Source organism: Kitasatospora sp. NPDC008115 (assembly GCF_042957205.1).
GTDB lineage: Bacteria > Actinomycetota > Actinomycetes > Streptomycetales > Streptomycetaceae > Kitasatospora.
This window is the reverse complement of sequence record NZ_JBIBHU010000019.1, coordinates 111,505-167,676: the sequence shown is the minus strand read 5'-3', so window position 1 is coordinate 167,676 and position 56,172 is coordinate 111,505. Positions and strand designations below refer to the sequence as shown.

The following is a 56,172-nucleotide window of genomic DNA, read 5'->3' as shown; positions in this document are numbered from 1 at the left end:
GCGAGGCCGTTGGCGCGCTCGTCCAGCTCCCGGTAGTCGAGGGTGCGGCCCTCGAACTCCAGGGCCGGGCGGTCCGGGTGGGCGCGTGCGGTGTCGGCGAGCAGGGCGGTGAGGGTCTGCGGGCCGTCGGCGGGGTCGGGCAGCGCGGGCCCGGCCGCCCACCGCTCCAGGACGTCGTGCCGCTCGCCGGGGGTGGCCAGCGGCAGCCGGGAGAGCGGCCGCTGCGGGTCGGCGACCGCCGCCGCGACCAGCAGCTCGAAGCGCTCGGTCAACCGCCGTACGGTGGCGGCGTCGAAGAGGTCGGTGCGGTAGGTGACCAGCCCGTACAGGCCGCCGTCGGACTTCTCCCGCAGGTAGAAGGCGAGGTCGGTGCGGGTGGTGGCGGCCTCGTGCCCGAAGCTCTCGGCGGAGGGCGCGCCGGGGGAGTCGGGGGCGGTGGCGGCGCTGCGGTCGCCGTAGTTCTGGAAGGCGAAGCTGACCTGGAAGACGGCGGAGCGGCTGACGTCGCGCTCGATGTCCAGGTCGGCCACCATCTGCTCGAACGGCACCTCCTGGTGGGTGTAGGCGTCGAGCGTGGTGCCGCGCACCCGGCGGAGCAGTTCGGTGAAGGCGGGGTCGCCCTCCAGCCGGGCCCGGATCGGCAGCATGTTGACGAACAGGCCGACCACGCCCTCCAGTTCGCGGTGGAGGCGGCCGGCGACGGCGGATCCGATCGCGAAGTCCCGCTGTCCGGCGTGCCGGCCGAGCAGGGTCTGCAGCGCGGCCATCAGCACCATGTAGCCGGAGGCGTTCGCGGAGCGCGCCAGGGCGGCGACGCCGCGGCCGAGTTCGGGGCTCCAGTGGAACTCGGTGGCGGCCCCCTCGAAGGTGAGCACCGGCGGCCGGGGCCGGTCGGTGGGCAGCTCCAGCGCGGGGACGTCGCGCAGCTCCTCGCGCCAGTGCGCACGGGAGGCGGCCAGCGCCTCGCCGGCCAGGCGCTCCCGCTGCCAGTGCGCGTAGTCACCGAACTGCACGGGGAGATCCGGGAGTTGGTCCGGGGTGCCGTGGGCGTGCCGGGCGTAGAGCGCGTCGAGTTCGCGGTTCAGGAGGTCGAGCGACCAGCCGTCGCTGACGATGTGGTGCATGACCAGGGCGAGCACGTGCTCGTCCGGGGCGGTGCGCACCAGCAGGGCGCGCAGCAGCGGGCCGGCGGCCAGGTCGAACGGCTGCGCCACCCGCTCGCCGAGTTCCCGGGCCGCGCGGGCGGCCGGGTCGGGGTCGTCGGCGGCGTCGACGAACTCGGCAGCGCACGGGGCGGGTTCGGCGATCAGGAGCTGCGCGGTGCCCTCGGGGGTGGCGGGGAAGGACATCCGCAGCGCCTCGTGCCGGGCGAGCAGGTCGGTGAGGGCGGCGTCCAGCGCGGTTCGGTCGAGCGGGCCGCGCAGCCGGCGGGCCGGGGCGAGGGTCCAGGCGGTGGAGCCGGGGGCGAACTGGTCCATGAACCAGAGCCGTTCCTGGCCGCTGGAGAGCGGCACCCCGGCGTCGGCGGGCCGGACGGGGACGGTGTTCGCGGGGGCCGGGGCGGTGGCGTCCGCGGGGCCGGCCGCGGCGGCGCGCAGCCGTTGGGCGAGCAGGGCGCGCTTGGTCGCGGACAACCCGGCGGCGGGGTCCTGGAGGTCGGTCATCGGGTGTTCCATTTCGGCGCACGTCGGGGCGGTGGGGCTCGGGCCGTCGGGCGGGGTCGCCGCGAGGCCGGGGCCGCCGCAGGGGGAGGGAGGCGGAGGGAGGCGCGGTGCGGGGAGGGACTCGGTGCGGGGAAGGGCGCGGTGCGGGGGACAGGGGCGGCGCGGGGATGGCCGCGCCGCCCGTGGGTCAGCGCAGTTCGCGGACGGCCGCGGCGATGCCGAGCGGGGTCGGGGTGGCGAAGAAGACGTCGAAGTCCAGCTCCACGCCGAGCAGGTCGCGGATCCTGGCGGTGATCTGGATGATCGTCAGGGAGTGCCCGCCGAGCTCGAAGAGGTCCTCCTCGGGGCCGAGGTCGGGCAGTCGCAGGACCTCGGACCAGACGGCGAGGACGGCGCCGAGCACCTCGTCGTGCTCCTGCTCCTGCTCCTGTCCGCCGCCCTGTCCGCCGTCCGGCGCGGTGGCGGACGCCGTCTCGACCGGGACCGGCGGGACGGGCAGCGCGCGCCGGTCCAGCTTGCCGTTGGGCGTCAGCGGCAGCCGGTCGAGCACCAGGAAGCGCTGCGGGACGGCGGCGCCGGGCAGCGAGCGCTGGAGGAAGGCGCGCAGCTCGGCGGGCGCGGGCGCGGTGCTCCCGGCGGCCGGGACGAGGTACCCGGCGACGAACGGCTCCGCGTCGTCCTCCTCCCGGTGCACCGCGGCGGCGGCCTCGGCGACGTCCGGGTGGGTGAGCAGCGCGGACTCGATCTCGCCCAGCTCGATCCGGTGGCCGCGGATCTTGACCTGGTCGTCGAGCCGGCCGAGGAACTCCAGTTCGCCCTCCGGGCTCCAGGCGACCAGGTCGCCGGTGCGGTAGAGGCGGTCGCCGGGGGTGCCGAACGGGTCGTCGACGAAGCGCTCGGCGGTCAGCCCGGGCCGCCCCAGGTAGCCCTCGGCGAGCCCGTCGCCGCCCAGGTGGAGCTCGCCCGGTACCCCGATCGGCAGCGGCCGGCGCCGGGGGTCCAGCACGCGGGCGCGGGTGTTGGCGATCGGCCTGCCGATCCGGACGGCCTCCGGCGCCTCGGGGATCTCGGCGCAGGTGGACCAGATGGTGGTCTCGGTCGGCCCGTAGACGTTGAGCAGCCGCCGGGTGCCGGCCCGCAGTTGCCGGGCCAGCGGCAGGGGCAGTGCCTCGCCGCCGACCAGGCTGGTCAGCCCGGCGGGCAGCGGCCCGGCGCCGAGCAGGACGCGCCAGCCCGAGGGGGTGGCCTGGACGTGGGTGACGCCCTCGCGCTCGACCAGGGCGCGCAGCCCCGGCCCGTCCACCGCCAGGCCGTCGGGGGTCAGCACCAGCCGGCCGCCGGTGGTCAGCGGCAGCAGCAGTTCGAGGGCGGAGATGTCGAAGGAGAGCGAGGTGAGGCCGAGCCAGACGTGTCCCGGGCCGGAGTCCAGCCGCTCGGCGAAGGCCGCGAGCAGGTTGACCAGTGCCCGGTGGCCGATCTCCACGCCCTTGGGGCGGCCGGTGGAGCCGGAGGTGTAGAGCACGTAGGCGAGCCGGCCCGGGGCGGCACCGGCCGCCGCGTCCGCGGTGTCGGTCGCCGCGTCCTCGGTGCCGGCCGGTGTGGCCACAGCGTCGCCGGCCGCCGGGAGGCGGAGCACCGCCGGGGCGGCGGCGGCCACCTCGGGCGCCGGCTCGCGGTCGGCCAGCAGCAGGGCGGCGCCGGAGTCGGCGAGCACGAAGGCCAGCCGCTCGGCCGGGTAGCCGGGGTCCAGCGGCAGGTAGCCGGCGCCGACGGCGTGCACGGCGAGCAGCGCGGCCGGCAGGTCGGCGGTGCGGGCCAGGTGCAGGCCGACCAGGTCGTCCCGGCCGATGCCGGCCGCGGTGAGCGCGCCGGCCAGCCGCTCGGCGCGGTCCAGCAGTTCGCGGTAGGTCAGCCGCTGCTCGCCGGCCACCACGGCGGGCGCGTCCGGAGCGGCGGCGGCCCGCTCCCGGACCAGGTCGAGCACGGTCCGCCCGCTCGGGTACGCGCGCTCGGTGGCGTTCCACTCGATGGTGACGAGCCGCTGCTCGGCCGCGTCGAGCAGCGGCAGGTCGCCGAGTACCTTGCCGGGGTCGTCCGTGGCGGCGGCGAGCAGGGTGGCGAAGTGGCCGGCGATCCGTCGGGCGGCGGCCGGGGCGAGGACGGTTGGGTCGTACTGGAGGGAGAACTCGACCGCCTCCGGGTCGGCGACGGCCTGGAGGTGCAGGGTGTTGCGGGCCGCGTGGTGGAAGACCGTCCAGTCGACCCGGGTGGCGCTACCGGGGAAGACCGGGTCGGCGGTGGTGCGGCGGCGGTAGCCGAAGGAGACCGGGGCGAGCCCGGCCCGGGGGGTGAGGCCGGGTACGGCGGTGCCGAACGGGACCGTGCGGTGCTCCGACACCGACCGGACCTCGGCGCGCACGGCCCGGGCGTAGTGTGCGAACGGGTCGTCCGCGCCGGCGCCGGCCGGGGCGTACACCGGCAGCTCGTTGACGAACGGGCCGATCACGCCGCGCTGCCCGGGGCGGCGGATCGAGAACGGGACGGCGACCGGGACGGCCTCACCGCCGTAGCGGTGCAGCAGGCCGTGCAGGGCGGCGAGCAGGAACTCGAAGACGGTGACCCCGGCCTGCCGGGCGGCGGCGTCGAGGGCGGCGCGGCCGGCGCCGTCCAGCCGCCAGGTGACGGCCTCGCCGGGGCCGGCGGCGGTGGTGGCCCGCGCGCCGCCGGGCAGCACCGGGTCGGTGGCGGCGGCCCAGCGCGGGCCGTGGAACGCGGCGGCCGCCTCGGCGAGCGCAGGCGGGAGCGCGGGGTCGACGGGCCGCGGGGCTTCGGCGGTCACGGCCCCGGTGGTCGTGGGTGCGGTGGTCACGGCTCCGGCCGCATCCTCATCCTCGCCCGCGAGCGCGGCGGCGTACCCGGCGGCCAGGTCGGCGACGAGCACGTCCTTGGAGGTGCCGTCGAACACCGCGTGGTGGGCCACCACCAGCAGTTCGGCGCTCCCGTCCGGCCGCTGGTGCAGGGTGAACCGGGCGAGCGGCCCGGCGGCCAGGTCGAAGGGGAGGGCGAGTTCCTCCGCGAGCCGCTTGGCGAGCGACTCGGCGCTGTCGGCGGCCGTGTCGAGTACGGTGAGTCCGGGCGCCCGCCCGGCGGGGACCTGGTGGACCACGCCGTCCCGCTCCACCAGGGCCGCCCCGAGCGCGGGGTGCCGGGCGGCGGTCGCGGCGACGGCGCGGGCCAGGGCCTCGGTGTCGATCCGGTCGAAGGCGAGGCGCAGCGCGAGGTGGAAGACCTCAGGGACGTGGGTGAGTCTGCTGGTCAGCCAGATCCCGTGCTGGGAGGGGGAGGCGGGCCCGGTGGCGTCCGTCGCTCTCGCGGGTTCCCCGGCGGTTGAGGCAGGGTCGGGCCGGTTGGGGGACTCGGACATGCTGTGCTCGATTCGGGAGTCGGAGACGGAGCTGCGGGGCACCCGTCCGAGCGGTGGCCGTGGCGGCGCGGACGCGGCACGGCGCGCGGTCGGACGGCGCGGCTGCCGAAGGGTGGCCGGCCCGCCCCGCGGACCGGTCGGCAGGACGCCGAGGCACGGCCGGACCCGACTCCCAGGTATCCCCCCTGATGCGTCGGACGATCCGATCCTCGCCCCCGTTCGAAGATCATTGGCCTGGACCTGCCGTGAGATTTCCACAGACCACATGCCTCGTCAAGGGTTGTCCACGACCTGGCCGGAGCCTGCCGACGGTTCGTCAACTACCTTCCGTGACCGGGTGCCTGGAGTGCCTTGAGGGGCCTCTGTCAAGGGTGCGGCGGGCGGTCCGGGCAGTGGGTGCGGAACCGGGTCAAGTTGTCTGTACAGCTCGGGGTTCACTGTCCGTCATCGGCGCGCCATCGAACCCCCCGTTCCCGTCCACCTGGGGCCCGTACACATAACGGGTCTGGACCAAAGCGTCCGACCACCCCCGCTGTGTACAAGGAGCCACCCCCGATGAGTCCGAAGCCCGAACTGTCGCGCCGCACCCTGCTCGGCGGCGCGGCGGCGGCCGCCGTGCTGTCCGCCCTCCCGCTCAGCGTGCGCGAGGCGCTCGCCGCGCCGGCCCGCCCCGGCCGGCTGGCGGACATCCAGCACGTCGTGGTGTTCATGCAGGAGAACCGCGCCTTCGACCACTACTTCGGCACCCTGGCGGGCGTCCGCGGCTTCGGCGACCGCGCGGCGGTGCGCGGCGTCAACGGCCGCTCGGTCTTCCACCAGCCCGACCCGAGCCGCAAGGAGGGCTACCTGCTGCCCTTCGCGATGAACGCCGCCCACACCAGCGCCTACCAGCAGGGCGCCCCCGCGTTCGGCTTCGTCGACTCGATGAAGGCCTGGAACGACGGCCTCGCCGACGGCTCGGTCACCCGCCGCTCCAGCGGCTGGCTCGGCCAGGGCTACTACGAGAGCGCCGACATGCCCTTCTACCACGCGCTCGCCTCGGTGTTCACCGCCTGTGACGCCTACTACGCCTCGGTGCAGTGCAACACCAACACCAACCGCGACCACCTGATGACGGGCACCAGCGGCGGCACCGTCCGGGACACCCCGGTCACCGACAACACCGAGATCCCCGGCGGCTACGAGTGGACGACCTACGCCGAGCGCCTGGAGAAGGCCGGCGTCAGCTGGAAGACCTACCAGGCGCTGGACAACTACGACGACAACGCGCTCGCCTGGTTCGCCCCCTTCGTCAAGGCCAAGCCCGGTGAGCCGCTCTACGACCGCGGCATGCACGCCGTCGGCGACCCGGCCAAGAAGAACGACCCCTTCGCGATGGGCGACGCCCTGGTCGAGGCCTTCGCCGCCGACGTCCGGGCCGACACCCTCCCGCAGGTCTCCTGGATCGTCGCCCCCGCCGCGCTCTCCGAGCACGCCAACTACGCGCCGCCGAACGGCGAGCACCTCACCGCCCGGCTGCTGGCGGCCCTCGCGGCCAAGCCCGAGGTGTGGCAGAAGACCGTCTTCATCCTCAACTACGACGAGCACGGCGGCTTCTTCGACCACAACCTGCCGCCCGTCCCGCCGCTGGCCACCGGGCGCGGCAAGTCCACCGTGCCGGTCGACGGCGAGGTGGTGGTCCGGGTGGGCAAGGGCGGCTCCACCTACCACCGCGTGGTGAGCCAGGACGGCAAGTACCGGGTCAAGGCCGCCGACGGCTCGCTGACCTGGTCCGACACCCTGCCCGCGGGCGAGACCGTCGTCTCGGGCCCCTACCCGATGGGCCTGGGCGTGCGGGTGCCGATGATCGTCGTCTCGCCGTGGACCCGCGGCGGCGTCGTCGACTCCACCGTCTACGACCACACCTCGGTGCTGCGCTTCCTGGAGCAGCGGTTCGGCGTCCAGGAACCCAACATCAGCCCCTGGCGCCGCTCGGTCTGCGGCGACCTCACCAACGTCTTCGACTTCTCCGGCCGCGACCCGCGCTGGCCCGAACTGCCGGACACCAGCGGCAACCGGCAGAAGGTCGTCGACACCGGCAAGCTGCCCGCGCCCACCGTGCCCAACCCGCAGGTCTTCCCGCAGCAGCAGCGCGGCACCCGGGCCGCCCGCCCGGCCCCGTACAACCTGATCGTCAAGCCGCGCCTCAAGGGCGACCAGCTGACCGTCGACTTCATCAACCAGGGCAAGCAGGGTGCCGTCCTCGCCGTCTACCCCGAGCCCGGCACCGCGCCGCGCCACTACACGGTCGGCGCCAAGTCCCGGATCTCCGACGTCTGGACGGTCGGCCCCGACGGTTACGACCTGCGGGTACACGGTCCCAACGGCGCGCTCTGGCACCTGCGCGGCACCGTCGACGCGCCCTACGAGATCTCGCTCTCCGAGGAGAGGAACGGCAAGGTGCTGGAGGTGGACGTGATCAACCGCTCGCGCACCGCCCAGACCTTCCTGGTCGGCGACCTCGCCTACGGCGACGGCCTGCGCGAGGTACGGGTCGCGGCCGGCGACGACAAGACCGTCAACGTCAAGGTCGGCCCGGAGGGTTGGTACGACGTCGCCGTGGGCGTGCGCGGCGAGCTGGGCTTCCGCCGCCGGATCGCCGGCCGCTTCCCCTGGGACGGCGAGCACCTGCTGACCGACCCGGCGATGGGCCTGGCCGACCCGCTGGCCGTGGACGTCGCGCTCAAGGCCGCCTCGACCACCATCGACGAGGCGATCCTGCTGCCCGGCCGCCCGGCCCGGGTCACCGCGCGTTTCACCGCCGCCACCGCGCTGAGCGCGCTGGAGGCGCAGCCGGTCGTCCCGGCCGGCTGGACGGTCGCCGCCGTCACCGTGCCGCCCGCCTCGCTCGCCGCCGGCGCCACCGCCGCCGCCGAGTGGGACGTCACCCCGCCCGCCCGGCTGCCCGAGGGGGCCACCCACCGCGTCCTGGTCACCGCCCGGGCGCAGGCCGGTGACCGCTTCGCCGTCGCCGACGGCGAACTCGTCGCCCGCACTGCCCCGGTGATGGCCGGCCACCTGCTCGGCGAGGACTTCGAGTCGCTGGCCGGCGCGCTCCAGCCGGTCGGCGGGGTGCTCGGCTGGACGGCGCAGGCGCCGCAGGGCTGGTCGGTGGTCAACGCGCCGGGCATGCCGCAGGGCACCACCCGGCTCCAGGGCTGGACCTTCCACACCAAGCGCGAGTGGTCCAGCCCGGCCGGCCAGGACCGCGGCAACTTCACCCGGGGCCTGGGCGTCGTGGCCGTCGCCGACCCGGACGACTGGGACGACACCGGCTCGCCGTCCAAGAAGGGCGTCTTCGACTCGACCCTGGTCTCGCCCGCCGTGCCCGTCCCGGCCGGCGCCACCGCCCTGCACCTGGGCTTCGACTCGCACTACCGGCAGGAGGCCCCGCAGAAGGCCGCGGTCACCGCGGTCTTCGACAACGGCACCGAGACCCGCCTGGTGTTCTACAGCTCCGACACCACCGGCAACGACAACGCCGGCAAGGACGTCCAGAACGCCTTCGTCGCCAAGCGGTTCGCCGTCCCGGCGGGCGCGCGCAGCGTGACGCTCAAGTTCCGGATGTACGACGCCGGGAACAACTGGTTCTGGGCCGTCGACCACATCCGCCTGGGCGTCGAGCCGATCACCGGCTGACGACCCGCCGCGGCGGGCGCCGCCCGCTGCGGCATATGCCGGACACAAGTGTGCCGGCGCACTGTCAAGTCGCGAACGCGACGTGTGCGCCGGCACACCGGGCTGGAAAGTCACTGTCCGTGTCCGTGTTCCCACCGGTAGGAATGGGTGGCCGGCGCGGACCGCCCGCGCCGTGGAGAGGAGCCGCCCCGTGTCCCGTCTTCGTGCCGCCACCCTGGCCGTCGGCTGCGCCGCCGCCGCGCTGACCCTGGCCGCGACCACCGCGCACGCCGCCCCCGGCGACACCCAGAACGTCTGCAGCAGCCAGCTCACCCCCACCGGCTGGGTCGACGTCCAGTGGTGGAACGACCTCAGCTGCTCGTCGACCTTCAGCCCCAACAAGAAGCAGATCAAGGACATCGCCGGCCTGCCGATCGGCACCACGCTCACCGTCTGTTCGTCGACCTACCAGCCGGCCGGCTGGGTGCAGCTCTCCTCCTTCTACAACAGCAGCTGCCGCTACTCGGCGGTCCCGAGCCTCAACAACAACGCCTGGCAGATCAAGCGCGTCTCCTGACGCCCCTGGCGCCCCGCGGGCAGCTGACGACGGCCCACCGGCCCCGCGCCGGTGGGCCGTCGGCACGTCCCGCACCCCGCCTCGGCACACTGGTCGCACAGCCCGTCCGCCACCCGTCCGGGAGACCACCGCCGTGCACCAGCCCCTCCTGCGCCTCACCGGCGCCGCCACCGCCGTCTACGGACTCGCCGTCGCCCGCCGGCCCGCGCTGCTCGCCCGCCCCTCCGGCCTCACCGCGCCGGACGGATCGGTGCCCGCCCCGGTCGCCGCCTGCCTGCGCCCGCTCGCCCTGCGCGACGCCGCCTGCGGCCTCGCCATGGCCCTCGCCCCGAGCGACGCCGCGCTGCGCACCGCCACCGCCGTCCGGATCGCCTCCGACCTCGGCGACGCCGCCCTGCTCGCCACCGCCCTGCCGGCCCGGCGGCACCGGGTGATGGCGGTCGCCGTCTCGGTCGGCTGGGGCGCGCTCTCGGTGGCCGGGCTCCTGGCACGGCGGCGAGATCTCTCCACCCGCAAAGTCTCTTGACCATCGAGAGATATGATCCGGGCTGTCCGCCACCCGCTCCAGCCCGGAGGGCGCCCCGCCATGCCCGCTGACCGTCCCGCCCCCGCCACCCCGCCGCAGCTCCCGCCCCCGCCCGCCCGGCGGCGCCGCGCCCGGCTGCTCGTCCCGCTCGCCCTGCTGGTCCTCTGGCTCGGCCTCGGCGGCGCCTTCGGCTCCTACGCGGGCCGGCTCGGCGAGGTCGCCACCAACGACCGGGCCGCCTTCCTGCCCCGCAGCGCCGAGTCCACCGAGGCCGCCCGGCTCGGTGAGGCCTTCCGGGCCGACGACGCCCTGCCGGTCATCGTCGTCTGGGAGAGCCGCACCGGCCCCCTGGACGACACCCGGCGCGCCGCCGCCGAACAGGCCCTGCACGACGCGGCCGCCCTGCCCGGCGCCACCAGACGCGTCTCGCCCGCCCTGCCCGCCGCCGACGGCCGCGCCGTCCAGGGCGTCGTCCAACTGCGGGCCGACCTCGGCCGCGAGACCGGCGACACCGTGCGCGCCGTCCGCGAACTCGCCGAACGCGTCCCCGACACCACCGTCGGCCTCGCCGGACCCGCCGCCATCCTCACCGACCTCGGCGGCGCCTTCGCCGGCATCGACGGCCTGCTGCTCGGCGTCGCGCTCGGCGTCGTCCTGCTGATCCTGCTCGCCGTCTACCGCGCCGTGCTGCTGCCCCTGCTGGTCATCCTCGGCGCCGTCTTCGCGCTCGGCATCGCCTGCGCCCTGGTCTACCTGCTCGCCGACCACGGCCTGGTCACCGTCGACGGCCAGGTCCAGGGCCTGCTGTCGATCCTGGTGATCGGCGCCGCCACCGACTACGGCCTGCTGCTCTCCGCCCGCTTCCGCGAGGAACTGCACCTGCACGGCGACCGGTTCGCCGCGATGCGCACCGCCTGGCGGCAGTCCGTCGAGCCGATCACCGCCTCCGGCGCCACCGTCGCGCTCGGCCTGCTGGTACTGCTGCTCTCCGACCTCACCAACAACCGGGCGCTCGGCCCCGTCGGCGCCATCGGCATCGGCTGCGCCGTGCTCTCCGCGCTCACCTTCCTGCCCGCCGCCCTGGTGCTGGCAGGCCGCGCCGCCTACTGGCCGGCCCGGCCCGCCGCCGACGGCCGGGCCCCGGTGCACGCCGTCTGGACCAGGGTCGCCGCGCTGGTCGCCCGCCGCCCGCGCGCCCTGTGGGCGGCGAGCCTGGCCGTGCTGGCGGCGCTCGCCGCGTTCGCCCCCGCCCTCGACGCCGGCGGGGTGCCGCAGAGCGAGCTGTTCGTCAAGGCCCAGCCCTCCGCCGCCGGCCAGCGGCTGCTCTCCGCGCACTTCCCCGGCGGCAGCGGCAACCCCGCCGTGGTGATCGCCGCCGCCGACCGGTCCGAGGCCGTCACCGAAGCGGCCGCCGCCGTCCCCGGCGTGGCCGGCGTGCGCGCCACCACCTCCGGGACCCCGGGCGGCGCGCCGCTGGTCGTCGACGGCCGGGTCCGGCTGGAGGCGACGCTCACCGACCCGGCCGACAGCGACGAGGCGATCGCCACCGTGCACCGGCTGCGCCAGGCCGTGCACGCCGTCCCCGGCGCCGAGGCGCTGGTCGGCGGCTACACCGCGCAGCAGGACGACACCCGTGCCACCGCCGCGCGCGACCGCACCCTCATCACCCCGGTGGTGCTGCTGTGCGTGCTCGCCGTCCTCGTCCTGCTGCTGCGCTCGCTGGTGGCGCCGGTGCTGCTGGCCGCCACCGTCGCGCTCTCCTACCTGGCGACGCTCGGCGTGAGCGCGGTGGTCTTCCCGCACGTGTTCGGCTTCTCCGCCGTGGACCCCTCGGTGCCGCTGTACGGCTACGTGTTCCTGGTCGCGCTCGGCGTCGACTACAACATCTTCCTGATGACCCGGGTCCGCGAGGAGGCGCTGCGCTCCGGCACCCGCGAGGGGGTGCTGCGCGGGCTCACCGCCACCGGCGGGGTGATCACCTCGGCGGGCGTGGTGCTGGCCGCGACCTTCGCCGCGCTCGGCGTGATCCCGCTGGCGTTCCTCGCCCAGATCGCCTTCATCGTGGCCTTCGGCGTGCTGCTGGACACCCTGCTGGTGCGCTCGCTGCTGGTGCCGGCCCTGGTCCGGGACCTCGGCGACCGGGTCTGGTGGCCGGCCCGCACCGGGCGCCCGGCGGCCGCGCGCCCGGCGCCGGATCCGGAGCAGGAGGGCGAGCGCGTCGGCCCGGGGATCTCCTGAGCGCGGGCGGCACCGTTAGGCTGAACCGATTAGCCCGACGTCGTACGCAACCGGAGAACAGGCCTTGGCACAGCAGGGGGAACAGCACGGGTCGCACGGCACGCCCGAGCTCGGCCGGCTGTTGCAGGACCTCGCCTCCGAGATGAACCTGCTCGGCCACGGCTTCGCCGCCGCCAGCGGCCTGCACACCACCGACGTCCAGGCGCTGCTCGCGATCATGCGCGCCGGCGACGCCACCGGCTCCCCGGGCATCACCCCCGGGCGGCTCGGCGAGGAGCTCGGCCTCTCCTCGGGCGCCGTCACCGCCGTCCTGGACCGGCTGGAGCGGGCCGGGCACATCCGCCGCACCCGGGACGCGGCGGACCGCCGGCTGGTCCTGGTGCAGTACCTCCCGGGCGCCGGCCGGATGGCCGCCGAGTGGTTCGCGCCGGTCGCCCGCCGCACCGAGGCCGTGCGCGGCGAGTTCACGCCCGCCGAACTCGCCGCCGTGGCCCGCTTCCTCGGCCGGATGACCGGCGAGCTGGAGGACCTGCGGCACTCACGGTGAGCCGCTCGCCGACCCCTCCCGGGGTTCGCGGGCGGCCTGCTCGGTGATCCGCCGGGCCATCCCGCCGAAGACCGCGGCGTGGAACGGCGCGACCGCCCACCAGTACGCGTGCCCGGCCAGCCCGCGCGGGTGGAACAGCGCCCGCTGCCGGTAGCGGCTGCCGCCCGCCCCGTCCGGCGCGACCGCCAGCTCCAGCCAGGCCGGTCCGGGCAGCCGCATCTCCGCGCGCAGCCGCAGCAACCGCCCCGGTTCGATCTCCTCCACCCGCCAGAAGTCCAGCGACTCGCCGACCCGCAGCCGCGCCGGGTCCCGCCGCCCGCGCCGCAGCCCCACCCCGCCGGCCAGCCGGTCGATCCAGCCGCGCACCGCCCAGCCGAGCGGGAAGGAGTACCAGCCGTTCTCGCCGCCGATTCCCTCCACCACCCGCCACAGCGCCGCCGGATCGGCGTCCACCCGCAGCTCCCGGACGTCCTGGTAGAGGCTGCCGCCGGCCCAGTCCGGGTCGGTGGGCAGCGGGTCGCTCGGAGCGCCGGGGAGCGAGGCGGAGGACCACCGGGTGGCGACGTCCGCGTCCCGGATCCGCCGCAGCGCGAGCCGCACCGCCGCGTCGAAGCCGATGGCGCCGCCCGCCGGCTCCGGGAGGTAGCGGTCGAGGTCGTGCTCGCCGCGGACCACCTCGTAGCGCAGCGACTCCACCAGCGGCCGGGCGATCGACCCCGGCACCGGCGTCACCAGGCCGACCCAGAGGCTGGAGAGCCGCGGGGTGAGGACGGGGACGGCCAGGATCAGCCGGCGCGGCAGCCCGGCCACCGCCGCGTAGCGCTCCATCATCCGCCGGTACGTCAGCACCTCGGGCCCGCCGATGTCGAACGCGCGGTTCACCCCCGGCGGCAGCGCGGCCGCCCCGACCAGCAGCCGCAGCACGTCCCGCACGGCGATCGGCTGGATCCGGGTGTCCACCCAGCGCGGGGTCACCATCACCGGCAGGCGCTCGGTCAGATGGCGGAGCATCTCGAAGGAGGCCGACCCCGAGCCGATGATCACCGCCGCTCTCAGCTCGGCGGTCGGCACACCGCTGTCGCGCAGCACCCGCCCGACCTCGACCCGGGAGCGCAGGTGCGGTGACAGCCGTTCGGCGGGCACCCCGGCGGGGGCGAGCCCGCCCAGGTAGACGATCCGCCGCACGCCCGCCCGGGCCGCCGCCCGCCCGAACGCCGCCGCGGCGGCCCGGTCGGTGGCCTCGAACCCGGCACCGGTGCCGAGCGCGTGCACCAGGTAGTAGGCGACGTCGACCCCGTCGAAGGCCCCCTCCAGGCTCTCCGCCCGGGTCACGTCCCCCGCCGCGACCTCCACCCGCGCGCGCCACGGATGGTCCCGCAACCGGTCCGGGTTCCGGACCAGGCACCGCACGGCGTACCCCGCCTTCAGCAGCTCCGGCACCAGCCGGCCGCCGATGTACCCGGTGGCCCCGGTCACCAGGCAGCGCTGCGGCCCGGTACGGACAGGACGGTCGGCGTCGGTCACGGCGGCTCCCGGGGACGGTGGGCGGACGCCACGATGATCGCCGCACCGGACCGTCCCCGCACCGCCGCCGCCACCGGCCCCTCGCCCGTCCGGCGCAACGGCGGCCGTCCGGGCGGCTGTCACAGGCCGGGCGGCTGTCCGGTCATAAGGGATGACCGAACGCTCTTCCCGAGGAGGACACCATGAGCCTGGTCCACACCGCCGCACACGACGAACTCGTCCCGTCGCGCTACGCGCTGAAGGTCGGCGACATCGACGTGCTGGTGATCAGCGACGGCGTGCTGCCGATTTCCCCGACCACGCTGGCCGTCAACGCCGCCACGGCCGAGCTGACGGCCTGGCTCAGCGACATGTTCCTGCCGAAGGAACTGATCGACTGGCCGCTGAACGTGGCCGTGGTGCGCAGCGGCGACCGCACCGTCCTCGTCGACTCCGGACTGGGGACGGAGTTCCCGGGCTTCCCGCGCGCCGGGCAGTTGGCGACGCGGCTGGAGGCCGCCGGGATCGACCCCGGGTCCGTGACCGACGTGGTGCTCACCCACCTGCACATGGACCACATCGGCGGGCTGCTCGTCGACGGCCTCCGGGGCCGGCTCCGCACCGACCTGCGGGTCCACCTGGCCGCCGCCGAGGCCGAGTTCTGGGCGGCGCCCGATTTCTCCCGCACCGCCATGCCGGGCCCGGTCCCGGACGTGCTGCGCACCACCGCCTCGCGCTTCCTGGAGGTGTACCGCGGTCAGCTGCGCCCGTTCGAGACGGAGTACGAGGTGGCGCCGGGCGTGCGGATCTGCCGCACCGGCGGCCACACCCCCGGCCACAGCATCGTCCGCCTGGAGTCCGGCGGCGACCGCCTGACCTTCGCCGGCGACGCCGTGTTCCAGTGCGGCTTCGACAAGCCCGACTGGCACAACGGCTTCGACCACGACCCCGAGGAGTCCACCCGCGTCCGGACCCGCCTGCTCACCGAACTCGCGGCGAGCGGCGACCAGTTGGTGGCCACCCACCTGCCCTTCCCGTCCGTCTGCCACGTCGCGGCCGCCGGCGACGCCTTCCGCTTCGTCCCGGCCGTCTGGGACCACTGACCCGCTCCCGCACCGGCCCCCTCCGGGGCGGTCCTCGCTGCGCTGCACCGCGTGCAGCGCAGCCGGGGCGCCGGCCTCCTCGGCGCCCCGGCCACCGTCCTCGTGCGCGACGCCGACGAGACCCGGTGCGTGGCCGACGGCGACGGCGGGCTGCTGCGCCGCGACCTGACCGCCACCCGGGACCGTGACGACGCCCTCGGCCGGGTGGCCGAGCACTGGTCCGTCGAGCGGACCGGTGGGTTCTCCGCCCGGGTCGCGGGCGGCGCGTACCGCTTCCTGGCGCCCGGCCGCATTCTGCAGGTCGAGGTGCTGGCCGACCAGGTCCGCCGCAGCCCCGAGGAGTTCCTCGCCGCCCTGCTGGACGGCGCGCCATCGGCACCGCCGCGAGCCCGTACGAGCTGTACGGCCGCACCGTGCACCGGGACGGACGGCACCGCGGCCGGGGTCGTCTGCCTGTGGGACGAGCCGGACGGCCCGCCCGCCCCGGGCACGGCACGTCTGGCGGTCCGTCCGTCACGAGCAGCCGGTGACCGGCTGGCCCGGGGGCCCGCGCCTTCAGCGGCTGCGCAGGGCGTCCACGGCGATGCGGGCGGCCGTGCCGATGACGGCGTCGGCCACGGGCAGGGTGGCCGCGGTGCTGGCGGTCCGGGTGAAGACGGCGACGGCGTAGCGGCCGCCGTCGGGGTACTCGACGACGCCCACCTCGTTGCGCAGGGTCGGCAGCGACCCGGTCTTGCCCGAGACGTGCACGTCGTCGAACGGGAACCCGGAGGCCAGGCGGTGCGGCCACACCTGAAGGCCCATGATCCGCCTGATGGCGGCGCCGTGTTCGGGGGTGCACGCCTCGTCGCGCCAGACGGCGCGCAGCAGGCGCGTCATGTCCCGCGGGGTGCTGCGGTTGCTGCGGGCCGGGTCGAGGGCGCGCAGCCGCGCGATGACGTGCGGGTCGGCCAGTGCTCGGGCGCCGGCGGGCCCGGCGTCCTGTTTGACGCCGGCGAGCATGGCGCCGAAGGACTCCACGGCGCGGGTCGCGTCGAGGCCCAGGCGGTCCGTCGTGCGGTTGACGGCGTCGAGGCCGACCCGGGCGAGCAGCAGGTCCGCCGCGGCGTTGTCGCTGACGGCCATCATCAGGTAGGCGAGGTCGCGCAGCGACAGCCGGGCGGTGTCCAGCATCGCGGCGAGCCCGGTGGGTCCCGGCGCGCGGTCGCCCGGCGGGCACTCGACCTGCTCCGTGAGGTCGAGGCGGCCGGACGCGGCCAGCTCGTGCAGCGCCACCAGCAGGCACAGCTTGTGCACGCTCGCCGTGCAGACCGGCTGGTCGGCCTCGACGTCGAGTTGGGCGTCGGAGTCGATGTCGACGGCGTGCAGCCGTCCGGTGACTCCGGCGTCGGCGAAGGCCGCGCGGATGCGGTCGGGGGCGTCGGGCACCTTCACAGTATGGTTCACAGCCAGTACTCCGCCGCCGGGCGCAGGTGCATCGGGCGGGTGGGGGTGTCGGGTCGGGCGTCGGTGGTGGTGCCCAGCGCGTGCGTGACGGCGTCGCTGAAGGCCCGTACGGCGGTGTCGCCGTGCCCGGGCGGCCAGGCGACGGAGTGCCGCCAGGCGAGCGGGGTGCCCGCGAGGGGCCGCCACACCAGGTCGGCGTCGGGGCCGGCGGGCTGCGCGTCGCGCGAGCCGAAGGCGACGGCGCCGCCGGAGAGCACCAGGCCGCGCACGAAGCTGGCGCCCTGCCCGTGCCGGACCGCGGGAGGCTGGTAGCCGCCGCGGGCACAGGTGGTGAGCAGGTCGTCGTGGAGCACAGGGGCGTCGGCCCGGGGGAAGAGGATCAGGTCGAATCCGGCGAGCGCGGAGAGCGGTACTTCGGCGGACCGGGCCGCTTCGGCCTCGCGCGGGAGCAGGACGCCGAGGTCGCGGCGGAACACCGGGCCGAGTTCGAGGCCGGTCACGTCGCAGGGGTGGTGGATCAGCCCGACGTCGAGTTCGTGCGCGGCGAGGCGGGCGAGCTGGTCCGTGGTGGACAGCTCGTGCAGTTCCAGTTCCACTCCGGAGCAGCGCTCCTGGAAGCCGGTGAGGAGCGCGGCGACGGTGTCGCCGGCGATGTCGGGCGGCAGTCCCGCCCGCAGCAGCCCGCTGTCGCCGTCCCTGATCCGGCGCGCGGCCGCCAGCAGCGCCTCGGACCGGGCGATCAGTTCGCGGGCCTCGGGGAGCAGCAGCAGACCCGCCTTGGTGATGGTCACCTGGCGGCTGGTCCGGTCGAAGAGCCGCACCTCCAGCTCCCGCTCCAGCCGCTGGACGCGCTGCGACAGCGGCGGCTGGGCCATCCCCAGGCGGGCCGCCGCACGCCCGAAGTGTGACTCTTCTGCAACAGCCACAAAGCACTCCAGGTGCCGGATCAGGTCCACGACCAGCAATTATACGTAATCTTGATCGATGGTCCATTGATATCGGAATTGGACGTGACGCCGGGCCGGTTGTTCTCCTCACGGCATGACAGAGCTCTCCTCACCTCCCGGCGCGGCCCCCTGGAACACCACCACCACGCACCGCCACCGGGCCCGCCACCCCGGCCTGCGGGCGGGCGTCGCCCTGGCCGTCGTGACGGCCGTCGCCGCGTGCGGCACCTTCGCCACCAGCTCCGGCTCCGGCTCCGGCTCCGGGCCCTCCGCGCGGGACACCACCCCCGATCCCGCCGCGACCGCCGAGGCCGGGGCGTTCCTCGCGGACTGGGCGGGCGGCCGGCTCGACAGCGCGGGCGCCCGCACCACGAGTCCCGTGAAGGCCCAGGAAGTGCTGCGCAACTTCACCGTGGGGCTCGACATCAGCGGCCCGGAACTCACCCCCGAGGAGGCCGTCAGGCAGGACGACGGCACGGTCCGGGTCGCCTTCACGGCGAAGATGCCCGTCACCGGCCTGGGCACCTGGACCTACCGCTCCGAGCTGCCCGTGCGGCAGCAGCAGGAGGGCGGCGGGTGGAAGGTGGACTGGACCCAGTCGCTCGTCCACCCGCACCTCAGCGACACCGCCAAGTTCCGCCTGGAGCGGGAGGAGGCCACCACGCCGAAGGTCACCGACCGCAAGGGGACCGTCCTGACGGGCGAGGCCCACCCGTCGTTGCGGCCGGTGCTGTCCCAACTCGCCGGCGGCGGTTCCGGGCCGCGCGGCGCGATCCGGCTGGTCGACCGGGTCACCGGCGAGATCGAGGGCACGGAGGCCACCTTCGGGAAGGAGGAGGTGCAGCAGTCCGACGGGCCGGTGGCCACGACGCTCGACGCCACCTGGCAGGCGGCCGCGGACAAGGCCATGGCCGACAAGGCCGGCGGCAGGAACGCCTCGCTCGTCGCCCTGAGGGTCGACAACGGCGAGGTCCTCGCCATGGCCAACTCCCCGGCCACCGGCTTCAACCGGGCGGTGTCCGGCACGTACGCGCCCGGCTCCACCTGGAAGATCGTGACCAGTAGCGCGCTGCTGCTCAAGAACGCCGTCGGACTCGACGACGTCGTGGACTGCCCCAAGTACCTCACCGTCGGCAAGGAGTTCCACAACGTCGAGACGTCGGAGTTCCCCGGCGCCACCTTCCGGAAGGACTTCACCAAGTCCTGCAACACCGCCTTCATCAGCCTGCGCGGCAAGCTCGGCGACAGCGAACTCGGTGATGTCGCGCGGGACTACTTCGGCGTCGGGCAGGAGTGGCACGTGGGAATCCCGTCGTTCGACGGCTCGGTGCCGGTGCCCAAGGACGAGACGGAGAAGGCCGCTTCGATGATCGGACAGGGCCGGATCCAGGCGAACCCGCTGGTTATGGCATCCGTCACGGCGACCGCGGCGTCCGGCCGGTTCCACCAGCCGACCATCCTCCCCGGCGGCGCCCCCGGCGGCGACACAACCTCGACGAAGCCGCTCCCGCCGTCCGTGGTGACCCAGTTGCGCACGCTGATGCGGGCCACCGTCACCGAGGGGACGGCGGGCGTGCTCGCCGACCTCCCCGGTGACGTCGGCGCGAAGACCGGCACCGCCGAGGTCTCCGAGACCGAGCCCAACAACGGCTGGCTCGTCGCCCGCCGAGGCAACGTCGCCGTGGCGGCCGTCGTCGAACAGGGCGTCACGGGCGGCGCCTCGGCCGGCCCGATCCTCCGCAGCCTCCTCGCCGCCGTCCCCGCCGACCCGTCGTGAGGCGGGGCGGACGCCGGCGCCGCGATCCCCGCTGCCCGGCCTCACCGAGCCTTCGGCCCGCACCTCGGCGTGGGCCGGGCCATCGCACGGGACACCGGATTCGCCAACGGCGAGCCGTCCGGCCGGTCGTCTTCGGGCGCTCCCACCGTGCCGCCGGTGTCCGGCCGGTGCCGGGTTCGGCGCGGGCCGGGCCTCGCCGCCGCGGTGCGCCGGTCGGCGGTGGTGGCGGCGGCGACGGGGCGGGTGGGGGCCAGGGGTCGGGGCTGGGGGTCGGGGGTCGCCCGTCCGGAGCAATGGGGTGGTGCCGGGTGGGCGGGGGGTGGTCGGGAGGTCCGATGCCGTCCGGGTCGGATCGGCGTAGGGAGGGGGAGGCCCTTGGTCCCGTCGATTCAGCCCCTTGGCCCCTGGCGGATCGCCCGGTCGGGGGAGATGCTCGCTGGTACAGCCGATCGGACGACAGGGGTCCGGTCGGACCACGCCTTCGGACGAGGTGAACCGGCGTGCGGCATGCCACCGTCGAATCAGTGATGACCAGTCCCGTGGTCCAGGTCGCTCCCCAGACCGGCTTCCGGGAGATCGTCGCGCTGCTGGCCGAGTACGACATCACCGCTGTGCCGGTGGTGGACGGCGACGGCCGGCCGCTCGGCATCGTCTCGGAGGCGGACCTGCTGCTCACCCTGGCCGCCCAGGAGGACCAGGGCAGCCACATGCCGCCGCCGGACCTCGCCCGGACCGGTCCGGGCGGCGCGGTCACCGCGGCGGACCTGATGTCCGGCCCCGTGGTGTGCACCACCCCGGACGCCAGCGTGGTCGCGGCGGCCCGGTTGATGAACAAGCACGGTGTGAAGCGGCTGCCGGTGCTGGACGAGGACGGCCGGGTGTTCGCCATGGTCAGCCGTGGCGACCTGCTGCGGATCTTCCTGCGCGAGGACCGGGTGATCCGCCGGGAGATCGTGGAGGAGGTGCTCGGGCGGGTCGAGGGCGTCAGCCCCGCCGAGGTGGGCGTCGAGGTGGACCAGGGGCGGGTGGTGCTCAGCGGCACCGTTCCCGAGCCGCACCTCGTGGCGATCGTGCTGAACCTCTGCCGCTCGGTGGACGGCGTGGTGTCGGTGACCGACCGGCTGAGCGCCGACTCCTTCGGCGGCCTGGGCCCGGAGGACGCCTCTCCGACCGACCCCGGGGGCGCGCGCGATGGCGACGCGCGCGGGAACGACACGCGTGCGCCCATCGGCTGACCCCGTACGCCTGCGCGTCCTCGCCCGTCGTCGCCCGCCCCGTGCCGTTCGACGGGGTGGCAGCCCGGACTCGGAGCGTCCGGTTCGGAATATCGCGCTGCGTGCCGGGTATCTCACCCACCGTGTGCGGTGGTAGCGGGCCGCCGCGACGCCGGGGACCGGGGAGGCAGCCGTGGCCGTCGTGTTCGACGCGGACTTCACATCGACCAGCCAGTGGGTCGCGGGGCGCAGCAGCGCCTATCCCCGGATGGGGCCGACCAACCGGGGCGACCACAAGCTCGACTTCCTCAGCCGCGCCTACTGCCCCGACGGCCTGTTCACCGCTGCCCGGCGGCAGGGCGGGGACCTGTGGACGTGCAACCTGCTCACCACCGAGGGCAGCCCGGAGGGCTTCCAGATCCGCACCGGCGACACCCTGAGCGCACGGGTCACCCTGCCCGTGGAAATCGGGGCCTGGCCGGCGATCTGGACCTGGCGGGACGGCGGCAACGAGATCGACGTGTTCGAGTACCACCCCGACAACCCTGACCTGCTGGAGATCTCCAACCACGTCCGGGGCGGCTACCGGTACTGGCACGGGGCGGAGGCCGGCATAGCCCCCGGCGCCACCTTCGACATCCGGACGGTGCTCGGCGCACACTCGGTGGACTGGTTCGTCGACGGCACCCTCATCCACGCCGACCGCCGGGGTGTGGGCGCCGACTGGCACGCGTACCTGATCGTCAACCTCTCGGTCTCGGACGGCACGTACCACGCCCGTCCGCCGGCCTTCGGGCCGGACCGGCTCGGCTGGACCTGTCACAGCCTGCTGGTCGAGCGCGGCGTGCCGGCCGGCGGGTCGCCGCGGCGGACCTGACCGCTGGGGCGGCGACGGGGGCGCTGGGCCGGGGTCGGCGGCCGGGCTGGGGCAGTGGTCGGGCTGGGTCAGCGGCCGGGCGGGGTCAGTGGTCGGGCGGGAACATCGCGGTGATCAGGCCGCGCGGTCCCGAGCGCTGGAACCAGACCACCCGGCGGTACGGGCCGATGTGCGCGGGGTACGTCACGTAGAGGTCGTCGCGCGGCGCGGTCTCGTTGCCCGGCGCGAGCGCGGCGTCCACCGCGCCGGCGGCGATGGACCGCAGCAGCGCGTGCGCGGTCGCCGCCGCGGCGGCGGGGACGATGGCCAGTGCGGTGAGTTCGAACCAGAGCGCCGTCGAGACGTAGCCGATGGGGGAGTGGCCGAGGGAGGGGTGGGGGCGGTGGTCCTGGTAGCGGAGCAGCACCCCGGCCGCGACAAGGCGCTCGCGGTCGTCGGCCGGCGGGTGGTGGTTCATGGGGCGAACGGTACCCGGCGCGGTGCGGGCGGGCCCGGGGTCGGGGGTTTCCCGGTCCACCCGGTGTCGGTCGGCCCGTGTTCGCGGGCTCCCTCGCGCGGCTTTTCCGTCCGGCCGGCGCCCCGTTCCTCATGGCGCCCCGTTCCTCGCGGCGCTTCGTTCGTCGCGGCGCTCCGTCCGCTACGACGCTCCGACGGGCGGGGGCGCAGGATGGTGGTGAGGCGCCGATCGCCCCCGGGGCGGGCCGGCCGTCGTGGCCGCCGCCCGCTGGCCGGGGCGGTGAGGAGGTCGTCATGACGTACTGGAGCGGCTACGGCGACGGCTACGGGCATGGGCACGGGTTCGGGGGCTGGGGCCTGGGGCTGATGGCGTTGGGGCTGCTGTTGGTCCTGCTGGCGCTGGTGGCCCTCGCGGTGGTCCTGGTTCGGCAGTCGCGGGCGGCCGGGCCGCCGTCCAAGGGGGCGTGGGCCGCGGGGCCGCCGGGTCCGGCGGGCGAGTGGGGTGGGCCGGCGCCGTTGGCCGAGCAGGTGCTCGCGGAGCGGTTCGCGCGCGGCGAGATCGACGCGGAGGAGTACCGGCATCGCTTGGAGGTCCTGCGCGAGGCGGGTGGTGGGTCGGGTGGGGCGCCGGGAAGTGGGGTGGGTGGCGGGCCGACGCCGCCCGTCCCGCCCGCGCCGCCGCGTCCGCCTCGGGGGCCGGACGGCTGACGCGGCGAGGCCCCGCCGCGCGGCTGCGCGACGGGGCCGTCGGTGGTCGACTGCCGGTTGTCGACAAAATGAGTGATCTACTGCTCGACTACTCGACTACTCGACGACGAGCTCGACCGGGATGTTGCCCCGGGTGGCGTTGGAGTACGGGCAGACCTCGTGCGCCTTCTTGACCAGCAGCTCGCCGGTCTCGCCCGCGAGCGCCTCCGGCAGTTCGACCCGCAGGACCACGGCGAGGCCGAAGCCCTCGCCGTCGCGGCCGATGGACACCTCGGCGGTCACCGAGATGTCGCCGGTGTCCACCTTCGCCTGCCGGCCGACCAGGCCCAGCGCACTGGCGAAGCAGGCGGCGTAGCCGGCCGCGAAGAGCTGCTCCGGGTTGGTGCCCTGCCCGTTGCCGCCGAGGCCGGGCGGCATCGCCAGGGCGAGATCGAGCTGCCCGTCGGAGCTGACGGCGCGGCCCTCCCGGCCGTTGGCGGTGGCGACTGCGGTGTAGAGCGCGTCCATGTCCGTTCCCTTCCGTCCTGCGTGCGAAGTCTCGGTCCGGCGGTCCGGTCGGGCCGCCTGCCGAGAGCAAGTAGAGCACGCAATTCAATTGCGCACAACTCAATGGCGTGTGCGGCATCGCTACCATGGGGCCATGACCGAGCCGACGGAGCTTCCCGACCTGCCCGACCTGCCCGACCTGCCAGACCTGCCCGACCTGTCCGATCTGCCCGAGGACGCCGATCTGCTCCGCCTGGACCGGCAGATCTGCTTCTCGCTGAACGCCGCCTCGCGCGCTTTCGGCGGCGTCTACCGGGTGCTGCTCAAGGACCTCGGCCTGACCTACCCCCAGTACCTGGTCATGCTCGTCCTCTGGGAGCACGGTGACCTGCCGGTCAAGCGGATCGGCGAGCACCTCCGGCTCGACTCCGGAACCCTCTCCCCGCTCCTCAAGCGGCTGGAGGCGGCCGGCCTGGTGCGCCGCGAGCGCAGCCCCGAGGACGAGCGCTCGGTCACGGTCAGTCTCACCGATGAGGGCTCCGCCCTGCGTGAGCGGGCCGGCCGGGTGCCGCGCCGCCTGCTCGCCGCGACCGGCCTGCCCGTCGAGGAGCTCGCCACGCTGCGGGCCCTGCTGGACCAGGTCACCCTCGCCCTCGACACCGCCGTCCCGGGGCTCGCTGCGGAGGGCTGAGGCCCCGTCGCCGGCGGTGGGGCCCTCCTCGGCCGGGACCGGGGCCGGGGCCGGGCTCGGTTTCCTGGTTCGGTTCCCGGTGGCCGGTTCAGTTCCCGGCCGACTGCCAGGGGCCGAACGGGCTGTCGGCCGCCGGTTCGGCCTGCCGCGCGACGCGCAGGACGGCGTCCGGCCCGAGCGCCAGCACGACGCGGCGGCCGACGGCGTCGAGCACCACGGTCGGCGTGCCGACGACCTGTCGGCCGAGGTCCGACCACTGGGTGCCGGCGCTCCGGTGCGGCGCCGACTGCGACGCCAGGCTGATCCCGCCGGCGCCGTTGCGGATGGCCACGGTCGTCCGGCCGTCCTTCCCGGTCACCGCGGCGACGCCCTCCAGGCCGGCCGGGCCGCCCAGCGACTCGGGCGTGGTGGCCCAGGAACCGTTCGGCCGCGTCGAGCGGGTGACGACCTGTCCGGTGCCGGCCTGGTGGAAGAAGAGCGCGAGCCGGCCGTCGTCGGCGCGGCTCACGGTGAGCGGCCCGGCCGGGGCCGGGCCGAGGAAGGCGGTGTCCCGGACGAAGGGGCCGCCGGGTGCCGACTGCCGCCAGTGCCCGATGCCGTCCGTGGTCGGCGCGAACAGCTCGATCCGGCCGTCGGCGGCGAGGGTGGCGGCCAGGCCGTCCCGCACCCGGGTGCCGCCGAGGTCGGCCCAGTCCGCCGGCCAGCCGCCGTCCGGCAGTTGGCTCAGCGCGCTGACGCCGCCGCCCGTGTTGCGGACGAACACGGTCAGCCGCCCGTCGCCGCCGAGGACCGGAGCGGGGCCGCCGACGAACCCGGGGGCGGCGGGGTCGGGGGTGCCGAGCACCGTCCACTCGCCCCAACTGCCCGGGGCGGTGGCGGACTGGGCGACGGTGACGATCCGGTCGTCGCTCAGCCGGAAGCCGAACAGGTGGATCAGCCCGGCGGCGTCCCGCACCACGCCGAGCGCGGGCGCGAGGTCCTCGCCGCCGGGAACGGGCACCGGCCCGCTCCACGCGCCGCCCGGTACGGGCTCGCGCCAGGCCTGCACCCGGTTGTCGAGCACGGCGAAGGCGTTCAGCGCTCCGGTGGCGTCCTGGGCCGCCCAGGCGGTGCCGTTCGACCACCGCGGATACTGCCGGGACGGGAATGCGCCGTAGAAATAGGGCTCGTCCGGATCCGGCAGCGGGTCATGGGCGCCGGAATACCAGCCACCGACCACGGAACGCTTCGGCCCGAGGTAGGCGAGAAAGGTCTTCCGCTTCTCCCGCGCCGCACTCGCGGGCAGATTCGGCGGGTCCATTCGGACATTGTAGTCGCGGTAGTTACGGAGTATCACCCGGCCGTTTCCGTCCGGCCCGTGATAACCGAGGGCGGCCTTTCCGGCGAATCGTGCGGCGGCGATGTGGTCATTGTGGTCGGCGGGATTCTGCGGATCGCGGCTGTAGCCGTAGGGCACCCGTGGGTCCTGGGCGCGCAGTACGGTCGGGCGGAACCGTTCCATCAGTTCGGTGAGCGTGGCCACGAGTTCGTCGTGGGTGTAGGCCTGGTTCGCGTACGCGGGGTCGCACTCGCCGTCCGCGGGCAGGCTGCCGAGTGTGGCCTGGTGGGACGGCGCGCCCGGGCCCTCGTTGAACAGGGTGTCGAGGGTGGCCTGGCCGGCGCCGCCGGGGAAGTTCGTGTCGCCGCCCTCGTGTAGCCGGAGGAACACCAGTTTGATCTGCGGCGCCTGGTCCAGGGTGTCCACCTGGACGGTCTTTCCGCTGGTCAGCCGTACGGCGGCGGTGTTCCAGCTGGGATTGGCCACGCCGGCCAGGCGGGCGTGCGCGGCCCGGGCGCCGGTGTCCCGGCTCTCGGAGTAGGCGCACGGGCCGGGGAACGGGGTGCCCGTCGTCTCGCCGCCGGTCAGGAAGACGGTGACGGACGGCGCCCCGTACTGCCGGTTGAGGTCCGGGGTCATGAAGAGGAGGTCGTCGTCCTGGTGCGCGACGATTTGCAGGAACGATTCGTCGCCTCTGGTGGCACCTGCGACGGAAGCGGGTGGTTGGACGATTTCCGCCGGGGCCGCGTGGACCGGCGCCTGGGGTGTGCTCAGGGCGACGGCCAGGACCGTCCCCACGGTTTTCGGAAATCGCATCGCACCCCCGGTCTCCTTGCCCCCGAGCAGGAGATCGGTGGAATCGCCCGTCGGCCCGGAACGGACTATCCCCAAGGCCGTCGTCCGACGTCAAATCCCGGTCGGCGAACCCCGCCGATCTTCGGGGGTACGGGTCGGGCGTGAACCAGCAAAACGCCCGCCGTGCACCAAAAGAAGCAGAGCGGGCATTGCATGAAATATTGGTGCAAGCCGGACATTCGGCGAATTGATCATGCCGATGTGAGATCCGTGTGCGGACATTTCCGGTCGATTCTGCCGCGATCTCAAGGCGATCTTGACGCGATCCTGCCGTGATTCCGGGTGAATGGGAGATCCATTCCGGGGCGGCCCGGCAGCGGGCCGGTCGACGCCCGGCCGGGTCGGTCCCGGCCGGGCGCTCAGGTGGTGCGGGAGTGGGTGGTCGTCAGGCGGCGGTCCGCTCGTTCAGGCAGAGGATGTTGCCCTCGCTGTCCTTGAACCAGGCGGCGCGCATGCCCTCGGCCTCCACGACGCCGTCGACGGTCTTCAGCCCGGGCATGTCGTACTCCTCGAATACGACGCCCTTGCCGCGCAGCGCGGCCATCTCGGCGTCCAGGTCGGGGACCTTGAAGCTGGCCAGGGTGTGGGCGGCCTGGCCGCCGCTGGGTGTCTCGTAGATGCCGAACTCGGTGCCGCCGCACTCGAAGGTCAGGTCGCCCTCCGAACCGGCGTCGGTGAGTTTGAGGCCGAGGGTGTCGGTGTAGAAGGCCTTCGCCCGGGCCAGGTCGGCGGCAGGGATGATCGCCACCAGGGGTGCGTCTCCAAGCATGCTCATCGCCTCCTCGTCCTTCCAGCGTAGGTACGTCGGGCCGGCGGTGGCCATGCCGGACGGCCGCCGGACGCCGGGCAAGTCCTGGCGTGTCCTTGCGTGTCCGGCGGGCGACGGGGCGTCACGCCGGGGCGAGCCGCCAGAGCGACGTCACCTCGGCGGCGCGGGCGGCGCGCACCGGATCGGTGGCACGGCCTCGGGTGGGGTGGGCCGCCTCGGTCGCCCGGCGGTGCCGGGGGCGGGCGTCGAGGCGGCCGACGACCCGCAGACCGGCGGCGGTGAACGCGGTGTGCAGGTCGGCGCGCGAGCGCAGGCCCAGGTGCTCGGCGAGGTCGGAGAGGACCAGCCAGCCCTCGCCGCCGGACGCGAGCCGCTCCGCCAGCCGGTCGAGGAAGCCGTGCAGCATCCGGCCGCCCGGGTCGTACACGCCGAGTTCGAGGGCGGAGGTCGGCTCGGCGGGCAACCAGGGCGGATTGCAGACCACCAGGGCGGCCCGCCCGTCGCCCGGCGGATAGAGGCCGGTGCCGGCCGCCAGGATGCGGTCGGCCAGGCCCAGCCGGTGTGCGTTGTCGCGGGCGCAGTCGAGCGCGCGCGGATTGGCGTCCGTGACCAGCACCCGTCCGACCCCGCGTCGGGCCAGCACGGCGGCCAGCACCCCGGTGCCGGTACCGAGGTCGAACGCTGTGCCGTCGGTGTCGGTGCCGGCGTTGCTGCTGGCGTTGGTGCCGGTGCCGGCGTTGACTTTGCCGATGGCCGCTGCGGCGGGCAGCGGTGCCCGGGCCACCAGGTCGACGTACTCGCCGCGGACCGGGGAGAACACGCCGTAGTGCGGGTGGACGCGTGCCCCGAGCGCGGGCACCTCCACGCCCCGCTCACGCCACTGCCGCGCGCCGAGGACGCCGAGCAGCTCCCTCAGCGCGACCACCCGGGGCTCCTCCGCCGGGCCGTACGCCTCCCGGCAGGCCTGCCGGACGTCGGGCGCGCGGCGCAGCAGCAGCGCGTGGTCGGCCTCCAACCGGACCACCAGGCGGCCGAGCAGGCGCGCGGTCCGGGCCCGATCGTTCCGCTGCTCCCGGAACGCCTCGCCCGTGGTGACCGGGTCCGCGGTGCGCTTTCGGCGGGTCTCGTGCTCGGCCCGGCGGGCGAGGGCGGCGAGCAACTGGCGGGCGCCGTGGTAGTCGCCCTGCCAGAGCAGGGCGTTGCCGGCGGAGACCAGACGGTGGGCGGCATCGGCCCGCAGCCGGTCGTCGGCGAGTACGACACGACTCGGCGGCGGCGTGCCGTTCTCACTGTGCCAGCGGGCGGGCAGGGTGGTGACGGGCGTGAGGGTGGTGTGGGCGGTGGCGGGCACCGGGACTCCTCGTGGTCGAACGTGCGGATGGGCACGAAGAACACGCCGACGAGGAGGGGAACAACGGTGGGTCAGACGAAACGCGGCTCCCCGGTCGGCGTGCGGACCGCGGGGTCGCCGAGCACCAGGCCCGGTACGGCACAAGCTGTCATGATCAGCCCTTTCGCTGGATCACCTTCTTCGGGATCACGGTTACGGTGTCACGCGCTGTGGTCGGCCCGCAACAGGTTTTTCGCCCCGCGACGTCTCGTCACCAGGTGTGCGGGATGCGTTCCAGGACGCCTCCCGCGAAGACGTCGTACAGCGGCAGGGTCTCCAGATGGACGTAGCCGATGTGGCAGTCGCAGACCGGGAGCGGGCAGGGTCGTGGGGCGAGCCGGGGCCGGTAGGAGCCGTCGTAGAGGTTGCCGAGTTCCTCGCGGACGAAGTGGCAGCGGCGCACGGTACCGTCGCCGTCGACCGACAGGACCGACTCGCCGGTGCGGCAGGGGCGTCCGGCGCTGGGGTGGGCGTGCCGGCTGAAGCCGAAGTGCGGGTCGAGGGCGGTCCAGTCGGCCGCCTCGGCGTCGGTGTAGGTGCGGCCCTCGGCGGCGTTGATCCAGAGGTAGACCGCCGGGGACAGCTCGGCGCGCAGCCGCCGGGCCGCCGCCAGGTGCTCCGGCTGCCCCACCACCCCGATGCTGTACCGCGCGCCCAGGGCGTCGAGTTCACGGCACTTGGCGAGGAAGCGGTCGTGGTCGACCTGGCCGGGGTGGTAGGTGACCCAGAGCGCGAGGGCGGTCAGGTCCGCCTCGGCCAGCCAGCCGGTGCGGCAGCTGAGGTTGGTCTGCACGGCGACCCGCCGGACGTGCGGCAGACGGCTCAACTCGATCATGGCGCGCCGGTACCAGGACCGCACCAGCCCCTCGCCCCACGGCGTGAACAGCACCGAGACGGTGTCGCCGGTGCCTGCCCGGCCGGCCACCCAGCCGGTGAACCGCTCCAGCGCGGCGCGGTCGGCGCGCAGCTGGCCGGGCGTGTCGCGCCGCTTGGCGAACGGGCAGTACGGGCAGTCGTAGTCGCAGGAGGCCAGCGGGCCCCGGTAGAGCAGGCTGAGGTCGAGGGGCCCTCCGGCCGGGCCGTCGGCGCTCGGGAGGTCGGTGGCCGGGAGGCCGGTGGCGGGTCCGGCCGAGGGCATGCCGAGGAAGGTCATTTCGCCTCGTATCCGGCCATCAGCGTGCGCACCTCGGGCGAGAACAGCATCGGGCCGACCGCGTCGGAGTGCGCGAGGCCCTCGGGGGACAGCCGGAGCGCGCCGCCCGTGTCGCCCGCCCCGTCCGCGCCGCCCGCGAGCCAGCCGCGGGCCTCGAACTCCGCCAGCTCGGCGGGGAAGTCCTCGGCCGGCGCGCTGCCGAAGCGGTCCCGGTACTCGGCGAGCGCCACTCCCTCGGCCTGGAGCAGCGACTGCACGAGGTGCCGCCGACGCGCCTCGGACGGCGTCATCGCCCGGCCGACCACCGCGCGGTCGAAGGTCTCGGTGGCCACGTAGTCGTCGATGATGCGGCGCACCTCGGTGGCGTCCACCGCGTAGTCGAAGGAGTAGTGCAGCCGGGACGTGTAGGAGCGGGCGCCGCAGCCGAGGCCGACCATGCCGTCGGTCTGGCAGGCGTACTCGCTCACCCCGGCCTGCGGTGCGGCCGCCCGGCGGAACATCCGCATCGACACCTGCTGGTAGCCGTGGGCGAGCAGGTGGTCGCGCCCGGCCCGGTAGAGCGCGAGTCGGCGGGCGTCCCACTGGACCGGGCTCTCCGCCTCCCCGCGCCGCGCCAGGCCGGTCAGCGGGCGCACGTAGAGCGGGTAGAGGTAGAGCTCCTCGGGCTCCCAGGCCAGGGCGGCGTCCAGTGAGTGGAGCCAGCCGGCCTCGGTCTGGCCGTCGATTCCGTAGATGAGGTCGATGTTGAGGACCGGGAATCCGGCGTCGCGGATCCGACCCAGCGCGGCCTCGACGTCGGCGCGCTTCTGCGGACGGACCGCCGAACGGGCCTCCGCGTCGACGAAGGACTGCACGCCCAGGCTCAGCCGGGTGGTGCCCCGCTCGGCGAGCACGGAGAGGCGGTCGGCCGTGGCGGTGGCGGGGGAGGCCTCGACGGACAGCGGGACCGCCCGCAGGTCGGCGCCCATCCGGTGCTCGGCGATGTCGCAGAGCCGTTCCAGCTCGGCGGCGCTCAGATAGGTGGGGGTGCCGCCGCCGAACGCGGCGAGCGCGAACCGGGCGCCCTCGTCCAGCGCCGCGCGCACGGCGTCCGCCTGCCGGTCGAGGGCGTCCAGGTAGGCGGTGGTCAGGCCGTCCGGACCGCCGATCCGGGTGAACAGGTTGCAGAAGCCGCAGCGCACCTCGCAGAACGGGATGTGCAGGTAGAGGGAGAGCGCGTGCTGCGCCTCGCCCGCCCACAGCTCACGCAGCGGCGGGCGGTCCGGCAGCGCGCGGTAGGCGGTCTTGTGGGGGTAGGCGTAGACGTACGACTGGTACGGCGGCGCGTACGGCAGTCCGGTGGCCGGTGCGGTGGCGGTGGCCGGTGCGGCGGCGGGCGTCGTGCCGTCGGCCGGCCGGGCGGGGGCGGTGGTCATGCGGTCTCCTCGGCGGGCGCGGCGGACGGCGGGGTGCTCGCGGGGAGCGTGAAGTGGGCGTACGGCACCGTCCAGACCACCTCGTGGCCGATCCGGTGGCCGGTGTAGCCGTCCTCCCCGTAGGCCGTGCCATGGTCCGAGCAGACGATCGCGAAGCACGGCCGCCGTGCGCTCATCGCCGCGAACAGCCGGCCGATGTGGGCGTCCACGTACTCCAGCGCTGCGGCGTGGCTCGCCCGGCTGTCACCGTGCTCGCGCGTCGCGCCGGGCAGGTGAAACCAGTTCGGCTGGTGCAGCGCCGGGACGTTGACGAAGAGGAAGAGCGGCTGCCCGGCGGGCTGCTCGGCGGCGACCTGCTCCGCGCGGGCGACCTGTTCCTCGAAGGAGGTGGGCGAGGGCACGCCCATCTCGGGCGACCAGTGGCTCTCCTGGAAGAGCCCGGGCAGCACCGAGCCCAGCGGCCCCTGCTTGTTGAAGAAGCCGACGCCGCCGATGCAGACCGTCCGGTAGCCGGCGGCGGCGAGCGCGCCCGGCAGGTCCGGGGCGTCGAACACCCAGGTGCGCGGAGCGGTGCTCTCCGAACCGGCGAACCGGGCGGCGAACAGGCGCGGGTGCGGCCCGTCGGGCGAGGCCGGGGTCGGCAGGAAGCCGGCCAGGATCGCCTGGTGGGCGGCGTAGGTGAAGCTGCCGGGGGAATGCCGCTTCTCCCAGCGCCCGCCGGGCAGGTGGGCGGCCAGGTTGGGGATCCGTCCGGCGGCGGCCAGTTCCTCGGCGACGTCGAAGCGCAGGGTATCGAGCGTGACGAGCAGCAGGTCGTGGCTGCCCACCACGGCGTTCATGTCGGGGGGCCCGGTCGGGGCGGCGGGAGCGGGGGGGTTGGGCTGGTGGTTCATCGGGGCTGTTCCGTACGTGGGTGGATCGTCAGGTGCGGGGGTGCCGACGGTGCGGTCGCGGTCGCGGTCGGGGGTGCGCTCGCGGTCGCCGGTGCGCCGAGGGCGGTGAGTTGGGCGGCGTAGGTGTCGAGGCCCTCGGCGGGGCCTTCGGGCAGGCCGGTGAGGCCGGGAAGCAGGTCGCCGAAGGCGTTGACCTCGCCGACCACCGCCCGCCGCCAGGCGGCGGTCGGCAGCACGTCGACACCGACCATCGGGGAGTTCGGGAAGCAGGCGGCCGCCCGCTCCGCGGTTTCCAGGAGGTCCGGCCAGGCCGGACCCGCGGCCTCGCGGGCCAGCTCCAGACTGCCCCGGGCGCCGCCGAGGTGAAGGTTGGTCATCGGCTGGGCACTGGTGCGGACCACCACGTGGGTGGCCCGTCCGGCGACCACGACGACCCGCAGGTCGGCCGAGCGGCCCGCCTGGGAGGCCTTCGGCACCCACTGCTCGACGTGCAGGCCGTCCGGGGCGAGCCGGTCGACCAGCTCCGCGACCGCCCGCTCCTCCCGGTAGCGGCGGACCCGCAGCGAGTTGTGCAGCCCTCCGTCGGAGAGCTCCACCGAGGTGGTGGCCCGCAGTTGGCCGCGCGGACCGAACTCCAGTGCCACCACACCCGAAGCGGAGGAGCCGTGGGACGGCTTGACGAAGACCCGGCGCAGCCCCTCGGCGTCCAGCCGGGCGCGCAGGTCGTCCCAGCCCGTGACGGCGGCCCCGTCGAGGGCGCGCGGCACCGGCACCCCGGCGTGCGACAGCAGCGCGTGCGCCTGCCGCTTGTCGAACATCACGGCGATCTCCTCCGGGTCGCCGAGCAGCCGCACCCCGGGGGTCCGGGCCAGCGCGCGCAGCGCGGCCGTCACCCCGGCGTACCAGGCGGCGCCGCCCTCGACCCGGGTCGGTGCGTACCGCGCGCCGAGCGCCGGTCCGCGCAGCAGCGCGTCCACCGCCTCCTCCTCGCCCGGTGACTCGATCCGCAGCACGGTGCCCTCGGGCAGCCGGCAGGTGCCGCGCAGCAGGTCGAGCCAGGGGAGGACGGTGGGCTCGGGCAGTCCGGCGGCCCGGGCGGCGGCCGCAAACAGCGTCACCCGGCGGTGGCCGGGGTTGCCGAGCACGGTCAGCCGCCCGTCCGCCGGGAGCCGGTGCGCGGTCGCCGCCGGGTCCGTGGTCCGGGCCGGGCCGGCGGCCTGGTCGGTCGTCGTCAGCATCGGTGCCCGCCTACTCGGCCACCGCGACGTAGCGCCACTCGTCCTCGTCGTCCTCCTCGGCGTCGGACAGGTCGACGTCCACGCCCGGGAGCGCCTGGCGCACCCGCTCCTGCATGGCGTCGGTGAGGTAGTGGTGGTGCAGGTCGAGGGACTTGAGGTGGGTGAGCGGCTGGCCGTCGAGCAGCGCCGCCGCGCCGTCGTCGCTCAGCACGCCCATGGCCAGGCTGAGCGACTCCAACTGCGCCACCACCGGGGCGTGCGCCACGGCGGCGGCGATCTCGTCCTGGAACTCGCTGTTCTCCAGGCCGAGGTGGCGCAGCGACGGCAGCCGGGTGCCGGTCAGGATCGGTGCGATGTCGTCGATCGTCGCGTCGCCGCCGTACTCGTCGACCCCGAACCACAGTTCGAGGCGCTCCAGTGCGGGCAGTTCGCTCGCCGCGACCGCCCGCACCACGTCGTCGGGCAGCCCGCCGCTCTCGAACCGCAGGTCGGTCAGCCGGTCGTGCCGGACCGGGTCGAGCCGCAGGCCGTTGCCGCCGCGCACCACCAGGTCGGTGAGCTGCGGGAACGCCTTCAGCACAGGGGTGACGTCCGACATCTCCAGCCAGGAGATCTCGCAGTCCTCCGAGGTCACGTCGGCGATGAAGAGCGCCTCCAGGGCGGGGAACCGATCGGCGTCGGCGAGGACCCGGTCGAGCGTCTCGCGCACCGGCACGTAGTCCCGCACCCACCAGGGGCCGATGAGCAGGGCGCGGACGGCGGCCGGGTCGACCGCGGCGAGGAAGGCCGACCAGAGCTCGTCGAAGCCGTGCTTCGAGCCGTAGCCGACGGTCAGCCGCCAGGCGGCGGCGTCCGCCGCCGGCAGCTCGTCGGCCAGCCGGCGCCGTTCGTGCCGGTCGGGCTCGTTGAGCGAGAGGTTGACGACGGGCAGGTGGAGGAAGCGGTCGACGGTGTTGGTGATGAACACGGTGCCCCCCTGGGCGGCATGGCTGGTCGGTGCTGGAGCGGGTGCTGGACGAACGGGGTGACGGGGCGCTCGACGCGGGGCTGCTACTCGGCCACGGCGACGTAGCGCCACCGGTCGTCGGGCTTGCCGGGCTCGGAGAGGTCGAGCGCCACGCCGGGCAGCGAATCGCGCAGCCGCTGCTGCATGGCGTCGGTGAGGTAGTGGTGGTGCAGGTCGAGGGACTTGAGGTGGGTGAGCGGCTGGCCCTCCAGCAGCGCCGTCGCGCCCTGGTCGGTGAAGACGCCCATCGACAGGTTCAGGGACTCCAGCCGGGGCACCACCGGGGCGTGCGCGACGGCGGCGGCGATCTCGTCCTGGATCTCGCTGTTCTGCAGGCCGAGGTGGCGCAGCGCGGGGAAGCGCGTGCCGTCCAGGAACGGTTCCAGGTCGGCCAGCTGCGTGGTGCCGCCGTAGTTCTCCACTCCGAGCCAGAACTCCAGCCGCTCCAGCGCGGGCAGCTCGCTCGCCGCGACCGCCTGCGGCACCGCGGCGGGCAGGCCGCCGGACTCGAACCGCAGCGCCCGCAGGTGCTCGTGCCGCACCGGGCGGAGCATCACGCCCTCGCCCTCGACCGACTCGTCGGAGGCGCCGCGCACGACCAGCTCGGTGAGCAGGGGGAAGGTGGTGAGCACCGGCGTCACGTCGGTCATGTCGATCCAGGAGATCTCGTTCTCCTCGTACGTGATGTCGCCGATGAACAGGCCGCGCAGCGCGGGCAGCCGATCGGCGGCGCCGAGGATCGCGGCCAGCGGTCCGGCGAAGCTGTCCGGGCCGTCCTGCGACCACTCGCCGACGACCACGGCGGTGACCCGGGAGACGTCAACGCGGTCCAGGAACTCCTGCCAGCGCGAGTCCCAGTCCTGCTCCGCCTCGAACTCGATGCCGATCTTCCAGGCCGCGGCGGCCGGCTCCGGCAGCTCGGCGCCCTCGTCGAGGGCGGCGACGAAGTCGAACACGGGAAGGCCGTGGAACTCCTCGATGTGGTTGTTGACCGTCATGCGCTGCTCCTCGGAGGGTCGGTGCGGGCCGAACAAGTGTCTACCAGCCCCGACCGACAATCCGGTGCCCGGGGCGCTCCCCGGGCGCGTTGTCCCGGCCCCGCCTCCCGCCCCACCGACCCCGCCCGGCACACCCCCCATGCCCGTCACCCGGGCACCGGGCGTCCCCGCGGTTCCGGGTCGTCGAGCGGTGTGACGGCCCGTCCCACGAGCGCACCCGCGTGTTCGACCGGTTGCCGGCCGGTCGGGCCCGGGGCCGGGCCCCCGGCGATGCGCCCGCGTCCTTGTTGTCAGACCCCTGTCCTATGGTCCGTGACGTGGGATTCCGATGTGGCGTCGAGCCGGTGAGGGAGAGCTGATGTTCCGTCAGGGAGATGTGCTGATGGTGCCGGTGGAGGAGCCGGCGGTGCCGGTCCGGGTGGGGGCGCTGGCCGCGCAGCCCAGGGACGGGCGAGGGCGGCTGGTGCTGGCGCTCGGCGAGGTCACCGGGCACGCGCACGCCGTGGTCGGTCCGGGGGAGCTGCGGCGCGAGTCGGGGCCGTTCGGTACCGCGTGGCTGCACCTGCCGGAGGGCGGCCGGGTGGTGCACGAGGAGCACGCGGCGATCCCGCTGCCCAAGGGCTGGTACCGGGTGGTCCGCCAGCGCGAGTACGTGCCGGGCGCGGTGCGCATGGTCGCGGACTGACGGACGGCGGCCCGCGCCGGGTCGCGCGGACGAGGGACACGGATCGGGGCGGGCGCGCGGCGTCCGCGGTACGGCCGGGCAGGGTGCCCGGGTGGGAACGGAGAGTGTGATGGTGACTGGACAGATGGCACCGGCCCCCGTGGCGGACGGGCCCGCCGAGGCGACGGCCCGCTGGCGGGCGGCCGCCGCGGCCACCGGCCCGGGTGACCGGGCGGGCGTCGAGCGCGCGGTGCGGGCCGCCTACCGGGCCGTGGGCCTGGCCGAGCCGGCCGACCTCCGCTGGTTCGGCTCGCCGCTGGCGGCGGCGCAGGCGGCGCTGGAGCTGCGCGCGGCGGGCGCCGTGACGGTGCGCGAGACGGTGCGGACCCTGCCGTGGGACGCGGTCCGCCGACAGGCCGTCGAGCGGACCGGCGCGGCGGGCTGGGCACCGCTGTGGGCGCTCACCGGCGGTGAGCTCGGCCCGGTGACCAACACGCTCGCCGACCGGATCCGCGGCGCGGTCCTCGACCGGATCGCGCCCGAGCCGGACACCGAGAACGACGAGGACGTCGTCGAGGCCGCGCGCGAGCGCCGGGTCGCCGCCCGGATCGCGCTGCTCGACGCCGTCCGGGGCCAGCACGACGCGCCCTGGTTCGCCGCCTTCGAGGCGGCCGGGGTGCTTGGGGCGGAGGCGGACGCGCCCGGCGCCGAGGGCGAGGCGATCGCCGCGCTGGCCGAGGTCGCGCGCGGCGCCGGCTGGTGGTGGCCGTACGAGGGCGTCGTGCTGCTCAGCGAGCGCCCGGTGGAACTGCACCGCGACGAGGCGGGCCGGCTCGACCACGCCGAGGGCCCGGCCCTGGCGTACTCCGACGGCTTCACCATGCACGCCTGGCGGGGCATGCCCGTGCCCGCCGACTTCCTCGCCGGGCTCGGCGCCGTCACGGCCGAGCGGATCCGCACCGAGGAGAACGCCGAGCTGCGCCGCGTCCTGCTGGAGCACTACGGCTACGAGCGCTACCTGGCCGACTCCGGCGCCGTCCCGGTGCACAAGGACGAGACCGGCGTGCTCTGGCGGATCGACCTGCCGGAGGACGAGCCGGTGGTGATGGTCGAGGTGGTCAACTCGACCGCCGAGCCCGACGGCACCTTCCGCACCTACTGGCTGCGGGTGCCGCCCAGCACGCTCACCGCCCGTGCCGGGGTGGCTTGGACCTTCGGCATAACCGAGGCGGAGTACCACCCGCAGCGCGAGACGTGAGCGGGCGGTGCTCCGCCGGGCAGCCGGTCCGGGGCAGCGGTACGGCCCGGGGGCCGGTCACCGGAATGCGGCGGCGTTCCGCTGGGCCCAGGTGGCGAAGGGCGTGGCCGGGCGGCCCAGCAGCCGTTCGACGTCCGGGCTGACCTGCCGTTCGGCGGCGGTCGGTTCGCCCAGGATGTCGAGAGCGCCGTCCGCGACGCCCTCCGGCACGACGGTCAGCAGGTGGCCGCGGGCCGCCTCGCGGCCGGGCTCGACGAAGGCCACCGCTTCGCCGAGCCGAGCGCGGAGCCGATAGCGGCGGCCTGCTCGCGCGGCGACACCGGCTCCGGCCCGGTCAGCCCGGACGTCCGGCCGGCGTGCGCGGCGGACCCGGCCGGGCGGTGCCACCGTCGCTCGCAGGACGGCGGCGGCCACGCCGGCGAGGTCCTCGGGGTCCACCGTCGGCAGGGCGACGTCACCGAACGCGCCGCCGCTCAGGTGACGGCCCGGGAGGCCGGGGCGGACCGGGGCGCCGGGGCCGTCGCCGAAATCGGGTCGACACGCTGACCCCGGGGCGGCACCGTGCCGGGCATGGAGTTCTTCGTCTTCCACCGGGACCGGCCGCACTCCGGGGCACTGCGCCACGACCTGCGGGAGGAGCACTGGTCCTACATGGACGGGTACGCCGCGGAGATGATCGCCCGCGGCCCCACCTTCGCCGACGGCGACGCCGATCCCACCGGCAGCGTCCACATCCTCGACCTGCCGGACCCTGCCGCCGCCCGTGCGTTCGCCTTCGACGAGCCCTGCTACCAGGCCGGCGTTTACCGCGACGTCCTGCTGCGGCGCTGGCGCAACCTCCTGGGGCGCACCATGGCGGAGTTCCCCGGCGGCCGCACCGGCGGCGACCGCTACCTGGTGCTCGGCCTCGGCGCCGGCCGTCCCGCCGACCTCACGCCCCCGCCCGGACGCGACGAGCTGATCGCCTACGGTCCGCTCCTCTCCGACGACGGCGACGCCTGGCTGGGCACCGCCGTCCTGCTCCGCGCCCCGGACGCGCACACCGCCCGGGCCGTCCTCACCGCCGACCGGTACGCCGCCGTCGAGGTCCACCCCTGGCGGTTCGGCGGCCGGGCCTGACGGGCGCGCGGGGCCCTTCCCCGGTCCCACGCGGCACCGCCCGCGCCTGGGACGGGCGCGGGCGGTGCGGGTTCGGTGGGGCGATGGGGTCAGCTGACGGTGATGCCGTCGAACGAACCGATGATGGCGTCGCCGCCCACGTTGGTGATGTCGCCGCCGGCGAGCTGGTTGCCGGTGCCGATGACGGTGATGGTCGTGGTGTTGACCGTCACCTCGTCGGCGAAGGCCTGGGTGGGCAGGGAAACGGCGCCGACGGCGGCGACGAGGACGGCGAACGTGCGGACTGTGCGGTACATGATGATTATCCCTTCGTGGGCCAACGGTGCTTCGAACCCTAGGGACCCCTGTCGCCTCAAAGGCTGGAATGTCACCCGGAAGGGTGGACCTGCGTGTCGTCAGGCCGGGTCGGTCGTTGTGTGGCGGGACATGCCGGAGCTACCGGGCCGGACGAGCGACACTGGCGAGCAGGAGCGGCTGGAAGAAACCGATGACGGCGGGCGGCAGCCACTCCGCCGCCTCGAAGCCCGCCTCGGCGGCGAACCCGCTCAGCCGGTCCTGGGTGAGCGCCCAGTAGGACGTACGGCGCACACCCACGCGCCGTCCCCGTCCCGCCGGGCCTTCCGCTGCGCGAGCCGGAAGTGTTTCAGGTCGTACCGCTCGCCGTCGGCCGACACCTGCGGCGCCGTCGACGTCGGGCGGCTGCGCCGGAGTTCGTCGTACGGGCGGGCGGAGAGCAGCAGCAGGCCGCCGGGGCGCAGCACCCGGTGCAGTTCGGCGAACGCGGCGCGCACGTCCCCGGCGGTGAGCAGGTGCGGCAGCGCATGGTCGGCGCACACCACGGCGTCGAACCGCCCGTCGGAGCAAGGGAACCGGCGCATGTCGGCGGCCGCGACCGGCAGGCGTGGACCGCGCGCCGAGGCCTCCCGCGAGGCCCGGGCGACGGCCGCCGCACTGAGGTCGGTACCGGTGACCCGGTGGCCGGGGGCGGCGAGCCCGAGCGCCTGGGTGCCGATGCCGCAGGCGCAGTCGAGGACGTCTGCCGGTGCGTCGCCGAGCCGGGCGCGGAGCAGCGCGTCGAGGCTCGCGCCCTGCCGGGCCACGCTCGCCTCCCAGTCGGCGTACACCAGGTGGTAGCCGACGGCCAGTTGGTCGTGGAAGCGGGTGGGGGAGTCGACCGCCCCGGGGCGGGCGGGGAGGTCGCGCCACCGACCCGCGGCCGGCCCGTCCCCGGAGTTCCCGGCGCTCCGGCTCAGTCCGTCCCGGGCCGGTAGACGGTCAGCGCCCGGCGGGACTTGGCCAGTCGGAGCGCACCGGTGGCGGGCACGGACTCGCCGTCGACGGCGATCCGGTCGGCGTCGCCCAGGGCCTCCAGGTCGAGGGCCCGGATCCGGGCGGCGTGGTAGACCCGGGAGTTGGCGAGCGTGCCGGACAGGAACGCGGCGGCGAGCCGGGTCCGGGCGAACGGCTGTCCGCCGTCGACCACTCGGACGTCCAGCAGGCCGTCGGCGAGCCCGGTACGGTGGGTCGGGGCGAAGCCGGGCGGGTCGTAGGCGCCGTTGCCGGCGAACAGCAGCCAGAGCTGGCGGTCGCGTCCACCGGCGCGGACGGTGACCGGTTCGGCGGTCGCCAGGACCCGGGCCGTGGCCACCGCGAGCGCTGGCCACTTGCCCAGCCGGGCCTCGTACTCCTCGCGCACCCGGACCAGTTCCGGGTAGACGCCCAGGCTGAACGTGTTGAGGAAGTACCGGCGCTCGATGTCGTCCGCGGCCAGTCCGAGGTCCACCCCGCACGCCCGCCCGGCGGTCACGGCGGCCGCGGTCGCCTCGATGCCGTCGATGCCGAGGTCCATCGCGAAGTGGTTGAGGGTGCCGCCGGGGAAGACCGCGAGCGGCAGGCCCCGCTCGACGGCTAGCCCGGCGGCCAGGTTGACGCTGCCGTCGCCCCCGCAGACCCCGAGCGCGCCGCCGGCCGCCGCGGCCCGGTCGGCGGCCTCGGTGAGCAGGGCCGGCAGGTCGTCCCCGGGCCCGCAGATCCGCACGTCGGCCCGGGGCAGCAGCTCGCGCAGTGCGGCGGCGGTGTCCTCGGGGCCGTCGGCCGCCGGCGCGCCGCTGCCCGAGCCGGAGTTGACCACGACGGACAGTCCCGCCCCCTCGGGCAGCGCCGGAGCCGGCCGTCGCGGCGGCGCGGCCGGCGGCGGCACGTCGGAGGAGCGGGGCCACCAGCGGAGGGTGAGCGTCGCGAGCGCCGAGCCGAGCGCGAACCCCGCCAGCACGTCACCCGGGTAGTGCGCTCCGGTGTAGACCCGGGAGAACCCGACCGCCAGCGCGACCGGTGCCACCACGGCCGCCGCCGCGGGCGATTCGATCGCGACCGCCGTGGCGAAGGCGGCGGCGGAGGCCGAATGACCGGAGGGGAAGGAGGTGGTGATCGGCTGGCGGAGCAGCCGGCGGGCGGCCGGCACCGGGTCGAGCCGCGGGCGCGGCCGACGGGTGAGCTGCTTGGCGGCGATGTTGGCCGCCGAGGAGGCCAGGGCCAGCGAACCGACCCCGCGCAGCGCCGCCCGCCGCCCGGCCCGCCCACCGACCGTCCCGAGCACGGCGGCCGCGCCGAACCACAGCACCCCGTGGTCGGCGGCCCGGCTCAGCCCGCGCAGCCACGGCCCGACCCGCGACCCGGCACCGAACGGGCGGCGGGCCACGGCGATCCGCTGGAACAGGGCCTGATCGATCACGTCCAGTCGTCGCCTCATCCGGACGAGCCTAGACGCGATGGGAGTTCGCCGCGCGGCGAACTCCCATCGCCTCCAGAAGAAGCGGGGGATTCCAAGGACGGTTGCGGCACCCGCTTCCCCGCACACCGGACCCGACCTCGTCGGCTCTCGCCGGGACAGGCCGTGATCGGCGACCGGCCGCGTTCGGCGACCGGCCGTGCTCGGGCCGCGCCTTCGAACGCCGATCGGTACCCGCCCCCGGCTGAGTACGCATACTCAGGCGCCGCCCGGCCGACCCGCGCAGACTGGCCGCCAGGACCCGCAGCCCGCAGACCCGCCGACCCGCGCCACCGTCACAGAGGACCCACGCCACCGCCATGCTGAGCCGCGCCGCCACCCTGCTCCTTCCCGCCTTCGGGCGCCTGGACGTCACCGCCGACACCGGCAGCCCCGCGCCGGGCAGCATCGTCGCGGCCAACCACACCTCGCTCGCGGATCCCGCCGTCGTGCTGGCCGCCCTGAACCGGCTCGGGGCCCGGCCGGTCGTCCTGGCCACCGCCGGGCTGTGGCGGATCCCGCTGCTCGGACCGGCGCTGCGCCGGGAAGGACACATCGCCGTCCACCGGGGCACCGCGCGGGCGGCGGAGTCGCTCGACGCGGCGGCCGAGGCACTGGCGGCCGGACGGGTCGTGCTGATCTACGGCGAGGGCGGGCTGCCGCGCCGTCGCGACTCCGGGGAACTGCCGCCCGGCCCGTTCCGCAGCGGCCTGGCCAGGCTGGCGCGGGCCACCGGTGCGCCGGTCGTGCCGCTCGGACAGGCCGGGTCCCGCCGGATCACCTCCGGCGGTCCGCTCAAGCAATTCGCGGGCCTGGCCACCGCCCCCGTCCGCCGCCCCACCCTCCACGTCCACCTCGGCACCCCGCTGCACCTCCCGGCCGACACCGCTGAGGCGACCGCCCGGGCACACGGTGCCGTCACCGCCGCCTGGACGGTCGCCGCCCGGCGGGCCGGGTGGGAGGCGGTGGCGGCTGCCTGAGCCGGTGCGCGGACCGTCCCCGGGAGGCGACGGTGACGCCGGGCAGGCAAGGGGGAGCGGGGCCACGGGCCGGTTCGATCCGGGTGTCGGCTGTGGCCGGCACGGGTGGGGTCCCTTTCCGTGGGCCGACACGCGTCCGGCGGATTCCGCCACGGAGCCGGGTCACGCTGTTGCGGGAGAACGGCCGCGATCCGCGCGTCACCGAGGCGTCGAAGGCGCGGCCGCAGGGGTCCCGCCGCCGACCGTGGCGACCACCCGGGCCCACCGTGCCGTCGCCTCCGTGCGGCTGGTCGCCGCTCCACGGGCGGGACCGGCGCGGAAGCCTCATCACGGAGGGGAACGCGCTGGGGCGGTCCTGTCCTCGCCGGTGTCCCGCCATGGGGACGCGGGCATCGCCGCCCGGTGTCGGTGGGGTGGTCTACCGTCGCGGCATGGATGACGAACAGGGTGTGACGGCAGGGTTGTTCACGGCGGTCGGGCGGACGGTGGTGCTGGTCGAGGACGCCGAGGCGGCGCTCGCCTTCTACCGGGACGTGCTCGGCTTCACCGTGCTCTTCGACGGGGACCTCGACGGCTACCGGCTGCTGCACGTCGGCCCGTCGGGTGGCCCGTCGGGTGGGCCGACGGGTGGGCCGGGGGCGACGGCGGGGCTGTGGCTGATGCCGGCGGAGTCGCCGGACGCGCGGGCGGCGGTGGGGCGCCAGACGGGCGGCATGCCGCTGCTGGTGCTCCACACGGACGGCCTCGACCGGGTGGCGGCCCGGCTGGCGGAGCACGGCGTGCCCACCCGGCCCGGCGTGGCGGACGGCGGGCCGGGCCGGTCGCTGCACTTCCAGGACCTCTACGGCAACGAGCTGATCGCCGCACAGCTGTAGGGCGCGGGCCGCAGGCGGACGGGGCAGGATGGGTGGCATGGAGCGCACGTTCGAGGAGCTGGTGGACGAGGCGGCCGAGGCCCCGGTCGACGGCTGGGACTTCTCCTGGCTGGACGGCCGGGCCACCGAGGAGCGCCCGTCCTGGGGCTACCAGCGCCTCCTGGGTCAGCGGCTGTCGCTGGCCTCGGCGGCGCTCGACGTCCAGACCGGTGGCGGCGAGGTGCTCGCCGGCGTGGCCGACCGCTTCCCCCGGACGGTGGCCGCCACCGAGGCGTGGCCGCCGAACCTGGCGAGGGCGACCGCCCTGCTCCACCCGCTCGGCGCGGTCGTGGTGGCGGACCCGGACGAGCCTCCGCTGCCCTTCGCCGACGGCGCGTTCGACCTGGTGACCAGCCGTCACCCGGTGACGGTCTGGTGGGCGGAGGTCGCCCGGGTGCTGCGCCCCGGCGGGAGCTACCTGGCCCAGCACGTCGGGCCGGCCTCGGTGTTCGAACTGGTCGAGTTCTTCCTCGGGCCCCAGCCGGAGGCGCGCCGGGCCCGGCGGCCGGAGGACGCGGCGGACGCCGCCCGGGCCGCCGGGCTCGACGTGGTCGAACTGCGCTCCGAGCGGCTCCGGGTCGAGTTCCTGGACATCGGCGCGGTGGTCTGGTTCCTGCGCAAGGTGATCTGGATGGTGCCGGGCTTCACCGTCGAGGCCCACTGGGAGCGGCTGCGCGAGCTGGACGCCCTGATCCGGGCGGAGGGGCCGTTCATCGCCCACTCCGCCCGGTTCCTCATCGAGGCGCGCAAGCCCTGACGGCTCAGAACACCTCGCCGTCGGCGACCAGGCCGAGGTGGTCCTCGCTCCACAGGTCCTCGTCGCCGCCGGGCAGCAGCAGGACCCGGTCCGGCCGCAGCGCCTCGACCGCCCCCGGGTCGTGGGTGACCAGCACGATCGCGCCCGGATACCCGCCCACGGCCGCCAGGACCTCGGCCCGTGAGGCCGGGTCGAGGTTGTTGGTGGGCTCGTCGAGCAGCAGGACGTTGGCGCCCGAGTGGACCAGCCCGGCCAGGGCGAGCCTGGTCTTCTCTCCGCCGGACAGCACCCCGGCCGGCTTGTCGGCGTCGTCGCCCCGGAACAGGAACGCGCCGAGCACGTGCCGAACGTCGCCGTCGGTGAGCCCGGCGGCGGCCGCGGCGAGGTTCTCGCGGACGGTGCGTGCCGGATCGAGGGTGTCGTGCTCCTGGGCGAAGTAGCCGAGCCGCAGTCCGGGCCCGGGCACGACCCGCCCGGCGTCCGGGGCCTCCCGGCCGGCCAGCATCCGCAGCAGCGTGGTCTTGCCCGCCCCGTTGGGGCCGAGCACGACGAGCCGGCTGCCCCGGTCGACGGCGAGGTCGATCCCGTCGAGCACGGCCCGCCCGCCGTACGACTTGGCGAGGCCGACCGCGCCGAGCGGCATCCGGCCGCAGGGCGCCGGCTCGGGCAGTCGGATGCGGGCGGTGCGCTCGGCCTGGCGGACGGGTTCGAGCGCGGCGAGCATCCGGTCGGCGCGGCGGGCCATCGAGCGGGCGGTGACGGCGGTCGCCACGTTGGCCCGCATCCGGTCGGCCTGGGCGTGCAGGGCGGCGGCCTTGCGTTCGGCGTTGGCCCGCTCGCGGGCACGGCGGCGCTCGTCGGCCGCGCGCTGGGCCAGGTAGGCGTCCCAGCCGGTGTTGTGGACGTCGACGGTGGCGCGCTGCGGGTCGAGGTGGAAGACCCGGTTGACGGTGCCGGCGAGCAGCGGAACGTCATGGCTGATCAGCACCAGCCCGCCCGGGTAGCCGGCCAGGTAGCCGCGCAGCCAGGCGACGGCGTCCGCGTCGAGGTGGTTGGTGGGCTCGTCGAGCAGCAGGGTGGCGTGGTCGGCGAAGAGGATCCGGGCCAGTTCGACCCGGCGGCGCTGGCCGCCGGAGAGCGCGCCGAGCGGGCTGTCCAGCACCCGGCCGGGCAGGCCGAGGCCGGCCGCGACCCGCGCGGCCTCGGCCTCCGCCGGGTAGCCGCCGCGGGCCTGGAACTCGGCCTCGGCCCGGGTGTAGGCGGCCATGGCCCGGCGCTGCGCACGCTCGTCGTGGGCCTGGCGGGTGGCGGCGGTGGCCATGGCGTGCTCGGCGGCGCGCAGGTCCCGGACGGCGGTGTCCAGACCACGCGCGGACAGGATCCGCCCGGTGACGGTGACGGCCGGGTCGGCGGCACGGGAGTCCTGGGCGAGGTAGCCGACCGGGCCGGTGCGGGTGACGGTCCCGGCGGCGGGGCGCAGCCGGCCGGCGAGGGTGGCGAGCAGGGTGGTCTTGCCGGCGCCGTTGCGGCCGACCAGGCCGATGCGGTCGCCGGGGGCGATGTGGAGGGTGAGGTCGGACAGCAGCAGGCGGGCGGCGACGCGCACGTCGACACCACGGGTGGTGATCAAGGGGATGACGCTCCGTAACAGCGAACGGACACACGGGTGGCGTGGAGGCGGGTCCGTCAGCTAGGAGATGCGGGGCGTCGACATGGCGCCGAGGTTAACCCGTGTTGCCGGGCGGTCGCATCCGGGTTTTTCACGGGACGGACTTTCGGGAACCCCTTGATTCTGCATGTCCGCGACATGTTCCATGGCTTCCATGGGACGTAGCGAGCTCGTTCTGATGACCGATCACAGCTCGAACGAAGGCAGCCGGGAGGCGCTGGCCACCGCCGTGCTGCGGCTCACCGGGCGGGCGCCGGTGCTGCTCGACGCGCGGCACTTCATGAGCGGCGGCCCGGCCGGCCCGGCGGGCGGCGGCCGGGTGCGCGGCAGCGGTGACGGTGTCGTCCTGGAGGTCCCCGCCGAGGGCCTCACCGTGAGCGCCCGGACGGTGCTGCTGTACGAGATTCCGCCGGGCCGGCGCCTGGAGCTCGCCGATTGCCAGCGCGCCCTGCGCGCGCACGGCGTCCACTCGCTCGGCACCGCCGTCGACGGCTGGCGGACGGCCACCGACAAGCGGCTCGCCGTCGAGCGCTTCGCCCGCGACGGCATCCGCCAGATGCCCACCGTCACGGTCTCCCGGCCCACCGCCGCCGAGGCGGCCGAGGTGTTCGAGCGCCTCGGCGGCGATGTCTGGACCCGCCCGGCCGTGGGCATGAGCGGGCAGGACGTCTTCCACGTCACCACCCGCGCCCTGCTCGCCGAGGCCGCCGAGTGCTACGCGCGGGCCGGCACCGACTGGCTGCTCGCCCAGGACGCCCGCAACTTCACCGCGGACGGCCGGCGCCACCAGTACCGGGTGACCGTGCTCGAAGGGCGGGCCATCCGGGCCGTCGAACACGTGCAGGACGACCCGGACGAGCCGTGCAACCTCGCCCGCGGCGCCGTCTCCACCCCGCTCCCGCAGGCGGAGCTGCCCGCCGGGCTGGCGGAGCTCGCGGTGGCCGCGACCGGGGCGGTCGGGCTGCCGTTCGCCGCCGTCGACCTCGCGGCGGAGAGCGGCGGCGTGGTCTTCGAGGTCAACGTCCACCCGGCGTACGGCTCGCCCGGCGCGCTGGAGGCGGTCGCCGTGCCGTACGTCGCGGCCCACCTCGCGGGCGACGGCCCACAGCCGACCGCCAGTTGACCGCGGGTCGGACGTAATCGGCACCGGAACGCCAGCCCGGCGGCGGAAAGCCGCCCCACCCCCGGTCGAAGGGCCCCTCCAGCGGGTACTAGACTCGTGGAGGTTGTGAAGGCACCTCGTTCGGTGAGGCGTCGCCACGGACACAGGCCACTGACCCCACGACGTCGAGAGACGCCCAGGGTCAGGACAGGTCTCCCCGGCCTAAGGGGTGACCCCAAGTGGCTGCACCCCGGGAGACCGGGGCGCTACGCCGTGGCGTGCCAAAGCTCTGACGAGATCAGGGGTGCCCACCCGCCGTGACGGCGCCCGTGCGCGCTCGCCCGGCGTGTGGAGCCTCCTGGTGGCCCGGTTACGGCGACCCCGCGCGGGCGCCCCGACGGCGAGGAGGTGAGAGCAGTGGAGTGCAGTGGTAGTCCGGGTCGAAGTCGGCCCCGCCCCAGGACGTCCCCCACTCCTCCTGGCACCCGGCACCCCTCCTCCCGTACCGCTCCCGACCCCCGCCGCCGCACCGCCCGCCGCTGAACCCGGCGCGGCCGCGCGACGGCCCGGGCGCCGTGCGCGGTGGAGGACGGCCGGGCGCCTCCCGCCCGCCCCGCACCGCGCGAACCACCGCGTTCCCGGCTGCGGCGGCCCCCGAACCGCGGAGGTACCCCGCCATGTCCGACTGGCGTGTGCGCGCAGTGCGCGCGAGCAAGCGTCCCTTCACCCGTCCCGTCACCCCGGCCGGCGGCGCGCCCGCCGAGCCGGCCCCCGAGCACTCGATGGACCCGCGCCCGGACCAGCCGGTCGAGCACGTGAGCCTGGAGCGCTCCGTCGTCGACGCGGCCGTCTACCGCGACGGCCACCGCGTGCAGTCGTCCGCCAACCTGGCCGACGTCTACCGCGAACTGCCCGGCAAGCCCGGCACCATGGCCTGGATCGGGCTCTACCGCCCCGCCGAGGCCCAGCTGCTGGAGGCCGCCGAGCGGTTCAACCTGCACGAACTGGCCGTCGAGGACGCCATCGTCGCCCACCAGCGCCCCAAGCTGGAGCGCTACGGCGACACCCTCTTCGTCGTGCTGCGCGCCGCCCGCTACCTGGACGACGTGGAGGAGGTCGACTTCGGCGAGATCCACCTCTTCGTCGGCCCCGACTTCGTCCTCACCGTCCGCCACTCCCAGGCCCCCGACCTCTCCGCCGTCCGCCGCCGCCTGGAGACCGACCCGGAACTGCTCGCCCTCGGCCCCGAGGCCGTGCTGTACGCCGTCCTCGACGCCGTCGTCGACGGCTACGCCCCGGTCATCGCGGGCCTCCAGCACGACATCGACGAGATCGAGACCGAGGTCTTCGGCGGCGACCCGCAGGTGTCCCGGCGCATCTACGAACTCTCCCGCGAGGTCATCGAGTTCCAGCGCGCCACCCGGCCGCTGCTGGAGATCATGAAGAGCCTGGAGGCCGGCTTCGGCAAGTACGGCACCGACGAGGAGCTCCAGCGCTACCTGCGCGACGTCGCCGACCACGCCACCTACGCCGCCGAGCGGGTCGACGGCTTCCGCCAGATGCTCCAGAACATCCTCACCGTCAACGCCACCCTGGTCTCCCAGCGGCAGAACGAGGAGATGAAGCAGCTCGCCGAGGCCGGCCACGCCCAGAACGACGAGATCAAGAAGATCTCCTCCTGGGCCGCCATCCTCTTCGCCCCCACCCTGATCGGCACCGTCTACGGCATGAACTTCGACACGATGCCGGAACTCCACTGGGCCTTCGGCTACCCCTTCGCGATCGCCCTGATGGCCCTGGTCTGCACCAGCCTCTACCTGGTCTTCAAGCGCCGCGACTGGCTCTGACGGCCGGTCGGGTCGGTCTTCGGGCGGCGGGCCGTCCAGAGGAGGGCGGCGGTGGCGAGGGTGGTGGCGCCGAGGAGCCAGCGGGGTGGGCCGGGTGGGAGGAGGGCGAGGGCGAGGCCGGCCAGGGCGCCGCAGAGCTGGAGGGCGAGGGACTGGACGGAGAGGGCGGTGGCCCGGGTCTCGGTGGGGACGCTTCGGTGGAGCTGGGCGTTCTGGTCCGGGCCGGCCGTGCCCAGGCCGAGATAGGTGAGGCCGTAGCCGAACGCGGCGGCGGTGGCCGCGGCCGGGCCGGCGGCGTGGGCGGTGGTGGCGAGCAGCAGGACCCCGGCGGCGCCGGCGGTCAGGCCGAGCAGCACGGCCCGGCCGCCGGGGGAGCGGGCGGCCACGCCGGGGGCGAGCCGGGCCCCGAGGGCGGAGCAGAGGAAGCCGACGCAGCTCAGCACGCCGACGACGCCCGCGCCGGACTCGGCGGCGCCGGTCAGTTCGGCGGCCCGGCCGGGGGTGAGCAGTTCGACGGTGCCAAGACCCGCCCCGGTGGCGGCGGCGGTCAGCAGGACCCGGCGGACCACCGCGTCGCGCCGGCCCAGGCGCAGCCCCGTCAGCACGGTGACGGGCACGCTGCGGAACACGGTGCGCAGGGCGGTCGGCGGGCGCTTCGGCTCGGTGAGTGCCGCCCAGACCTGGACGATGAAGGCGAGTTCGACGACCGCGGCCAGCAGCGGCGGCACCGAGAGCGGCAGCACGGCGCCGTCCAGGCCGTCGACGTCGGACAGCAGCCACGGCAGCGCCCCGCCGAGCAGGGTGCCGGCCGCGAGGGCGAGTGAGCCGGTGGCGCTGCCCCGGGCGAGTCCCGGCCGCAGATCGGCCTCCGGTCCGGCCTGGGCGCGGACGGCGTCCACGTACCAGGCCTCGGCGGGTCCGCTGGCCAGTGCCCGGCCGGCGCCCAGCAGCGCCATGCCGAGCAACAGCACCCCGTAGGCGTCGCCGAGCGCGAGCAGCGTGAAGGCGGCGAGGTCGAGCACCCCGGCGGCGGCCAGCACCGGCCGCCGTCCGATCACGTCGGAGAGTCCGCCGGTGGGCAGCTCCAGTGCGGCGGTGGTGAGCGAGTGGACGGCGAACAGGCCCGCCACGGCGCCCAGGCCGAGCCCGCGCGCGGTGAAGAGCAGCACCAGCGGCGCGGTGGCCAGCCCGATCGGCAGCCAGAAGAGCAGGGTGACCGCCAGGTAAGCGCGGCGGGCGGAGTGCGCGGGGGACGGCGTGCTGGTCCGGCTCGTCCGGCTCATCCGGCTCGTGCGGCTCATTCGGCACCGCCGGGTGCGGCGAGCGGTATCGCGGCGGTGACCAGGACGACCTGCTCGGTGCCGGGGGCGTCCTGGTCGCGCTCGGCCAGTTCGAGGGCCCGCCGGTGGACGAGTGCGCGCAACTCGGCCAGCGAGTCCGGGGACAGGCGCAGCGCGAGGTCGTCGATGCCGGCGGCCGCCGCCCACGTTCCGTCGAGCCGGCCCGAGGCGACGTCCTCCTCGTGCCGGGCGAGCGAGCGGGCGAGGTGGTCGACCTGCTCGCGCCGGGAGAACGCGACGAAGGCCCGGCTCTCCGGCGTGGCGCTCACCGCCCGGGCGTCCCAGGAGGTGATCAGGTGCACCGCGCGCCAGCGGCGTTCGCGCGCGTCGCGGTGCTCGGCCTCCGCGACGAAGGCGTATTTGGCGAGGACGCGCAGGTGGTAGCTGGTGGTGCCGGAGGACTCGCCGGTCCGTGCGGCGAGTTCGCTCGCGGTGGCCGGGCCGTCCTGGCGGAGCAGGCCGAGCAGGCGGATCCGTAGGGGGTGGGTGAGGGCCTTGAAGGCGGCGGTGTCGTGCTCGGGGTCGAGCGTGCGCCGCTGTCCGTCGTCGAGCATGCGGGGAGAATAGCCGCCCCAGGGCACTTCGCAAAAGAAGTTCTGCAAAAGAAGTTCTGCAAAGTGCGGTCCGGGCGGCTCCAGGTGATGAAGGGTCAGGAGGGGGAAGATGTAGCCGACTTGAGGGGGATGCGGGACGTTCACGAGGATGAGGGGGCGCCGCAGCGGGACCGTCCGGAGGCGGAGGGTGGATCCGTCTGTCGGGGCATGGGCCGGTGGTCGGTGCGGCTGCTAACTTCCGGGCCATGGGATCACGTGGAGCACGTGGGGTGGCGGCGCAGCAGGCGATCGAGGGGCTGCGGGAACTCGCCGGAGCCGGGCTGACGGCCGAGAACGTGTTCCGCAGAGCCGACGAACTGCTGCGTGCGCTGCTGGGGTACGACGCGGTCTGCTGGCACTCGGCGGACCCGGCGACCGGGTTGGTGACCTCGGTGCTGAGCGACGACCTCAGCCTGATGGGGTTCGAGGACGCCGTGCGGCTGGAGGTGTGGGCGGACGATCCGGCGACCTTCCCCTCGATCCGCCGCAGCGGTGTGCGGGCGGAGACGCTCAGCCGGGCGACCAAGGGGCAACTGGCGGACAGCGCGCGCTTCCGTGAGCTGATCGGTCCGGGCGGCTTCGGCGACGAGCTGCGCGCGGTGTTCGACGCGCACGGCGGGATGTGGGGCTGCGCGGCGTTCATGCGGTCCGCCGACCGGGGGCCGTACCTGGCCCGGCAGCGCGAGTTCGCGGACCTCGCCGCGCGCCACCTGGGCAACGCCCTACGGGCCTGCCACGTGCCGCCGGCCGCTGGGGACGTCCGGCGGGAGGCGGCGGAGCAGGGAGGGCCGGGGGAGGAGAGCCCGGCCGTGGTGGTGCTCGGTCCGGCGAACCGGCCGCTCGCGATCTCCGGTCCGGCGGAGGAGTTGCTCGGCCGTCTGGCCGATCCGAGCCGGACCTCGCTCGGCGTGCCGACGGCGTTCGCGGTGGCCGCCGAACAGGCCCGCCGGGTGGCCCGCGGCCAGGTCGTGCCGCAGTCGAAGATCCGGGTACAGGACTCCGCGGGCCGCTGGTACGTGCTGCACGGCTCGGCCCTGAAGGGCGGCAGCGAGGGCGAGGTGACGGTGGTGGCGGCCCCGGCGACGCCCGCCGACGCGATGCCGCTCTACCTCTCCGCGTACGGGCTGACGGCGCGCGAGCAGGAGGTGGCACTGCTGCTGGTGCGCGGGTACGACACCCGGGACGTCTCGCGGCTGCTGGCGATGAAGCCGTACACCGTGCAGGACCACCTGAAGTCGGTGTTCGCCAAGGCCGGGGTGGCCAGCCGCCGTGAGCTGGTCGCGCGGATCATGCTTGGCGGCGGGACGGCGTAGGGCGGTGCCGTGAAGCCGGGCGCCGTTCGGTCGGCGGGTGTACGTTCTGACGGGTCGGCGGGAACCATCGTTCGTTAGCTGACAACGGGGGGTCCCGCGGCGGGGCCCCGCCGGGCCGTCCGGAGGGGGCCAGGGATGAGCATGGAGGAGAGCGCGGGTTCGGCGGGGAGCGGTGCGGCCGGGGCGGCTGGTGTGGGGGGTCCGACCGGTCCCGTCGTCCCGGAGCCGGGCGGGCCGGCCGAGACGACCGGGACCGCGACCGCGACCGAGGCCGTCACCACCGCTGTGGCGGAAGGCGACGGCGACGGCCGGAGTGGAACGGCGGAGAAGAAGGAGAAGAAGAAGCGCCCGCTCTGGCAGGAGCTGCCGATCCTGATCGGTGTCGCCCTGCTGCTCTCGCTGGGCATCAAGACCTTCTTCGTCCAGGCCTTCTCCATCCCCTCCGGCTCGATGCAGCACACGCTGGAGAAGGACGACCGCGTCCTGGTCGACAAGTTCACCCCGTGGTTCGGCGCCGAGCCGTCCCGCGGCGAGGTGGTGGTCTTCAAGGACCCGGGCGGCTGGCTGGACACCGTCCCCCGGAAGAAGGGCAACGCCGTCGTCGAGGGCGTCCGTACCGTGCTCGGCGCCGTGGGCCTGCTGCCGTCCGACGACGAGAAGGACCTGATCAAGCGGGTGATCGCGATCGGCGGCGACACGGTGGAGTGCCGCCAGGGCGGCCCGGTCAAGGTCAACGGGGTGACGCTGGACGAGCCGTACCTGTACCCGGGCGCGACGCCCTGCGACGACGTGCCGGCGGGCCTGGTGACCGTCCCCAAGGACCACCTGTGGGTGATGGGCGACCACCGCAACGACTCGCAGGACTCCCGCTACCACGTCAGGGAACCGGGCGGCGGGTTCGTCCCGGTGAAGAACGTGGTCGGCCGGGCGTTCGTGATCGCCTGGCCGGTGTCGCGCTGGGACACCCTGCCGGTGCCGGACACCTTCGGGAAGCAGGGCCTGGCGTCGGGCGGCGCGGCCCCGGGCGGCGAGTGGCCGGTCGAACCGTCCGTGCCGGGCGCCGCCGCGGTGGCCGCGGTCGTCCCGTACGCGCTCCGGCGGCGCCGCCGGGCGGTCCGGTCCGACGGCGAAGGCCACTGACCGGCCCGCCGTCGAATCCAGGTCCACCGGAGTCGGATTGGATCTGTTCCGCTCCCGCTGCACCGGGCCAGCATGGGCGGCATGAGCGACTACCACCACGGGCTGCGCCCCGAGAGCCGGATCGTCCACCCGCCCGTCGAGGAGGTGACCGGCAGCCGTCCGCTGGGCGTGCCGCTGCACCAGGGTCATGTGTTCGCCTTCCCCGACAGCGACGCGCTCGCGGACGCCTTCGCCGGCCCGGACGGGGCGTTCCACTACAGCAGGTTCGGCAACCCGACGGTCCGCTCGCTGGAGCGCGCGGTGGCCGACCTGGAGGGCGGCAGCGGGGCGCTGGCCGCCTCCTCCGGCATGGGCGTGATCAACACCGTGCTGCTCGCGCTGCTCCGCTCGGGCGACCACGTGATCGCCCAGCGGAGCCTGTACGGCGGCACGTTCGCGACGCTCTCCGACCTTGCGGAGCGCTGGGGCGTCGCCGTCACCCTGGTGGGCGGCGACGACCCGGAGGAGGTGCGCGCCGCGCTGCGGCCGACCACCCGCCTGCTGTACCTGGAGACCGTCTCCAACCCCACCGCGCGCGTCGCCGACCTGCCGGCGCTGATCGGCGCGGCCCGCGCGGCCGGGGTGCTGAGCGTGGTGGACAACACCTTCCCCACGCCGCTGCTCTGCCGCCCGATCGAGCACGGCGCCGACATCGTGATCCACTCGGCCACCAAGTACCTCGGCGGCCACTCCGACGTCATGGCCGGTCTCGCCGTCTTCGCCGACGCGGAACTGCACCACCGCGTCTGGCACCACGCCGTGGAACAGGGCGCGACGCTGGACCCGTTCGCCGCCTGGCTGACCCTGCGCGGGATGCAGACCCTGGGCCTGCGGATCCGCCGGCACAACGAGACCGCGCTCGACCTGGCCGGCCGGCTCGCCGCCCACCCGGCGGTCGCCGCCGTGCACCACCCGGGCCTGCCCGGCCACCCCGACCACGAGCTGGCCCGCCGGCTGCTGCCGGACGGCCAGGGCGGGGTGTTCGCCGTCGACCTGGCCGGCGGGCGGGAGGCCGCCCGCGCCTTCGTCGGCGCGGTCCGCCTCGCCTCGCTCGCGCCCTCGCTGGGCGGCGTGCACACCCTGGTCCTGCACCCGGCCAGCACCTCCCACCGCCAGCTGTCCGACGAGGAGCTGACCGCGGCCGGCATCGGCCCGGGCACCGTCCGGATCGCCGCCGGCATCGAGCACCCCGAGGACATCCGGGCCGATCTGGAGCAGGCCCTGGCCGGGCTCTGAGCCCCGGCGGGCGGAGGCGGCGACGGGGGCGGCGGGGGCGGCGGAGGGTCCGTGGCCGGGCCGTTCGGACCGGCCCGGTCCGGTCGGCCGACCGGTACCCCGCCACCGGAGACCCAGGTCGCCGGATCGCGCTACGGCCGGTGCCGGGGCCGCGCCGCCAGGACGGCGATGTCGTCCTCGGCCGGGCAGCCGACGCCCGGGCCGACGCCGTGCAGGGCGGCGTCCAGCAGGTCGTCCAGCGGCCCGGCGGCGGGCAGGCGCAGCGCGGCGAGGCGGGCGAGCGAGGCGTCGATGTCCTCGCCGCGCCGCTCCACCAGGCCGTCCGTGTACAGCAGCAGGGTCTCGTCCGGCCGCAGCTCGCGGTCGCACTGCTGGTAGCCGCCGAGCCCGGTGCCGAGCGGCGGCCCGGTCGGGACCCGCAGCAGCTCGGTGGGCCGGCCGGGCGCGACCAGGGCGGGCGGGAGGTGGCCCGCGCTGGAGAAGGTCCACCGGCCCCGGCCCGGGTCGGCGAGGGCGAGCAGGCAGGTGGCCGGGCGGGCGGACTCGTTGGCGGCGATGACGGTGTCCAGCTGGCGCAGGATCCGGTGCGGCGGCAGGTCCGTCTCGGCGACGTCGCGCAGGGTGGCGCGGTAGCCGCTCATGTCGACGGCCGCCTCGACGCCGTGTCCCATCACATCGCCCATCACCAGCAGCGTCCGCCCGAACGGCAGCCGGACGGTCTCGTACCAGTCACCGCCGACCACCGAGCTGCTGCCGGAGGGAAGGTAGCGGGAGGCGAGTTCGAGGTTCTGGTGCGGATGGCCCGGCTCGCTGAGCAGGGCGCGCTGGAGGTCGAGCGCGATGCTCTGGGAACGGCTGTAGCGGCGCGCGTTGTCGATGCCGGTGGCGGCGCGCGCGGCGAGGTCGCCGACCAGCACCGCGTCATCGGGTCCGAAGCCGGGGGAGGCGGCGGTACGGGCCAGCGTCAGCAGTCCGATCATCCGGCCGCGCGCGGTCAGCGGGACCACCAGCAAAGAGGTCACCCCGGCGGCCCGGTAGGCGGCCGCGGAGGCCGGGTCGGGCGCCGCCTCGGTCAGCTCCCCGGCGGTGCCCGGCGCGACCAGCACGGCGACCCCGGAGGCCAGGGCGCGGGCGGCGACCGAACCCTCCCGGTGGCGCACCGACTCGCCCGGGCGGGGCAGCCGGTCCACGGCCGGGCGCAGCCCGTCCGCGCAGACGAGCGCGGCCCGGTGGAAGCGCCGCCCCGGGGTACGGCCGGTGCGGGTTTCGGCGTCCGGCGGCAGCACGTCGACGGTGGCCAGCTCGGCGAGCCGGGGGACGGCGAACGCGGCCAGCTCGGCGCAGGTGGTGTCGACGTCCAGCGTGGTGCCGATCCGCTCGGCGGCGGTCTCCAGGAGGGCGAGGCGGGTCCGGGCCTGGGCGAGTTCGCGCCGCAGCTCCTGGACCGGGTCCGGGTCGTCCAGCAGCAGGACCACCACGCCGGTGACCCGGCCCTCGGCGGTCAGCGGCCGGTAGCGCACCCGCAGGCCCGGCGGCACGGGTGCCCCCGGACCGTCCGGGCCGCCGACGACCTGCTCCCGGTCCCGCCCGTCGGCCAGGACGCGGCGCAGCGTGCCGACGGCCTCGGCGAACGCCGTCGTCTCGGCCGGCCGGCCCAGCAGGTCGGCCCGGCGCAGGCCGGTGACCGTGGTGAACGCCGGGTTCAGGTACACCCAGCGCAGCTCCGCGTCGAGCAGCGCCACCCCGGCCGGCAGCGCGCCGAGCAGCTCACCCGGCAGATCCGGGATGTCACCGTCGGTAGTCACGTCGGCCCGCGCGGAGAGCGCCGCAGCCGCCGCCGCGAGCGCCGTACCGTCCGCGCCCGCCGGGGTGCCGCCCTGTCCTCCTCCGCCCTGCCGGAACCGCATGGGTCCCATGATCACTCGCCCGGGCGCGGCACGCCCACGGGATATCGCATGCTTGACCAACCGGCGGGTTTCCGATAGCGAGCCGGAGGGCCGAGGGTTCGAGGTCCGGTCGGCCGCTGCCGGGCCGGCGGCCAGGTGGCCGCACGGGCCGTGGACGACAACAGCGGCACCGTCATCCCGGACTGCCGGCGGTTTGCCCGGGAGCGGGCCCGGGTGGCAGGGTCCAGCTGTCCGGCGGAGCGGAGGAGCGGCATCGTCATGGCGGATTCGGTTGCCGGGCCGACGGCGGCCACGCCGGCCGATGTGGCGCGGGCCCGGGCCGGGATCGGGTTGGGGCTGCCCGCTCCGCTGGTGGCCCTGTGGGGGGTGACGGACGGTCTGATGACCGACGCCGGTGTGACCGTGTACCCGGCCGGGTGCATCGGCGAACGCAACAGCACCTACGAAGTCGCGGAGTACGCACCAGGGTTCGTCCTCATCGGCGACGACAGCGGCGGCCGCGGCTTCCTCCTGCGCGCCGGCGACCCGTGCTCGGCCGTGTACTCGTCGGGCCTGGGCGATCTGGCCCCCGAGGACTTCGAGGTCGAGTCCGCGGACTTCGCGTCCTGGATCGCGACCCTGCGGGCCTGACCTCCCGCTGACGAAGGGCGC

Annotated in this window: 49 protein-coding genes and 1 riboswitch (1 of these 50 only partly in view); of the genes, 24 read left to right on the top strand and 25 right to left on the bottom strand. The window is 75.3% G+C overall.

From position 1 onward, the window contains the following. Together ACFZBX_RS23935 and ACFZBX_RS23930 are read right to left on the bottom strand one after the other, a co-directional pair. Positions 1-1,664 carry the start of an amino acid adenylation domain-containing protein gene (locus ACFZBX_RS23935; protein ID WP_391535830.1) on the bottom strand. The gene continues 3,946 nt to the left of window position 1, outside the view, so 1,664 of the gene's 5,610 nt are visible here — the first part of the coding sequence; it begins with the start codon at positions 1,662-1,664; its stop codon lies off the left edge, out of view. 187 nt (positions 1,665-1,851) lie between these two features. Next, positions 1,852-5,088: an amino acid adenylation domain-containing protein gene (locus ACFZBX_RS23930; protein ID WP_391535829.1), complete on the bottom strand. Its 3,237-nt coding sequence runs from the start codon at positions 5,086-5,088 to the stop codon at positions 1,852-1,854. Between the two features lie 555 nt (positions 5,089-5,643). On the opposite strand from ACFZBX_RS23930, the gene ACFZBX_RS23925 reads away from it, so the two are divergent. The 5 genes from ACFZBX_RS23925 (at position 5,644) to ACFZBX_RS23905 (ending at position 12,633) form a co-directional block, all read left to right on the top strand. Then, positions 5,644-8,766, top strand: coding sequence for a phosphocholine-specific phospholipase C (locus ACFZBX_RS23925; RefSeq protein WP_391535828.1), 3,123 nt, complete (start codon positions 5,644-5,646; stop codon positions 8,764-8,766). A 190-nt stretch (positions 8,767-8,956) separates the two neighbouring features. Further along, the gene (locus ACFZBX_RS23920; RefSeq protein ID WP_391535827.1) at positions 8,957-9,322 is read left to right on the top strand and encodes a hypothetical protein; all 366 of its coding nucleotides are present in this window, start codon (positions 8,957-8,959) and stop codon (positions 9,320-9,322) included. Positions 9,323-9,455: 133 nt separating this feature from the next. Next, positions 9,456-9,848 (top strand): hypothetical protein, encoded by a 393-nt coding sequence (locus ACFZBX_RS23915; protein ID WP_391535826.1) that lies wholly within the window; start codon positions 9,456-9,458, stop codon positions 9,846-9,848. A 60-nt stretch (positions 9,849-9,908) separates the two neighbouring features. Then, positions 9,909-12,086 carry an MMPL family transporter gene (locus ACFZBX_RS23910; protein ID WP_391535825.1) on the top strand — a complete coding sequence of 726 codons (2,178 nt, stop codon included), beginning with the start codon at positions 9,909-9,911 and terminating at the stop codon, positions 12,084-12,086. A gap of 64 nt (positions 12,087-12,150) precedes the next feature. Continuing rightward, positions 12,151-12,633 (top strand): MarR family winged helix-turn-helix transcriptional regulator, encoded by a 483-nt coding sequence (locus ACFZBX_RS23905; protein ID WP_391535824.1) that lies wholly within the window; start codon positions 12,151-12,153, stop codon positions 12,631-12,633. Here ACFZBX_RS23905 and ACFZBX_RS23900 read toward each other — a convergent pair. Continuing rightward, positions 12,625-14,157: an SDR family oxidoreductase gene (locus tag ACFZBX_RS23900; protein WP_391535823.1), complete on the bottom strand. Its 1,533-nt coding sequence runs from the start codon at positions 14,155-14,157 to the stop codon at positions 12,625-12,627. The genes ACFZBX_RS23905 and ACFZBX_RS23900 overlap by 9 nt on opposite strands. A 182-nt stretch (positions 14,158-14,339) precedes the next feature. On the opposite strand from ACFZBX_RS23900, the gene ACFZBX_RS23895 reads away from it, so the two are divergent. Next, positions 14,340-15,239, top strand: coding sequence for an MBL fold metallo-hydrolase (locus ACFZBX_RS23895; RefSeq protein ID WP_391535822.1), 900 nt, complete (start codon positions 14,340-14,342; stop codon positions 15,237-15,239). 555 nt (positions 15,240-15,794) lie between these two features. Here ACFZBX_RS23895 and ACFZBX_RS23890 read toward each other — a convergent pair. Then, positions 15,795-16,667, bottom strand: coding sequence for a serine hydrolase (locus ACFZBX_RS23890; protein ID WP_391535821.1), 873 nt, complete (start codon positions 16,665-16,667; stop codon positions 15,795-15,797). Positions 16,668-16,681: 14 nt separating this feature from the next. After that, positions 16,682-17,641 (bottom strand): LysR family transcriptional regulator, encoded by a 960-nt coding sequence (locus tag ACFZBX_RS23885; RefSeq protein ID WP_391535820.1) that lies wholly within the window; start codon positions 17,639-17,641, stop codon positions 16,682-16,684. Positions 17,642-17,726: 85 nt separating this feature from the next. Here ACFZBX_RS23885 and ACFZBX_RS23880 point away from each other — a divergent pair, with 85 nt between their 5' ends. From ACFZBX_RS23880 to ACFZBX_RS23870, 3 genes are all read left to right on the top strand, one after another. Continuing rightward, positions 17,727-19,409, top strand: coding sequence for a penicillin-binding transpeptidase domain-containing protein (locus ACFZBX_RS23880; RefSeq protein WP_391535819.1), 1,683 nt, complete (start codon positions 17,727-17,729; stop codon positions 19,407-19,409). A 527-nt stretch (positions 19,410-19,936) separates the two neighbouring features. Next, positions 19,937-20,644 (top strand): CBS domain-containing protein, encoded by a 708-nt coding sequence (locus ACFZBX_RS23875; RefSeq protein WP_391535818.1) that lies wholly within the window; start codon positions 19,937-19,939, stop codon positions 20,642-20,644. 172 nt (positions 20,645-20,816) lie between these two features. Further along, complete coding sequence (locus ACFZBX_RS23870; RefSeq protein WP_391535817.1) at positions 20,817-21,500, top strand: beta-glucanase; 684 nt, start codon at positions 20,817-20,819, stop codon at positions 21,498-21,500. 85 nt (positions 21,501-21,585) lie between these two features. Here the strand turns inward: ACFZBX_RS23870 and ACFZBX_RS23865 are convergent, their stop codons facing one another. Beyond that, on the bottom strand, positions 21,586-21,957 hold the full coding sequence (locus ACFZBX_RS23865) for a hypothetical protein (RefSeq protein WP_391535816.1): 372 nt from the start codon (positions 21,955-21,957) through the stop codon (positions 21,586-21,588). A 293-nt stretch (positions 21,958-22,250) separates the two neighbouring features. Between ACFZBX_RS23865 and ACFZBX_RS23860 the strand changes: the two genes are divergently transcribed. Further along, on the top strand, positions 22,251-22,664 hold the full coding sequence (locus tag ACFZBX_RS23860; protein ID WP_391535815.1) for an SHOCT domain-containing protein: 414 nt from the start codon (positions 22,251-22,253) through the stop codon (positions 22,662-22,664). A 96-nt stretch (positions 22,665-22,760) separates the two neighbouring features. Here ACFZBX_RS23860 and ACFZBX_RS23855 read toward each other — a convergent pair whose 3' ends face one another. Further along, positions 22,761-23,171: an organic hydroperoxide resistance protein gene (locus ACFZBX_RS23855; protein ID WP_391535814.1), complete on the bottom strand. Its 411-nt coding sequence runs from the start codon at positions 23,169-23,171 to the stop codon at positions 22,761-22,763. A gap of 133 nt (positions 23,172-23,304) precedes the next feature. Here ACFZBX_RS23855 and ACFZBX_RS23850 point away from each other — a divergent pair, with 133 nt between their 5' ends. Next, positions 23,305-23,841: a MarR family winged helix-turn-helix transcriptional regulator gene (locus ACFZBX_RS23850; protein WP_391535813.1), complete on the top strand. Its 537-nt coding sequence runs from the start codon at positions 23,305-23,307 to the stop codon at positions 23,839-23,841. 88 nt (positions 23,842-23,929) lie between these two features. Here the strand turns inward: ACFZBX_RS23850 and ACFZBX_RS23845 are convergent, their stop codons facing one another. The 9 genes from ACFZBX_RS23845 to ACFZBX_RS23805 form a co-directional block, all read right to left on the bottom strand. Continuing rightward, positions 23,930-25,975: a hypothetical protein gene (locus tag ACFZBX_RS23845; RefSeq protein ID WP_391535812.1), complete on the bottom strand. Its 2,046-nt coding sequence runs from the start codon at positions 25,973-25,975 to the stop codon at positions 23,930-23,932. A gap of 424 nt (positions 25,976-26,399) precedes the next feature. Next, positions 26,400-26,789 (bottom strand): VOC family protein, encoded by a 390-nt coding sequence (locus tag ACFZBX_RS23840; protein ID WP_391535811.1) that lies wholly within the window; start codon positions 26,787-26,789, stop codon positions 26,400-26,402. A 115-nt stretch (positions 26,790-26,904) separates the two neighbouring features. Continuing rightward, the gene (locus ACFZBX_RS23835) at positions 26,905-28,134 is read right to left on the bottom strand and encodes a methyltransferase (RefSeq protein ID WP_391535810.1); all 1,230 of its coding nucleotides are present in this window, start codon (positions 28,132-28,134) and stop codon (positions 26,905-26,907) included. Between the two features lie 250 nt (positions 28,135-28,384). Then, a complete protein-coding gene (locus ACFZBX_RS23830) occupies positions 28,385-29,326 on the bottom strand; it encodes an STM4011 family radical SAM protein (RefSeq protein ID WP_391535809.1) in 942 nt (313 codons plus the stop codon). Continuing rightward, positions 29,323-30,741, bottom strand: a complete 1,419-nt coding sequence (locus ACFZBX_RS23825; RefSeq protein WP_391535808.1) for an STM4012 family radical SAM protein — start codon at positions 30,739-30,741, stop codon at positions 29,323-29,325. Before ACFZBX_RS23825 ends, ACFZBX_RS23830 begins: the two co-directional genes overlap by 4 nt. After that, positions 30,738-31,580, bottom strand: coding sequence for an STM4013/SEN3800 family hydrolase (locus ACFZBX_RS23820; RefSeq protein WP_391535839.1), 843 nt, complete (start codon positions 31,578-31,580; stop codon positions 30,738-30,740). Before ACFZBX_RS23820 ends, ACFZBX_RS23825 begins: the two co-directional genes overlap by 4 nt. 50 nt (positions 31,581-31,630) lie before the next feature. Beyond that, positions 31,631-32,872, bottom strand: coding sequence for an STM4014 family protein (locus ACFZBX_RS23815; RefSeq protein WP_391535807.1), 1,242 nt, complete (start codon positions 32,870-32,872; stop codon positions 31,631-31,633). Positions 32,873-32,882: 10 nt separating this feature from the next. Beyond that, complete coding sequence (locus tag ACFZBX_RS23810; protein WP_391535806.1) at positions 32,883-33,839, bottom strand: STM4015 family protein; 957 nt, start codon at positions 33,837-33,839, stop codon at positions 32,883-32,885. A gap of 83 nt (positions 33,840-33,922) precedes the next feature. Then, positions 33,923-34,876 (bottom strand): STM4015 family protein, encoded by a 954-nt coding sequence (locus ACFZBX_RS23805; RefSeq protein ID WP_391535805.1) that lies wholly within the window; start codon positions 34,874-34,876, stop codon positions 33,923-33,925. Positions 34,877-35,234: 358 nt separating this feature from the next. Between ACFZBX_RS23805 and ACFZBX_RS23800 the strand changes: the two genes are divergently transcribed. After that, complete coding sequence (locus tag ACFZBX_RS23800; RefSeq protein WP_391535804.1) at positions 35,235-35,561, top strand: hypothetical protein; 327 nt, start codon at positions 35,235-35,237, stop codon at positions 35,559-35,561. A 124-nt stretch (positions 35,562-35,685) separates the two neighbouring features. Then, positions 35,686-36,798 (top strand): DUF6745 domain-containing protein, encoded by a 1,113-nt coding sequence (locus ACFZBX_RS23795; RefSeq protein WP_391535803.1) that lies wholly within the window; start codon positions 35,686-35,688, stop codon positions 36,796-36,798. Positions 36,799-36,855: 57 nt separating this feature from the next. On the opposite strand, the gene ACFZBX_RS23790 is transcribed toward ACFZBX_RS23795, so the two are convergent. Then, positions 36,856-37,008: a hypothetical protein gene (locus ACFZBX_RS23790; RefSeq protein WP_391535802.1), complete on the bottom strand. Its 153-nt coding sequence runs from the start codon at positions 37,006-37,008 to the stop codon at positions 36,856-36,858. A 12-nt stretch (positions 37,009-37,020) separates the two neighbouring features. Here ACFZBX_RS23790 and ACFZBX_RS23785 point away from each other — a divergent pair, with 12 nt between their 5' ends. Both ACFZBX_RS23785 and ACFZBX_RS23780 read left to right on the top strand, forming a co-directional pair. Next, a complete protein-coding gene (locus ACFZBX_RS23785; RefSeq protein ID WP_391535801.1) occupies positions 37,021-37,344 on the top strand; it encodes a hypothetical protein in 324 nt (107 codons plus the stop codon). A 24-nt stretch (positions 37,345-37,368) separates the two neighbouring features. Next, on the top strand, positions 37,369-37,917 hold the full coding sequence (locus ACFZBX_RS23780) for a YciI family protein (protein ID WP_391535800.1): 549 nt from the start codon (positions 37,369-37,371) through the stop codon (positions 37,915-37,917). A gap of 89 nt (positions 37,918-38,006) precedes the next feature. On the opposite strand, the gene ACFZBX_RS23775 is transcribed toward ACFZBX_RS23780, so the two are convergent. The 4 genes from ACFZBX_RS23775 to ACFZBX_RS23760 form a co-directional block, all read right to left on the bottom strand. Beyond that, the gene (locus ACFZBX_RS23775; protein ID WP_391535799.1) at positions 38,007-38,213 is read right to left on the bottom strand and encodes a hypothetical protein; all 207 of its coding nucleotides are present in this window, start codon (positions 38,211-38,213) and stop codon (positions 38,007-38,009) included. A 139-nt stretch (positions 38,214-38,352) separates the two neighbouring features. Then, the gene (locus tag ACFZBX_RS23770) at positions 38,353-38,505 is read right to left on the bottom strand and encodes a hypothetical protein (protein WP_391535798.1); all 153 of its coding nucleotides are present in this window, start codon (positions 38,503-38,505) and stop codon (positions 38,353-38,355) included. After that, positions 38,463-39,041, bottom strand: a complete 579-nt coding sequence (locus ACFZBX_RS23765; RefSeq protein WP_391535797.1) for a class I SAM-dependent methyltransferase — start codon at positions 39,039-39,041, stop codon at positions 38,463-38,465. The genes ACFZBX_RS23770 and ACFZBX_RS23765 overlap by 43 nt, the downstream gene beginning before the upstream one ends. Positions 39,042-39,166: 125 nt before the next feature. Continuing rightward, entirely contained in the window at positions 39,167-40,666 is a 1,500-nt protein-coding gene (locus ACFZBX_RS23760) for a bifunctional phosphatase PAP2/diacylglycerol kinase family protein (RefSeq protein WP_391535796.1), read from the bottom strand. Positions 40,667-41,004: 338 nt separating this feature from the next. Here ACFZBX_RS23760 and ACFZBX_RS23755 point away from each other — a divergent pair, with 338 nt between their 5' ends. The 3 genes from ACFZBX_RS23755 (at position 41,005) to ACFZBX_RS23745 (ending at position 43,335) form a co-directional block, all read left to right on the top strand. Further along, the gene (locus ACFZBX_RS23755; protein ID WP_391535795.1) at positions 41,005-41,664 is read left to right on the top strand and encodes a lysophospholipid acyltransferase family protein; all 660 of its coding nucleotides are present in this window, start codon (positions 41,005-41,007) and stop codon (positions 41,662-41,664) included. A gap of 431 nt (positions 41,665-42,095) precedes the next feature. Further along, positions 42,096-42,539: a VOC family protein gene (locus ACFZBX_RS23750; RefSeq protein WP_391535794.1), complete on the top strand. Its 444-nt coding sequence runs from the start codon at positions 42,096-42,098 to the stop codon at positions 42,537-42,539. 37 nt (positions 42,540-42,576) lie between these two features. After that, positions 42,577-43,335 (top strand): class I SAM-dependent methyltransferase, encoded by a 759-nt coding sequence (locus ACFZBX_RS23745; protein WP_391535793.1) that lies wholly within the window; start codon positions 42,577-42,579, stop codon positions 43,333-43,335. A 4-nt stretch (positions 43,336-43,339) separates the two neighbouring features. On the opposite strand, the gene ACFZBX_RS23740 is transcribed toward ACFZBX_RS23745, so the two are convergent. Next, on the bottom strand, positions 43,340-44,965 hold the full coding sequence (locus tag ACFZBX_RS23740; protein ID WP_391535792.1) for an ABC-F family ATP-binding cassette domain-containing protein: 1,626 nt from the start codon (positions 44,963-44,965) through the stop codon (positions 43,340-43,342). Between the two features lie 193 nt (positions 44,966-45,158). On the opposite strand from ACFZBX_RS23740, the gene ACFZBX_RS23735 reads away from it, so the two are divergent. After that, positions 45,159-46,127 carry a RimK family alpha-L-glutamate ligase gene (locus ACFZBX_RS23735; RefSeq protein ID WP_391535791.1) on the top strand — a complete coding sequence of 323 codons (969 nt, stop codon included), beginning with the start codon at positions 45,159-45,161 and terminating at the stop codon, positions 46,125-46,127. Between the two features lie 108 nt (positions 46,128-46,235). Beyond that, positions 46,236-46,417: riboswitch (M-box (ykoK) riboswitch) on the top strand. Between the two features lie 366 nt (positions 46,418-46,783). Then, positions 46,784-47,953: a magnesium and cobalt transport protein CorA gene (locus ACFZBX_RS23730; protein WP_391535790.1), complete on the top strand. Its 1,170-nt coding sequence runs from the start codon at positions 46,784-46,786 to the stop codon at positions 47,951-47,953. Here ACFZBX_RS23730 and ACFZBX_RS23725 read toward each other — a convergent pair. Together ACFZBX_RS23725 and ACFZBX_RS23720 are read right to left on the bottom strand one after the other, a co-directional pair. Next, the gene (locus tag ACFZBX_RS23725) at positions 47,920-49,236 is read right to left on the bottom strand and encodes an MFS transporter (RefSeq protein ID WP_391535789.1); all 1,317 of its coding nucleotides are present in this window, start codon (positions 49,234-49,236) and stop codon (positions 47,920-47,922) included. The two genes, ACFZBX_RS23730 and ACFZBX_RS23725, sit on opposite strands and share 34 nt — an antisense overlap. A gap of 14 nt (positions 49,237-49,250) precedes the next feature. Further along, complete coding sequence (locus tag ACFZBX_RS23720; protein WP_391535788.1) at positions 49,251-49,847, bottom strand: helix-turn-helix domain-containing protein; 597 nt, start codon at positions 49,845-49,847, stop codon at positions 49,251-49,253. A 269-nt stretch (positions 49,848-50,116) separates the two neighbouring features. Between ACFZBX_RS23720 and ACFZBX_RS23715 the strand changes: the two genes are divergently transcribed. The 3 genes from ACFZBX_RS23715 (at position 50,117) to ACFZBX_RS23705 (ending at position 53,614) form a co-directional block, all read left to right on the top strand. Further along, entirely contained in the window at positions 50,117-51,199 is a 1,083-nt protein-coding gene (locus ACFZBX_RS23715) for a helix-turn-helix transcriptional regulator (protein ID WP_391535787.1), read from the top strand. A 135-nt stretch (positions 51,200-51,334) separates the two neighbouring features. After that, entirely contained in the window at positions 51,335-52,339 is a 1,005-nt protein-coding gene (gene lepB, locus ACFZBX_RS23710; RefSeq protein ID WP_391535786.1) for a signal peptidase I, read from the top strand. 81 nt (positions 52,340-52,420) lie between these two features. Beyond that, the gene (locus ACFZBX_RS23705) at positions 52,421-53,614 is read left to right on the top strand and encodes a trans-sulfuration enzyme family protein (protein WP_391535785.1); all 1,194 of its coding nucleotides are present in this window, start codon (positions 52,421-52,423) and stop codon (positions 53,612-53,614) included. Positions 53,615-53,745: 131 nt separating this feature from the next. Here ACFZBX_RS23705 and ACFZBX_RS23700 read toward each other — a convergent pair whose 3' ends face one another. Beyond that, positions 53,746-55,521, bottom strand: a complete 1,776-nt coding sequence (locus tag ACFZBX_RS23700; protein WP_391535784.1) for a SpoIIE family protein phosphatase — start codon at positions 55,519-55,521, stop codon at positions 53,746-53,748. A 258-nt stretch (positions 55,522-55,779) separates the two neighbouring features. Here ACFZBX_RS23700 and ACFZBX_RS23695 point away from each other — a divergent pair, with 258 nt between their 5' ends. Next, positions 55,780-56,151: an SMI1/KNR4 family protein gene (locus tag ACFZBX_RS23695; protein ID WP_391535783.1), complete on the top strand. Its 372-nt coding sequence runs from the start codon at positions 55,780-55,782 to the stop codon at positions 56,149-56,151. Positions 56,152-56,172: the final 21 nt, after the last annotated feature.

Coding starts and splice junctions, on each gene's coding strand:
- ACFZBX_RS23730 (WP_391535790.1), top strand. CDS start 46,784: ATGTCCGACTGGCGTGTGCGCGCAGTGCGCGCGAGCAAGCGTCCCTTC.
- ACFZBX_RS23800 (WP_391535804.1), top strand. CDS start 35,235: ATGTTCCGTCAGGGAGATGTGCTGATGGTGCCGGTGGAGGAGCCGGCG.
- ACFZBX_RS23845 (WP_391535812.1), bottom strand. CDS start 25,975: ATGCGATTTCCGAAAACCGTGGGGACGGTCCTGGCCGTCGCCCTGAGC.
- ACFZBX_RS23850 (WP_391535813.1), top strand. CDS start 23,305: ATGACCGAGCCGACGGAGCTTCCCGACCTGCCCGACCTGCCCGACCTG.
- ACFZBX_RS23825 (WP_391535808.1), bottom strand. CDS start 30,741: ATGACCACCGCCCCCGCCCGGCCGGCCGACGGCACGACGCCCGCCGCC.
- ACFZBX_RS23775 (WP_391535799.1), bottom strand. CDS start 38,213: ATGTACCGCACAGTCCGCACGTTCGCCGTCCTCGTCGCCGCCGTCGGC.
- ACFZBX_RS23880 (WP_391535819.1), top strand. CDS start 17,727: ATGACAGAGCTCTCCTCACCTCCCGGCGCGGCCCCCTGGAACACCACC.
- ACFZBX_RS23780 (WP_391535800.1), top strand. CDS start 37,369: ATGGAGTTCTTCGTCTTCCACCGGGACCGGCCGCACTCCGGGGCACTG.
- ACFZBX_RS23925 (WP_391535828.1), top strand. CDS start 5,644: ATGAGTCCGAAGCCCGAACTGTCGCGCCGCACCCTGCTCGGCGGCGCG.
- ACFZBX_RS23760 (WP_391535796.1), bottom strand. CDS start 40,666: ATGAGGCGACGACTGGACGTGATCGATCAGGCCCTGTTCCAGCGGATC.
- ACFZBX_RS23725 (WP_391535789.1), bottom strand. CDS start 49,236: ATGAGCCGGACGAGCCGGACCAGCACGCCGTCCCCCGCGCACTCCGCC.
- lepB (WP_391535786.1), top strand. CDS start 51,335: ATGAGCATGGAGGAGAGCGCGGGTTCGGCGGGGAGCGGTGCGGCCGGG.
- ACFZBX_RS23705 (WP_391535785.1), top strand. CDS start 52,421: ATGAGCGACTACCACCACGGGCTGCGCCCCGAGAGCCGGATCGTCCAC.
- ACFZBX_RS23805 (WP_391535805.1), bottom strand. CDS start 34,876: ATGACGGTCAACAACCACATCGAGGAGTTCCACGGCCTTCCCGTGTTC.
- ACFZBX_RS23695 (WP_391535783.1), top strand. CDS start 55,780: ATGGCGGATTCGGTTGCCGGGCCGACGGCGGCCACGCCGGCCGATGTG.
- ACFZBX_RS23745 (WP_391535793.1), top strand. CDS start 42,577: ATGGAGCGCACGTTCGAGGAGCTGGTGGACGAGGCGGCCGAGGCCCCG.
- ACFZBX_RS23750 (WP_391535794.1), top strand. CDS start 42,096: ATGGATGACGAACAGGGTGTGACGGCAGGGTTGTTCACGGCGGTCGGG.
- ACFZBX_RS23860 (WP_391535815.1), top strand. CDS start 22,251: ATGACGTACTGGAGCGGCTACGGCGACGGCTACGGGCATGGGCACGGG.
- ACFZBX_RS23720 (WP_391535788.1), bottom strand. CDS start 49,847: ATGCTCGACGACGGACAGCGGCGCACGCTCGACCCCGAGCACGACACC.
- ACFZBX_RS23795 (WP_391535803.1), top strand. CDS start 35,686: ATGGCACCGGCCCCCGTGGCGGACGGGCCCGCCGAGGCGACGGCCCGC.
- ACFZBX_RS23815 (WP_391535807.1), bottom strand. CDS start 32,872: ATGCTGACGACGACCGACCAGGCCGCCGGCCCGGCCCGGACCACGGAC.
- ACFZBX_RS23755 (WP_391535795.1), top strand. CDS start 41,005: ATGCTGAGCCGCGCCGCCACCCTGCTCCTTCCCGCCTTCGGGCGCCTG.
- ACFZBX_RS23700 (WP_391535784.1), bottom strand. CDS start 55,521: ATGCGGTTCCGGCAGGGCGGAGGAGGACAGGGCGGCACCCCGGCGGGC.
- ACFZBX_RS23865 (WP_391535816.1), bottom strand. CDS start 21,957: ATGAACCACCACCCGCCGGCCGACGACCGCGAGCGCCTTGTCGCGGCC.
- ACFZBX_RS23820 (WP_391535839.1), bottom strand. CDS start 31,580: ATGAACGCCGTGGTGGGCAGCCACGACCTGCTGCTCGTCACGCTCGAT.
- ACFZBX_RS23830 (WP_391535809.1), bottom strand. CDS start 29,326: ATGACCTTCCTCGGCATGCCCTCGGCCGGACCCGCCACCGGCCTCCCG.
- ACFZBX_RS23840 (WP_391535811.1), bottom strand. CDS start 26,789: ATGAGCATGCTTGGAGACGCACCCCTGGTGGCGATCATCCCTGCCGCC.
- ACFZBX_RS23895 (WP_391535822.1), top strand. CDS start 14,340: ATGAGCCTGGTCCACACCGCCGCACACGACGAACTCGTCCCGTCGCGC.
- ACFZBX_RS23910 (WP_391535825.1), top strand. CDS start 9,909: ATGCCCGCTGACCGTCCCGCCCCCGCCACCCCGCCGCAGCTCCCGCCC.
- ACFZBX_RS23875 (WP_391535818.1), top strand. CDS start 19,937: ATGACCAGTCCCGTGGTCCAGGTCGCTCCCCAGACCGGCTTCCGGGAG.
- ACFZBX_RS23735 (WP_391535791.1), top strand. CDS start 45,159: ATGGGACGTAGCGAGCTCGTTCTGATGACCGATCACAGCTCGAACGAA.
- ACFZBX_RS23930 (WP_391535829.1), bottom strand. CDS start 5,088: ATGTCCGAGTCCCCCAACCGGCCCGACCCTGCCTCAACCGCCGGGGAA.
- ACFZBX_RS23855 (WP_391535814.1), bottom strand. CDS start 23,171: ATGGACGCGCTCTACACCGCAGTCGCCACCGCCAACGGCCGGGAGGGC.